45 protein-coding genes, 7 tRNA genes and 1 pseudogene (1 of these 53 cut by a window edge) are annotated in these 57,671 nt (G+C 43.5%); 49 read left to right on the plus strand and 4 right to left on the minus strand.

The genetic code is table 11. The annotated features are described in order from the left end of the window. The 7 genes from gltX to HXT35_RS04450 form a co-directional block, all read left to right on the plus strand. A protein-coding gene (gene gltX, locus HXT35_RS04420) for a glutamate--tRNA ligase (RefSeq protein ID WP_080572241.1) crosses the window boundary here: on the plus strand, positions 1-753 show its end. Its footprint begins 810 nt before the window's first position; 753 of the gene's 1,563 nt are visible here — the last part of the coding sequence; its start codon lies beyond the left edge, outside the window; the stop codon is at positions 751-753. 185 nt (positions 754-938) lie between these two features. Then, positions 939-1,011 (plus strand) — tRNA-Glu (locus HXT35_RS04425). Positions 1,012-1,051: 40 nt separating this feature from the next. Beyond that, positions 1,052-1,123: transfer RNA gene (locus tag HXT35_RS04430), tRNA-Gln, on the plus strand. Between the two features lie 433 nt (positions 1,124-1,556). Next, positions 1,557-2,849, plus strand: a complete 1,293-nt coding sequence (locus tag HXT35_RS04435; protein ID WP_004129597.1) for a metallophosphoesterase — start codon at positions 1,557-1,559, stop codon at positions 2,847-2,849. A gap of 110 nt (positions 2,850-2,959) precedes the next feature. Further along, positions 2,960-4,321, plus strand: a complete 1,362-nt coding sequence (murA, locus tag HXT35_RS04440) for a UDP-N-acetylglucosamine 1-carboxyvinyltransferase (RefSeq protein WP_050543282.1) — start codon at positions 2,960-2,962, stop codon at positions 4,319-4,321. Between the two features lie 167 nt (positions 4,322-4,488). Then, on the plus strand, positions 4,489-6,402 hold the full coding sequence (locus tag HXT35_RS04445) for a serine/threonine protein kinase (protein WP_004129591.1): 1,914 nt from the start codon (positions 4,489-4,491) through the stop codon (positions 6,400-6,402). A 102-nt stretch (positions 6,403-6,504) separates the two neighbouring features. Beyond that, a complete protein-coding gene (locus HXT35_RS04450; protein ID WP_004129590.1) occupies positions 6,505-8,925 on the plus strand; it encodes a hypothetical protein in 2,421 nt (806 codons plus the stop codon). Positions 8,926-8,988: 63 nt separating this feature from the next. On the opposite strand, the gene HXT35_RS04455 is transcribed toward HXT35_RS04450, so the two are convergent. Beyond that, positions 8,989-9,061: transfer RNA gene (locus tag HXT35_RS04455), tRNA-Ala, on the minus strand. Between the two features lie 106 nt (positions 9,062-9,167). After that, positions 9,168-9,836, minus strand: coding sequence for a DedA family protein (locus HXT35_RS04460; protein WP_004129588.1), 669 nt, complete (start codon positions 9,834-9,836; stop codon positions 9,168-9,170). A 240-nt stretch (positions 9,837-10,076) separates the two neighbouring features. Between HXT35_RS04460 and HXT35_RS04465 the strand changes: the two genes are divergently transcribed. From HXT35_RS04465 to HXT35_RS04575, 23 genes are all read left to right on the plus strand, one after another. Continuing rightward, the gene (locus HXT35_RS04465) at positions 10,077-10,829 is read left to right on the plus strand and encodes a hypothetical protein (RefSeq protein ID WP_032843737.1); all 753 of its coding nucleotides are present in this window, start codon (positions 10,077-10,079) and stop codon (positions 10,827-10,829) included. Positions 10,830-11,089: 260 nt separating this feature from the next. Then, positions 11,090-11,530, plus strand: coding sequence for a hypothetical protein (locus HXT35_RS04470; protein ID WP_004129585.1), 441 nt, complete (start codon positions 11,090-11,092; stop codon positions 11,528-11,530). A gap of 131 nt (positions 11,531-11,661) precedes the next feature. Next, on the plus strand, positions 11,662-11,931 hold the full coding sequence (gene rpsO, locus HXT35_RS04475) for a 30S ribosomal protein S15 (RefSeq protein ID WP_004129583.1): 270 nt from the start codon (positions 11,662-11,664) through the stop codon (positions 11,929-11,931). 288 nt (positions 11,932-12,219) lie between these two features. After that, complete coding sequence (locus HXT35_RS04480) at positions 12,220-15,021, plus strand: polyribonucleotide nucleotidyltransferase (protein ID WP_421787936.1); 2,802 nt, start codon at positions 12,220-12,222, stop codon at positions 15,019-15,021. A 122-nt stretch (positions 15,022-15,143) separates the two neighbouring features. Next, complete coding sequence (locus tag HXT35_RS04485; protein ID WP_410296409.1) at positions 15,144-16,007, plus strand: aldo/keto reductase; 864 nt, start codon at positions 15,144-15,146, stop codon at positions 16,005-16,007. Positions 16,008-16,020: 13 nt separating this feature from the next. Further along, on the plus strand, positions 16,021-16,986 hold the full coding sequence (locus HXT35_RS04490; RefSeq protein ID WP_421787938.1) for a polyphenol oxidase family protein: 966 nt from the start codon (positions 16,021-16,023) through the stop codon (positions 16,984-16,986). A gap of 29 nt (positions 16,987-17,015) precedes the next feature. Next, the gene (locus HXT35_RS04495; protein ID WP_410296411.1) at positions 17,016-17,687 is read left to right on the plus strand and encodes a pyroglutamyl-peptidase I; all 672 of its coding nucleotides are present in this window, start codon (positions 17,016-17,018) and stop codon (positions 17,685-17,687) included. Positions 17,688-17,857: 170 nt separating this feature from the next. After that, complete coding sequence (locus tag HXT35_RS04500) at positions 17,858-19,273, plus strand: cell division protein (protein WP_019260694.1); 1,416 nt, start codon at positions 17,858-17,860, stop codon at positions 19,271-19,273. Positions 19,274-19,342: 69 nt separating this feature from the next. Next, a complete protein-coding gene (locus HXT35_RS04505; protein WP_019260695.1) occupies positions 19,343-20,677 on the plus strand; it encodes a C1 family peptidase in 1,335 nt (444 codons plus the stop codon). Between the two features lie 267 nt (positions 20,678-20,944). After that, positions 20,945-22,126 carry a 3-deoxy-7-phosphoheptulonate synthase gene (locus tag HXT35_RS04510; RefSeq protein ID WP_410296414.1) on the plus strand — a complete coding sequence of 394 codons (1,182 nt, stop codon included), beginning with the start codon at positions 20,945-20,947 and terminating at the stop codon, positions 22,124-22,126. A gap of 105 nt (positions 22,127-22,231) precedes the next feature. Further along, entirely contained in the window at positions 22,232-22,705 is a 474-nt protein-coding gene (locus HXT35_RS04515; RefSeq protein WP_019260697.1) for a hypothetical protein, read from the plus strand. Between the two features lie 6 nt (positions 22,706-22,711). Continuing rightward, positions 22,712-23,422 carry a 5'-methylthioadenosine/S-adenosylhomocysteine nucleosidase gene (gene mtnN, locus HXT35_RS04520; protein ID WP_019260698.1) on the plus strand — a complete coding sequence of 237 codons (711 nt, stop codon included), beginning with the start codon at positions 22,712-22,714 and terminating at the stop codon, positions 23,420-23,422. A 209-nt stretch (positions 23,423-23,631) separates the two neighbouring features. Then, positions 23,632-24,858 carry a phosphate ABC transporter substrate-binding protein PstS gene (pstS, locus tag HXT35_RS04525; protein ID WP_421788390.1) on the plus strand — a complete coding sequence of 409 codons (1,227 nt, stop codon included), beginning with the start codon at positions 23,632-23,634 and terminating at the stop codon, positions 24,856-24,858. A 98-nt stretch (positions 24,859-24,956) separates the two neighbouring features. Further along, a complete protein-coding gene (pstC, locus tag HXT35_RS04530) occupies positions 24,957-25,961 on the plus strand; it encodes a phosphate ABC transporter permease subunit PstC (RefSeq protein ID WP_004129555.1) in 1,005 nt (334 codons plus the stop codon). Then, the gene (pstA, locus tag HXT35_RS04535) at positions 25,962-26,999 is read left to right on the plus strand and encodes a phosphate ABC transporter permease PstA (protein ID WP_004129554.1); all 1,038 of its coding nucleotides are present in this window, start codon (positions 25,962-25,964) and stop codon (positions 26,997-26,999) included. It begins immediately after the preceding gene. Between the two features lie 34 nt (positions 27,000-27,033). Further along, positions 27,034-27,813 (plus strand): phosphate ABC transporter ATP-binding protein PstB, encoded by a 780-nt coding sequence (gene pstB / locus HXT35_RS04540; protein WP_004129551.1) that lies wholly within the window; start codon positions 27,034-27,036, stop codon positions 27,811-27,813. A 254-nt stretch (positions 27,814-28,067) separates the two neighbouring features. Beyond that, positions 28,068-29,459: an NCS2 family permease gene (locus HXT35_RS04545; RefSeq protein WP_004129549.1), complete on the plus strand. Its 1,392-nt coding sequence runs from the start codon at positions 28,068-28,070 to the stop codon at positions 29,457-29,459. Positions 29,460-29,836: 377 nt separating this feature from the next. Beyond that, complete coding sequence (gene rplJ / locus HXT35_RS04550) at positions 29,837-30,358, plus strand: 50S ribosomal protein L10 (RefSeq protein ID WP_004129547.1); 522 nt, start codon at positions 29,837-29,839, stop codon at positions 30,356-30,358. Positions 30,359-30,455: 97 nt separating this feature from the next. Then, entirely contained in the window at positions 30,456-30,836 is a 381-nt protein-coding gene (gene rplL / locus HXT35_RS04555; RefSeq protein WP_004129545.1) for a 50S ribosomal protein L7/L12, read from the plus strand. Between the two features lie 788 nt (positions 30,837-31,624). Then, the gene (locus HXT35_RS04560; protein ID WP_004129542.1) at positions 31,625-32,377 is read left to right on the plus strand and encodes a hypothetical protein; all 753 of its coding nucleotides are present in this window, start codon (positions 31,625-31,627) and stop codon (positions 32,375-32,377) included. A 611-nt stretch (positions 32,378-32,988) separates the two neighbouring features. Next, entirely contained in the window at positions 32,989-34,053 is a 1,065-nt protein-coding gene (locus HXT35_RS04565) for a hypothetical protein (protein ID WP_421777624.1), read from the plus strand. Between the two features lie 574 nt (positions 34,054-34,627). Continuing rightward, positions 34,628-36,088: an ATP-binding protein gene (locus HXT35_RS04570; protein WP_004129539.1), complete on the plus strand. Its 1,461-nt coding sequence runs from the start codon at positions 34,628-34,630 to the stop codon at positions 36,086-36,088. Between the two features lie 721 nt (positions 36,089-36,809). Further along, positions 36,810-37,544 carry a hypothetical protein gene (locus HXT35_RS04575; RefSeq protein WP_421777625.1) on the plus strand — a complete coding sequence of 245 codons (735 nt, stop codon included), beginning with the start codon at positions 36,810-36,812 and terminating at the stop codon, positions 37,542-37,544. Between the two features lie 342 nt (positions 37,545-37,886). Here the strand turns inward: HXT35_RS04575 and HXT35_RS04580 are convergent. Then, positions 37,887-38,051, minus strand: a pseudogene (locus HXT35_RS04580) (ATPase); the annotation flags it as partial. Positions 38,052-38,376: 325 nt separating this feature from the next. Here HXT35_RS04580 and HXT35_RS04585 point away from each other — a divergent pair. The 16 genes from HXT35_RS04585 (at position 38,377) to fdxA (ending at position 53,722) form a co-directional block, all read left to right on the plus strand. Beyond that, positions 38,377-39,375 carry a Fic family protein gene (locus tag HXT35_RS04585; protein ID WP_421787943.1) on the plus strand — a complete coding sequence of 333 codons (999 nt, stop codon included), beginning with the start codon at positions 38,377-38,379 and terminating at the stop codon, positions 39,373-39,375. A gap of 326 nt (positions 39,376-39,701) precedes the next feature. Then, a complete protein-coding gene (locus HXT35_RS04590; protein ID WP_004127722.1) occupies positions 39,702-41,132 on the plus strand; it encodes an FHA domain-containing protein in 1,431 nt (476 codons plus the stop codon). 16 nt (positions 41,133-41,148) lie between these two features. Further along, positions 41,149-44,898 (plus strand): hypothetical protein, encoded by a 3,750-nt coding sequence (locus tag HXT35_RS04595; protein ID WP_004127725.1) that lies wholly within the window; start codon positions 41,149-41,151, stop codon positions 44,896-44,898. Continuing rightward, positions 44,895-45,101, plus strand: coding sequence for a hypothetical protein (locus tag HXT35_RS04600; RefSeq protein ID WP_004127727.1), 207 nt, complete (start codon positions 44,895-44,897; stop codon positions 45,099-45,101). The genes HXT35_RS04595 and HXT35_RS04600 overlap by 4 nt, the downstream gene beginning before the upstream one ends. Before the next feature lie 118 nt (positions 45,102-45,219). Continuing rightward, positions 45,220-45,396, plus strand: coding sequence for an FmdB family zinc ribbon protein (locus HXT35_RS04605; protein ID WP_032843462.1), 177 nt, complete (start codon positions 45,220-45,222; stop codon positions 45,394-45,396). Positions 45,397-45,593: 197 nt separating this feature from the next. Beyond that, entirely contained in the window at positions 45,594-46,352 is a 759-nt protein-coding gene (locus HXT35_RS04610) for a hypothetical protein (RefSeq protein WP_004127744.1), read from the plus strand. 316 nt (positions 46,353-46,668) lie between these two features. Then, positions 46,669-47,640, plus strand: coding sequence for a hypothetical protein (locus HXT35_RS04615; protein ID WP_004127745.1), 972 nt, complete (start codon positions 46,669-46,671; stop codon positions 47,638-47,640). Positions 47,641-47,815: 175 nt separating this feature from the next. After that, positions 47,816-48,109, plus strand: a complete 294-nt coding sequence (gene groES / locus HXT35_RS04620; protein ID WP_004127748.1) for a co-chaperone GroES — start codon at positions 47,816-47,818, stop codon at positions 48,107-48,109. A gap of 134 nt (positions 48,110-48,243) precedes the next feature. Then, the gene (gene hisC, locus HXT35_RS04625; protein WP_004127750.1) at positions 48,244-49,341 is read left to right on the plus strand and encodes a histidinol-phosphate transaminase; all 1,098 of its coding nucleotides are present in this window, start codon (positions 48,244-48,246) and stop codon (positions 49,339-49,341) included. Positions 49,342-49,452: 111 nt separating this feature from the next. Further along, positions 49,453-49,534: transfer RNA gene (locus HXT35_RS04630), tRNA-Tyr, on the plus strand. Between the two features lies 1 nt (position 49,535). Beyond that, positions 49,536-49,607, plus strand: a tRNA-Thr gene (locus tag HXT35_RS04635). 4 nt (positions 49,608-49,611) lie between these two features. Further along, a tRNA-Met gene (locus tag HXT35_RS04640) sits at positions 49,612-49,685 on the plus strand. A 53-nt stretch (positions 49,686-49,738) separates the two neighbouring features. After that, positions 49,739-49,909 (plus strand): 50S ribosomal protein L33, encoded by a 171-nt coding sequence (gene rpmG / locus HXT35_RS04645; RefSeq protein WP_004105548.1) that lies wholly within the window; start codon positions 49,739-49,741, stop codon positions 49,907-49,909. 123 nt (positions 49,910-50,032) lie between these two features. Beyond that, a complete protein-coding gene (locus HXT35_RS04650) occupies positions 50,033-51,313 on the plus strand; it encodes an FAD-binding protein (protein ID WP_421787945.1) in 1,281 nt (426 codons plus the stop codon). A 279-nt stretch (positions 51,314-51,592) separates the two neighbouring features. Further along, entirely contained in the window at positions 51,593-53,221 is a 1,629-nt protein-coding gene (locus tag HXT35_RS04655) for an APC family permease (RefSeq protein ID WP_004127759.1), read from the plus strand. A gap of 168 nt (positions 53,222-53,389) precedes the next feature. After that, positions 53,390-53,722: a ferredoxin gene (gene fdxA / locus HXT35_RS04660; RefSeq protein ID WP_004127762.1), complete on the plus strand. Its 333-nt coding sequence runs from the start codon at positions 53,390-53,392 to the stop codon at positions 53,720-53,722. Between the two features lie 60 nt (positions 53,723-53,782). Here fdxA and dinB read toward each other — a convergent pair whose 3' ends face one another. Further along, entirely contained in the window at positions 53,783-55,093 is a 1,311-nt protein-coding gene (gene dinB, locus HXT35_RS04665; protein WP_032843461.1) for a DNA polymerase IV, read from the minus strand. A gap of 97 nt (positions 55,094-55,190) precedes the next feature. On the opposite strand from dinB, the gene HXT35_RS04670 reads away from it, so the two are divergent. From HXT35_RS04670 to HXT35_RS04680, 3 genes are all read left to right on the plus strand, one after another. Then, the gene (locus tag HXT35_RS04670) at positions 55,191-56,123 is read left to right on the plus strand and encodes an EamA family transporter (RefSeq protein WP_421787947.1); all 933 of its coding nucleotides are present in this window, start codon (positions 55,191-55,193) and stop codon (positions 56,121-56,123) included. 99 nt (positions 56,124-56,222) lie between these two features. Further along, positions 56,223-56,309 (plus strand) — tRNA-Ser (locus HXT35_RS04675). Between the two features lie 603 nt (positions 56,310-56,912). Next, positions 56,913-57,524 (plus strand): peptidase, encoded by a 612-nt coding sequence (locus tag HXT35_RS04680; RefSeq protein ID WP_421787949.1) that lies wholly within the window; start codon positions 56,913-56,915, stop codon positions 57,522-57,524. The last annotated feature ends 147 nt before the right edge of the window (positions 57,525-57,671 follow it).

The raw sequence follows: 57,671 nt of genomic DNA on the forward strand, positions 1-57,671 counted from the left end.
TACGTTATGGGCGAAGGTAAGAAGAAGCTTTCTAAGCGAGATCCAGAGTCCAACTTGTTCTTGCATAGAGATAACGGCTTTATTCCAGAAGGCTTGCTGAACTACTTGGCTTTGCTTGGCTGGTCGATTGCGCCTGATCGTGACGTGTTCACTATGGACGAAATGATTGAAAAGTTTGATGTGCGAGACGTTAAAGCAAATCCTGCACACTTTGACTTGGATAAAGCAATTTCGATTAACGCTGAGCATATTCGTATGCTCGATCCGCAAGATTTCTTGAACCGTTCCGTGCCATACTTGCATAAGGATGGCGTAGTTAGCGCGGATAATTGGGATGCCTTAACTGACCGCGAACGTGAAGTGCTAACTGCTGCAGCTCCACTCGTGCAGCCTCGCGTGCGTTTGCTTGGTGAGGTTGCTGGAATGGTTGGAAGCCTTCTTAGTGAAGATGGCTACATTGCTCCAGATGACGACGCTCGTAAGCAGTTGAAGGAATCTGCAGGCGAGGTTCTTGACGCTGCGCTCGCTGCCTTGAAGGACGTTGATACTTCTGATTGGCATACTGATTCCTTGCATGAGCTTTTGAACAAGAAGCTTGTTGAGGAAGCTGGTTACAAGCCGCGCTTGGCGTTTGGCCCTGTGCGAGTTGCTCTTTCTGGCCGTCGCGTTTCGCCTCCACTGTTTGAGTCCATGGAAATTGTGGGCAAGGACGTGACTCTGGCGCGTTTGGCTGGATTGTGTGAGCATTTGTAAATCACAAATAATTTATAATCGCAAATAAAATTTTAATAAGGCGGGAGTGTGGCACTATTGCTGCATTCCCGCCTTATTATTTGTTTTATGTTTTAATATATTTTCGACACGCCGCGGTTGCATGTATTTGCTTTATGTTGTAAAGTCGCTATTTGTTGCGTCAAGAGGCGTAGCGATAAATGAAAGCCCCCGTCGTCTAGCGGCCTAGGACTACGCCCTCTCACGGCGCCAACACCGGTTCAAATCCGGTCGGGGGTACGAAGACGGAACGGTTCCAAGAGCCGCGAAGCCTGCCAATTGGGGTATGGTGTAATTGGCAACACAGGTGATTCTGGTTCATCCATTCTTGGTTCGAGTCCAGGTACCCCAGCGAATAGCTCTCGTAGAACGAGGGCTTTTTTGTTATCTATATAAATTTCTGAGAATCATACGTTTAAAAATCAAAAACCCCGGCGCGTGACCGGGGTTAGAGAAAAGAGAAGAAGAGAGGTTAAGTTCTTTAAGGTTTCGTAACTACTTGTTTGTAGTTCGTTTTCCTTTTGATGTATCTATAATAAACACATTATGCTGAGTGCAATAATGCGATTGCCTGTAAGTTTCCTGTGAATTTGTAACTATTTTGCTGATTTTTGCTGATTTCCACCCATTCTTCACAAGTTTGCACCTGTTTTTTCGTTGGATCAACGAGTTTTGCGAATCTCAATCATTTTGCAAGCAAACCGATTTTTACAAGAATTAGCGAATTTTTGAAAACGCTGCAAAAAATTTAGTGAGTCGTTTCGTATCTGCCGTATGCTTAAAGTATGAGTGATTCTGCACAATCTGAAGTTACTGCAAACGCAGAGCTTCCTTTATCAATTTCAGCGCGATTGGGACGCTTACAGTTCCATCTTTCTGGTAAGTTTCGCGTACTTCAATGTGCAGATGTTCAAGATGTTCCTAAAGTGTCGTCGGATACTATTCGACTAATTGAATCTGCTTGCAGCGCCGTGCGTCCTGATTTGGTTGTGTTTACAGGTAATCAGATTGCTGGCTACGAAAAAGTTTTTTCAAGCACTTTTACGCGCAGACGTTGGCAGAAGTCTGAAAATATGCCTGACTGTGATAGGAAACAGCTACTTCAGCAGGTTAAAAACGGAATATCTCGCTTAGTTGAACCATTAGAAAAGCGCAAAATTCCATGGGTTGTAACATATGGTAATCATGATTTTCAGTGTGGATTAAGTAACGAGGAGCTTGACTCACTGTATCGTGAATTTTCTTGCTGCATGAATCGTGTTTCTAACTATACGTCTTCATCAAGCGCAATGCAGTCAACGAATTGTATTTTACACAAGCAGATTATATTGCCTTGTGAGCCAGGCACTTTCGCTCTTCCTGTTATGGACGAAAGCCAAGAGAACGTTGTTTTTTCAATTGTTTTAATAGATTCAGGAGATTATTCTCAATCGGGCGGCTATGGCCAGCCTTCTAAAAAGGCTCTTAATTTTGTAGAGAAGCTTCCGGATTCTTTGCCGCCTCGTTTCTGCGTGTTTCAGCATTTTCCGTTGCAACAGTATTATCGTGTTCTTCGTGAGGTTTCTAAAGATTCTGCTGCACAAGAAAGCGCAATTGAAGGGTATCGTACTTTTTCTGGACGTTACTACGCTCTTGACGAGAATCGTGTTCTTCCGGACGGCTATTTGGGCGAGGGCATTAGTTGCCCAGATGTTGACAGCGGCGAGTTTGCGCTTTTAGCTAAAGTTGGCGCGTTTGCTGTTGTTGCTGGTCACGATCATCTAAATGCTTTTGCTGGTAAAGAGCCTGAAAAGAATATGCTTCTTATTGCAACTCCTACTTGTGGATTTAGTTCATACGGCCCGGAGCCTGCAAAGCGTGGTGTACGTTTGCTTGAATTTGATATTCGTCACCCATTTGAACCGCGCACGCAAATGCTGGAATTTGGCAATCTTGTTGGCAAACCATCAACTAAAAAGGCTTATACGTATGGTCTTACCGCAGAATCTGAGCATGATTTACCTGAGGTTGATTTATTGCGAAAACCATCATTGTTAACTAAGTTAATTCGCAGATGGCGTCAGCATCAAACCCATTAAAATGCGAGTTTAGTGGAGTTAGTATTTTATTAAGCAATATATCTGAGCGCGTTGGCAAGTATGCCGGTATGATAGTTAATAGTTTTTTAGCGCGAACGAAAGAGGTAAACGTGTCCGCACATAATACGGCTGAACAGAACAACAATAGTGGCATTGATGCTGCAGACGTGTTGCATGTAGAAGGTGGTAAGCCGCTTAATGGCACTATTAAAGTGCGTGGTGCGAAGAATTTTGTAAGCAAGGCAATGGTTGCTGCTCTTTTAGCACCTGGAAAGTCTGTGCTTAAAAATGTTCCAGAAATTCGTGACGTGCATGTTGTTTCAGATTTATTGCGTTTGCATGGTGTTTCTGTAGACGTAAATGGTCCGGAAGGAATCGTTACAATCGACGCAACAAAAGTGCAGCTCGCAGATGTTGCAGACGTCGATACTCTTTCCGGCTCTTCGCGTATTCCTATTCTTTTCTCTGGCCCTCTTCTTCATCGTCTTGGAGAAGCGTTTATTCCAGCGCTTGGAGGCTGTAATATTGGCGGTCGCCCAATTGATTTCCATCTTGAAACCTTGCGAAAGCTTGGTGCAAATGTAGATAAAGATCACGAGGATGGCATTCATATTACTGCACCTAACGGTTTGCACGGTACTAAAATTCATCTGCCGTATCCTTCTGTTGGAGCAACGGAGCAGACTTTACTTGCAGCAGTTCTTGCAGAAGGTCGAACTGAGCTTTCGGGTGCTGCAATTGAGCCTGAAATTATGGATTTGGTAGCTGTTTTGCAAAAAATGGGTGCGATTATTTCTGTAGACGTTGACCGTACTTTCCGAATTGAAGGCGTAAAAGAATTACAAGGCTATACGCATACTTCACTAACCGATCGAATTGAAGCTGCTTCTTGGGCTTCGGCGGCTCTTGCTACTCACGGAGACGTGTTTATTAAGGGCGCAACTCAGCCGGAAATGATGACTTTCTTAAACGTGTTCCGCAAAGTTGGCGGACAATTCGACGTTACGGATAAAGGTATTAGATTCTGGCATCCGGGTGGAGATTTGCATCCTGTTGCTATTGAAACCGACGTGCATCCTGGTTTTATGACTGATTGGCAGCAGCCGCTTGTTGTTGCGCTTACTCAGGCGAAGGGCTTGAGTATTGTGCATGAAACGGTTTACGAGAATCGTTTTGGTTTCACTAAGCCTCTTGTCCAAATGGGTGCTATGGTTCAGCTGTATCGTGAGTGCTTGGGTTCTCTTCCTTGCCGCTTCCAGCAGCGTAATTACAAGCATTCTGCCGTGATTTTTGGACCTACTCCTTTAACCGGTCAAGATATTGATGTTCCGGATTTGCGAGGCGGTTTTAGTCACTTGATTGCAGCTCTTACTGCTAAAGGTCCATCTAATGTTCGCGGTATTTCGCTAATTGATCGCGGTTACGCTGATTTTCGCGGAAAACTTCTTGCACTTGGCGCGGATATTGACTAATTAATCCAAGTATTTTGTAGGATTCTAAGCTTTTAACCACAATAGGTAAAAAAGCTTTTTTATGCACGAAATTATCGATACAGTAGTCGCAATTGTAATTTAATTGCTCAGTAAATTAACCAAATTTTGCCGAGCAATTTACATTATTTAGATTGCGAGGATTGACGATGGTTTGTGTAGGAGGGCGATACCAGTTACTAGGAGAGCTGGGTTGCGGTGGTACTTCAACCGTATTTCTTGCGGTTGATACCGTGCTGCACAAACAGTGGGCTGTAAAAGAAACCTTGCTTCAAGGTGACGAATCGTATCGCAAAAATATAGTCCAATCTTTACGTGCTGAAGTTGATGTATTAAAAGAGTGCGATCACCCTGCAATACCTAGAATCGTCGATTTTTTTGAAGAAAATGGTCGAGCTTATGCCGTACGAGATTATGTAAAAGGACGTTCTCTTAAATCAATTGTTGACGAAGAAGGTTTACAAAACCCTGCAACGGTTAAAAACTGGGGAGTGCAATTATGCTCGGTTTTAGCTTACTTGCACTCGCATTATCCTCCAATTATTTATGGTGATCTTAAACCTTCAAACGTTATTATTTCGCAAGACGGAACAGTTCGTCTAATTGACTTTGGTGCCGCAAGCAAATTGTATACTCGCGAAGGATCTGTTGATTTTCAATCTGCTAGTATGAGAGGTTTTGAGAAATCAGATTTGCGTTTTGCAACTCCACGTTTTTCAGCGCCTGAAGTTTTAGATGGTAGTGAGGAAATAACTCCTGCTAGTGACGTTTATGCTCTTGGAATGACATTGAGATACGCGTTATTTCCTAGCGATGCTTCTAAAGCAGGTCTGCAAGCTGTAGCTGTAAGTAACGAAAATCGCGAATTGTTTGAGAATCTAGTATCTGTTATTGCACTGGCAACTACTTCTAACCCTTCCAACAGGTATAAAGATTGCGAAGAGATGCTTTCTGCGCTAGAGTCATGCGGATCAAGCAGCAGTCGAAGTTCATTAAATAATAAAAATTCTGTTATTAGCAGGCGCAAAAGTCGAGCATCTTCTATAAAGAGACGCGAACGTAGCGTGCATATTAGCTCTCCTGTAAAAACTGCAGGCTTATCTGCATTGCTGCTATTTTTTGTGGTTGTATTATTCAACTGCCTGCCTATTTTCAGCAGCAATGCAGCGGTTAAGCCTACGAACAAAACTTTAAGCGCAGAAGCGAAAATAAGTCGCCTGAAATTAATAAAGAAAAATAAAGCAGATTACGATTCTCTTATACGCATGGCAGAACGTGAAAGCAGCTCCGGTTTTGCTAAACGCTATATTTCGCGCGCTATGCAAATACAAAATAGCATGTTGCAAAAGCATTACGTTCGGCAAATGTCTTTTAGGCCTTTGCGCGTTTTGCTACGCTCGCAACTTGCGGATCAGCAGTGGAGTGTTGGGGAGGAGCGCGATTTTATGAGCTTAATAAGCAAGTATGATTATCAGCTGCGTTCAAATATCAACGATTGGGCAAGTATTTCTGGCGATATTGGTAAAGCGTATTGGTACTATTTTGCAGGATTTTCTGGAAAAGTTGTGAATGCGGAAAGGCTTTCGCGCATGCGAGTGGCGAGGGCTTGGTTTGTTGACGCATTGGCAACTTTCAAATCATCTTTAGTAAAAAATCAAGTGCACAAATTAAGCAATAAAGCAAGCATATTTAAGGCTTATGTTTCTATTTCTGATTGCTACGCTCGTCTTGTTGATGTTAGTACAGATTCTCCCAATGAAGAAACGTATAAACAGTATGTGAACTATTTGCAGAATCTTATAAAAATATCGAAGCAGAATAATGTGAACATACTTCGCATTGACACTGGTGAATTGGTGCTGCAATCCTTACACTCTTGGATGCGGATGTTGCGTGTAAGCGGTTTTAGTAAGCAAGAAGTTCAACAGTTATGTGATGATGCGAAAAATCTTCTTAATCAGTCACATGCTTCGAATGATGATGTTGTAAAAAGGCAAAAAGCTGCGCTTGATAGCGTGCTTAAAATTCAAGATGAAATAAACTCAATTTTTTCAGAAAAATAATTTAAGCAATAAAAGGTAATAAAAGTTAATAAAAGTAGAACAAAGTAACAGCAAAGTAATAACAAAATAAAACAAATAAGGGATTAACAAAAGGGGGAATATATGAAACAGCAAAATCGAGAAGGGTTTGCTAAGGTGAAACATTCTTTGTGGGGGAAGGCAGAGATGTCTTTTAATAAACTTATTAAAAGATCTTTAGCAAGATTTATTGCAGGTGTTTGCATCTCTGCATTTTTCTTTATGAGCATTGTTGCAGTATTGCTGCCGATTAATGCTTCCTACGCTCAAACAAAGAATATTAGTGTAACAACAGAAAACCATGTAAAAACGCAGAATGTCAACACTGATCGCAATTTGCACATACGACATATTTCTGTTATGCCAAACCAGCGAACAGTTCGCTCTAAAGCTAAGTACATGTTTACTAAGCGTCCAGTTTTGCTAGTTGTTACGGTTGACGGAATGGATGCGTCAACAATAAAGCGTATTCACAAAGTTTATGTAAATATTGGACGGTACAAAGTTGCTAATTCTAAAGCTGAGTTGGCTAAAACAGAAGTGTTGTCGTCTTTAGTTAATTTCCGCTACCAACTACGCCCTATCCCGGTAGGAGTAGTAAAAGTTGAGTTGAAAAGTCGCGGAATTTACGATTTGCGCGACGTTTCAGTGCGAATTGCGTCCGTGGCAATTGCGCCGCATCGCATATGGGGTGGTAGTAATGCAAATAAAAAGAACGAAAATAAGGCATCTAGTATTACTCGTGTAGCAAAATCTTCTACAAGTAAAATGAATTTTCAAGAGCCAATACTAAATATTCCTGCTTTAGCTGTAAATATTTCGGATTCAACGCAAAGTAGCAATATGCTAGATTCTGTACGTTTTGTGGTTATTGATTATACTGAGCCGCGGTTAAAGGTTATTTACGACAACAATACCGTTTACGGAGGTAAATATTTTAAGGCGAATCGTTCAGCTAGGGTAATAGTAGACGATGAGTCTTTTGCTTTTTCTTATCTTCTTAGAGACTCTTCGCCAATAGCAACTGTTAAAGCAAACGGAAAACAAGTTATTAATCTAACTGCTCAACAGTTTAAAAACGACAGTTTGCACCCAAACATTTGGTATGCAGATATTTCGTTTAATAAAGATGCTTCTTGGGAAGCTAAATATGCTGCTCAAGATTTGTCTGGCAATTTCAGTTCTTCGCGTAGTGACAATTTTGTTATTGATACTCACATTCCAACTGTTTCGATTAACGGTGTTAGTAATGGTGGAGCTTATTCTCATGAAGTAAAACCAACGGTTGTTATTAGTGATAATTATTTGAATCCAAAAAGTGTAAAGTGCTGGCTGCGTCGCATTCGTGGTGGTCAGAACGTAAATCCGGCTTCTGCAAAATTTAGTAATAACAGTGCAAAAGTCCAGTACGAAGCTTTTTATAGTGGTCCAAACGATGACGATATTTATCAGTTGCAGTGGAGCGCAAAAGATGTGGTAAATCATGAGATTCACGGAAGTATGCAATTTTCTATTAACAGCTCCGGGTCAACGTTTAGCTTAGATAGTTCAACTGCTGCAATGAACAACAAACAGTTGCAACATGCGAAAGATGTTCGTATTGAAGAAGTTAATGCCAGTGCTTTGGCGCATCCTGCAAAAGTCAGCGTTGTGCAAGACGGTGTTGAAAGAAACCTAAGTAAAAACGATTTTTCTGTAGCCGTAAGTACAGATCGCGGTTGGCCTCGTTTAACATACACTATTTTCCAACGTAATTTTGCGGATAATGCGAATTACAGAGTGTTAATTAATTCTGTAGATAAAGCAGGTAATCATTCCTCTAACGAGCGAGTAGTAGGTGAATCTAACGGAGTGCTACGTGCGTCTTCTGCGTCTTTGCGATTTACTGTAGATCATATTGCTCCTCTTGCAACAGCATTTGATATTCGTAAAAATTCAGTTTACAAAACTGAAAAAGATGGAAAATTAGTGAGAATTAGTGCAAAAGATAATATGGCTTTGAAATTAGTGTCATTTAATGTTGACGGCAAAGCTAAGCATATTTGGCGAGGAAAGTCGGCGAATAAGCCAGTGCTGTCTTTGAAAATGAAGCCTGATGGTGTGGCCCACGATGTTCTTGTAAAAGCTGTGGATTATGCAGGAAATATAACAGAGTTAAGATACAACAATGTGAAAGTTGTGCAGATTTCGCACAGTCTAAAAAAGATTTCTGCATTAGAAAAGAAGAAAAATGGTGGTAAAAAAGACGATAAAAATGATGATGTAGCAAGCTCTCAAGTGCAAGATTCGAATAATACAAATAATGCAAATAAAGCGGATTCTAATGTAGTATCTAATGATGATTTGAGCAGCGATTTGAATGATAAAAACACAAGTGGAAGAAGCTCGTCAAATCTGCTAGTAGTGCTTGCATATGTTGGAATAATCGTTGTGGCATTGTTATGCGTGGCTCTTGGAGCTGGAATAATCTACAAAAAGCATAAAAGTAGTAAGGAAGATGATTAAGTGCGCAATAGGGCTAAGCGAATAAAAAAGCCCACTGCGGTGGAATGAATGCAGTGGGCTTCGTGGAGCTAATGGTAATCGAAACCACGACCTCTTCGATGCGAACGAAGCGCTCTACCAACTGAGCTATAGCCCCAAAATTAAAAAATATATTGTCTTACGACTCTGCACACTGTACTACAAATCTTGTATAAAAACAATATTTCTTATAGTGCAGTGTGCATGAGTGTCGTAAGCGCAGTCTATTTAGATGCCTTTTTTGCTTTGTGTGCCTTGTATAAGCCAATAAAAGTTGGAACAAGTGAAATAAGTAAAATGGCAACAATCACTAATTCAAAATTCTTCTGTACGAAATCAATCTTTCCAAAGAAGTATCCAAGAAGCGTGAAAAGTGAGGACCATATAATTCCGCCAAGAATAGAAAATGGTGTAAAACGAACCCAGCGCATTCCGGATACGCCGGAAATAAACGGCATGAACGTGCGAATAAATGGGAAGAATCTGCCCAAAAATACAGCTAAAGGACCCCATTTTTCAATCATTGCTTCGGTTTTAGCAACGCGCTCTGGAGTAAGAGCCTTAACTTTACCAGATTCTACAATCTTGCGTCCGAAGAAATGGCCAATAAAGTAGTTGCACTGATCGCCAATAATAGGCGCTAGCCAAACAACCGCAAGCAACAGTGGAAGAGGCAGTGCGCTGTGACCAGTTTGAGCATCGGGAGCTGCAAAGAAACCAGCCGCAAAAAGCAAGGAATCTCCCGGCAAAAATGGGAAGAATACTACGCCTGTTTCAATAAAAATAATTAGAAAAATAAGACCTAATGCTGGAGCTGTACCCATCGCAATCCAACTTGCAATAGCGGAGCGTGGATCCTTAAGTAAGTTGACAATAAAATGAATAAATCCCATGATATCCTGTCGTATTTTTTGCGACTAAACGCCGCTTTTTAAGCAAAACGCATGCAAAACATGCCTTTACAATGAGACTAGCAGTCGGCATAAACGGCAAACATGTTAAGTGCACTACTTATTGCGCGAGTTATTGAATACAATAATAAAGTATTGATAAAATATTATTACTGTTATGCAGGTGTGCTTAAACTTGCGAAGGATTGGGCGAATGCTAAAGATTTGCAGGAGAATTATCTTATGACATTGAACGATGAACATAGTGAGAGTCCTAAAAGTTTTACGCCAATAAAAGTAAGACGACGTCCAACATCTTCTAAAAGTGCTGTAACTGTAAAAAGTGCTGCGCCCGTAAAAAGTGCTGCGCCAGTAAAAGAAATATCAGATGAGTATTTAAGCTCAGATTTGCCTGAAACAGAATTATCAATTGCCGATTTTTCGCGTAAACATGCGAATCCTAAGCGTTGGTGGATATATTTAGGAATATTATTGCTCGCAATTGTTCTACCGTATTGGGTTGGACGCACTCTTGCTGTTCAATATACGTCGTGGGTTGTTTCGCATTGTGCAGGACTGTCTGCTCAAGGAGTAGTTTTTATTTCCTGGGTTATTACAGTTGCTGCTTTTACAAGTCTTGCAATGGCTTTAATTGAATCAAGTAGCTGGGTTTGGAGATTTATTTTTGTGGTGTTCCTAGCTTTTGAACAGCTTATTGCGGGATTGTGTATGTTAAGTATGAGTTTTTGGTATTCAACTTACGTAGTTTATGGTCATGCTTCCGGGCTTGCTAACGCAGCTAATCTTGGCATTATTTCTGCAGGATTTGCTGTGGCTGTTTTTGCCGTATTGTTCGTTGGCTTGCTTGTTATTATTCCTAAAAAATCGCGTTTAAATGTACTAACTCGCAGCTGGGCATCTTTTATTATGTTTTACGCTGTTGAAGTTTTGGCAATTCTAGTTGTGCTATTTGGTGGCTTTATGACCGCAATGTAATATTTTGTACGGCAAATTTTGATTAACAATAACAACTTGTTGACGATAATTGTATCTAGTGCTATACCGAGTGATGTATATGCTCTTCTTTAAAAGAAAGTGGCTTTATTATGAAACGATATAGCAAAAGCATTTTTACGGCTTTAGTTTCTCTTTGTTTATCATTGTTTTTATTTAAGGTCTAATGAACATTACGGTGGGAAGACTCGTTGGGTTGGTTTGCAGAGTCTTTACTAAAAGATTTTTAGATATAGGTGTATATGAAATTACATATTGGTTTATTTCACAGTAATCGAGACAATAAGCGCTGGTATATTGCATTGCGATGCGTGGCAGTGTACATCATTGTATGGCTATGCGTTTTTAATATGTTAAATGGCGCAAAAGAATCGTACTATCAACAATATTACGATTTGGATTATGCTCTTGATATTGATGGGTCAATTACAGAATCGTTGGAAATTGCTCATAAAAAATCTCCTGGCCATGAACCTAATATACAAGAATCTGCTCCACTTTCATGTAATGATTGTCAAGATAAGCTGTCGGACGAAGGTGTACCACTGATAACCACAATGCTTTTTGATTATTTCAAATTTAAGAACGCGACGAGCAACATTACAAAAGCAAAATATGAATTGTTTGATCACTCACTGTCTATATCTGATACGTATGTGACGCATAATTATGAATATGATTAAAAGATGTCATATGCGTATTTCAACTTGTTGACGAGTGGTTGTATAATAGAGATTCGGCGTGTAACGCCCGCGGATTGAGAGCGCTACAACAGAAGGTTGTGGCACCGCGCAGTGATATTAAGGAGGACGCCGTGGCATTAACGGCTGAAGATAAGAAGAACATTATCAACGAATACGCGACGCACGAGGGTGACACGGGTTCCCCAGAAGTGCAGGTCGCTTTGCTTAGCAAGCGCATTGCTGACCTTACTGAGCACTTGAAGGAGCACAAGCACGATCATCATTCTCGTCGCGGCTTGTTGCTCATGGTTGGTGACCGTCGCCGTCTTCTTGATTACTTGAAGCGAGTTGACATCAATCGCTATCGTTCTTTGATTGATCGACTCGGCTTGCGCCGATAGTCTTTTAGCCCGGGCTTAGCTCGGGCTTTTGTATATATTTATATATACATAATTGAAAGCATAATTTAAAATTGAATCATAACTAAAGATTGAAGAATAATTTAATATTAAAATAATTTAAGATTGAAGCATAACTAAATACGGATGATTGAAGTAACCGAAACAAAAAACACTACGAAATATTGGCGTGAAGGATTGCGAAAAATCGTTAGGGATAATAACAACGCGAAGTCGCCAATGTTATTACGCATGTTGGTTGATTAGGTAAGTTAAGAAAAGGAGGAACCCGTGGAGGGTCCCGAAATTAAGGCTGTAGAAGCCGTTATTGATAATGGTTCATTTGGTAAGCGCACGCTGCGCTTTGAAACTGGTCGACTCGCACAACAGGCAGACGGTGCTGTTGCTGCCTACTTGGATGACGATTCCATGATTTTGTCGACGACGACTGCAGGATCTAGTCCGAAGGAAAATTACGATTTCTTCCCACTTACTGTTGATGTGGAAGAGAAGATGTATGCCGCTGGAAAGATTCCAGGTTCGTTCTTCCGCCGTGAAGGACGTCCTTCTAACGAAGCAACATTGGCATGCCGAATTATCGACCGCCCATTGCGCCCACTGTTCCCACACACTCTTCGTAACGAAGTGCAGGTTGTGGAAACTATTTTGTCTATTAATCCTGACGATGCTTATGATGTAATCGCTTTGAACGCGGCTTCTGCATCTACCATGATTTCTGGTTTGCCATTTGAAGGCCCAGTTTCTGGTGTTCGTTTGGCTTTGATTGACGGCCAGTGGGTTGCTTTCCCACGTTGGAGCGAACGTGAGCGTGCAGTATTTGAAATTGTTGTGGCTGGCCGAGTGATTGAAAACGGCGATGTTGCTATTGCAATGATTGAGGCTGGCGCCGGCAAGAACGCTTGGAACTTGATTTATAATGAAGGTCAAACTAAGCCGGATGAGGAAGTTGTAGCCGGTGGTTTGGAAGCTGCTAAACCATTTATTAAGGTTATTTGCGACGCTCAGAATGAGTTGAAGCGCATTGCTGCTAAGGAAACCAAGGAATTCCAGCTCTTCCCAGAATATACGGACGAACTTTACGCACGTATTGACGAAATCGCACACAAAGATTTGGATGAGGCTCTTTCTATTGCAGAAAAACTTCCTCGTCAAGACCGCATTGCGGAAATTAAGGAAGGCGTGCGTGCTGCAATCGCAGAAGAGTTCACCGATATGGACGAAGCTGAGAAAGAAAAGGAACTCGTCAACGCGTTTAAGGAATTGCAGCGTCAGATTGTTCGTCGCCGCATTTTGACGGAAGATTACCGAATTGACGGCCGTGGTTTGCGCGATATTCGTACACTTTCTGCAGAAGTTGACGTTGTTCCACGCGTTCATGGTTCTGCACTCTTCCAGCGTGGTGAAACCCAGATTTTGGGTGTAACAACTTTGAACATGCTTAAGATGGAACAGCAGGTGGATGCGCTTTCTGGCCCACAGACTAAGCGCTACATGCACAACTACGAAATGCCTCCATACTCCACTGGTGAAACGGGCCGCGTTGGATCTCCAAAGCGTCGCGAAATTGGTCACGGTGCTTTGGCAGAGAAGGCTTTGGTTCCAGTTTTGCCAGGTCGCGAAGAGTTCCCATATGCTATTCGTCAGGTTTCTGAGGCTATTGGTTCTAACGGTTCCACTTCTATGGGTTCCGTGTGCGCTTCTACGCTTTCCCTGCTTGCTGCTGGCGTTCCTTTGAAGGCTCCAGTTGCTGGCATTGCTATGGGATTGGTTTCTGGAGATGTTGATGGAAAGCACATCTTCAAGACTTTGACTGATATTCTCGGTGCTGAAGATGCATTTGGAGACATGGACTTTAAGGTTGCTGGTACTTCCGAGTTCATTACTGCTTTGCAGCTCGACACTAAGCTCGATGGTATTCCTGCAGACATTTTGGCTGCCGCTTTGCAGCAGGCTCACGAGGCTCGTGCAACTATTCTTGAGGTTATTAACGAGTGCATCGATTGCCCAGCAGAAATGAGCCCATTCGCTCCACGCATTATTACAACCACAATTCCTGTTGATAAGATTGGCGAAGTCATTGGCCCTAAGGGCAAGATGATTAACCAAATTCAGGAAGAAACTGGTGCTGAGATTGCTATTGAGGATGATGGTACTGTTTATATTGCTTCCGAAGGTGGCGAAGCTGCTCAGAAAGCAAAGGAAATCATTGATTCTATTGCAAATCCTCGCGTTCCAAAGGCCGGTGAAACTTTCACAGGTAAGGTTGTGAAGACTACGAGCTTTGGTGCTTTCGTTAATTTGACTCCTGGAACTGACGGTTTGCTTCATATTTCGCAAATTCGTAACTTGGCTAATGGTGAGCGAATTGACACTGTGGAAGATGTGCTTAAGGAAGGCGATAATGTTGAGGTTATCGTTCAAAGCGTAGATGAGCGCGGCAAGATTTCCTTAGCAATTCCAGGTTTTGAAGATCAGGAATCTTCTGCTCCGTCTCCTCGCGAAAATCGTGGCCGCGGTTCGCGTGACGATCGCGATTCTCGTAATGATTACCGCGGTGGACGTGGCCGTCGAGATGATCGCGACAGCCGTGATCGTTCGGATAGAGATGATCGTCCACGTCGTCGCATGCGTGATGATCGAGATGATCGTGACGATCGCGACAGCCGTGACAGCCGCTATTCCGATCGTGACAATCGTTACGAAGATCGCAATTCTCGTCGAGATGATCGTCGTTCGGATCGTGCAGATCGTTCGGAACGCGACGACCGTTACGCTGACGGCGATTTTGATGACCGTCCTCGCAGGTCTTCTCATCGCGATGACCGCTATGAGGAGCGTGACGAGCGCGACAATCGCGACAATCGCGATAATCGCGCAGATCGTGACGACCGTGCAGATCGCGACGAACGCAATAGCCGACGCAATTCGGAAGCTCGCCGTGGCTCCGATCGCAATCTTCGCTACGCTGCAGATGACGATCACTATGATGAGTATCGTTCTGCTCGCGAAGAGCGTGCCGAGCGTCCTCGTCGCCGCGTGCGCCGCGATTTTGACCCATTTGAGGAAGATTAATCGCATAGAATTATCGAAAAGTAAATGCTAATCGATAATAAATAAATTAATAACTTACGAAATGCCTTCAAATTGCGTTTGCATTTGGAGGCATTTTAAAACTGTTTAGATAAGAGGTAAATATGGTTATGCATCGTGCACTGGGGTCGTTTGACACAACAGCCATTGGCTTTGGTGAAATGCCGCTTACAATCGAAAACAATCTTGGACACAGTATGGGCATTGAAACCATTCATGCAGCTCTTGATGCTGGCTGCACGCATATTGATACCGCATGGGCGTATTACTGCTCTGGCGGTGAGGAGCAAACTGGAGAAAAGCTTGTTCGCGAGGCTTTAGAAAGCTGGAAGGGCAATAAATCTTCTATTTTAGTTGCAACAAAAGTTGGTCATTTCCGTAACTTTACGGATGGTCGCCCAACGTGGGGCAAGGATGGCAAGCCGGAGCATTTAATCCGTCACGCAAAAGAGTCAGCTATGGCTTTAGGAGTTGACACTATTGACTTGCTTTACTTCCATAGGCCGGATCCAGAAGTTCCATACAATGAATCCATTGAAGCAATGCAGCAGCTGCTTGACGAAGGAGTTGCTCGAGAAATCGGAATTTCTAACGCTTCCGTGGAACAAATTGATATTGCGCGCAATATTTTAGGAAATAAGTTGGTTGCTGTACAAAACCAGTATTCGCCGGTTCATTTAGAAAACGAAGATACTTTGCAATATTGCGAAAAGCTTGGAATTGCTTTCGTTTGCTGGAGCCCATTAGGTGGATTCCGCCATCCGTATGACGACCATCTTTTTGACCCATTCCGCAAAGTTGCCGAGAATCATGGCGTAAGCTATCAGCAGGTAGTTTTGGCTTGGGAGCTTGCAAAAGGTGAGCACGTATTTGTGATTCCAGGAGCGCACAGGCCTGCAACTATTCTCGACAGCTTAAAAGCTTCAGATTTGAAGTTAAGCAATGAAGAATTGGCTTATTTAGGGTGAAAGAAAGTAACATATGCAACAAACAAGCGTAACTGGCATGCCCTTGCCGCATGAAGATAACGAAGGCAAGCCAATTCCTGTAACTATTCCAGTTGCATTAGGAGCTCGTACTCACGCAGTTTTTACTACTAGATTGGGCGGTATTTCTGAAGGTTCATTTGCTTCGCTTAATTTAGGCGGACGTGCAGGAGATAGTGAGGAAGCTGTTGCAAGCAATCGCGCAGCGTTACAGCGTGCGTTACAAGCGGACTTATCTCTGGTTGCTCAAGTGCACGGAAATGAAGTTTTTGACGCGGATACTGTAGTTGATTCATGGAATACGCCTTACGGATTCGACGCAACTGGTTTTGCGGATTCCAAATTGCACATTGAATCAGATGCGCAAGTTTCTACAGCACACTCGCTTGCTTTGGGAATGTTTGCAGCCGACTGCTTACCTGTTTTACTTGCGGACGACGAAGCTGGAGTAATCGCTGCAGCGCATTGCGGAAGAAAAGGATTAATGGCTGGAGTTCTTGATTCTGCTATTGAAGCAATGTGCGAAAAAGGTGCTGAACGCTCGCGAATAAATGCGGTTTTAGGACCATGCATTTGCGGCAACTGCTACGAAGTCGGCGAAAGTATTGCGCTCGATTTTGAAAAACGCTACCCACAAACCGTAACAAAAACTCGTTTCGGCGGCTTAGGTATTGATATTGCTGAGGCTGCTCGAATTGATTTAGCTCTCGCAGGAGTTGCAAATATTGTTGACGCTTTGCCTCGAGTTTATGCAGCAACGCAATATTTGCAGGAAGATGAGGAATTGCGCACAATTTGCGAAGTAGACGGTGAAGGAGAATCTTTGCCGGAACGTTTGCAAAATCTGCAAAACCCAATGTGCACTTTGGAAAATCCTCTGTGGTATTCTCACAGGCGCGCGCAACTTGCTGGAAAATCGCATGAAGGCAGACTTCTTGCGCTTGTAATACTAGACAAGTAGCTAAAATCTTCAGAAAGTAGGCTAATATTATGAATCAAATTAACGTTGTAATTTCAGGATTTGGTCCATACGCAGATTTAGAAGTCAACCCTTCTTACGAAGTGCCATCTGCACTAGAATCTGCGGAAAATCTTGCTAAAATGCAGCCTTCTGAAGATATTTGCGTAAAAGTAACGTCTGTTATGCTTCCGATTAGTTTTGCGAATGCTTGGCCTAAATTATTAGAAACAATTGAGCGTGAGCAGGCAAATATTGTAATCGCCACCGGCACAAAGCACACTGCGCGAGGCGTGCAACTTGAAAGATGCGCAACTAACGTTATTGATACTAAAAAGCCGGATGTAGATAATAGTCGCCCGCAAAAAATGCCGATTGTTAAAGATGGTCCTGCAGCTTACTGGACGAGGCTGCCTTTGCGAATGATTTTGCAGCGTTTTGCTCACGACTCAATTGCGTCTAATTTAAGCTCCGACGCAGGAACGTACGTGTGCAATTCTTTGTTTTATCAGCTTTTGCACTGGGCAGCTAAAGATAATAAGCATGTTCTTGCAGGTTTTGTGAGTTTCCCTCCGGTAGTAAGTTCGCACGATGCTAGAAACGGTTTGCCATTAAAACAGCAGATTGAAGCAGGGCAAGATATTGTGCATGAAGCAGTCAGATATTATATGCAACCTTCTGCAGAAGGAATGTTACTAAAGTAGTTATTACTAAATTATTTGTTACTAAATTAGGTGATGATAAATTAGTTGTGTGAGCTTAGCAAAAACGTGCGCAACACACGAGTATTTTGCGCTCTTAAGTGATAGCGTTGATGCTGATGGCGTAGGCACACAGTCGGTGCAGCTTACTGGGGGCTTGTGAAAGGAATATTATGGCAACGGATTTATTCCCAACCGCGTTGCGTGGTTACGATAAAGACAAGGTAAATGAGGCCTTTGCTAACTATGAGCGTACAATTTCGCGTTTGCGTGAACAAGTGCGTTCCAGTGACGAATCAATTTTGCAATTGCAAGCTCAATTGCAAGAAGAAAAAAATAATGTAAAACGCGCAAAAAGCGGAAATACTTTCGCATCTTTGGGTGCAAATGCGCAACAATTACTGGCTTCTGCAGAACAAACCAGTGCGCAATTACTTGAGCGCGCAAAGCAGGATGCTGCGTCAATCAAAAAGAATGCACAAGCTCAGGCTGGAACATTACTTAATAACGCTAAATTAGATGCAGCTCACTTAATGCAGGAAGCACAAACTAAAGCCGACACAATGCTTTCAAACGCTACTCAAAAGTCGACTCAAATGATGCAAGCCGCTCAAGAAGATTCTGCACGTTTGCGCGACACTACGGCAAAAGACGTTCAAGCGCAAAAAGATGCTGCAGAATTAGCTTTACAAAACGCTCAAGAGGAGCACACTAAGCGCATGGCTTCTGAGCGCGCTCAGCAAGAAAGCAGTATTTCGCAACTTAAGTCGGAAGCTGCTCAAAAAATTGCAGAACAGCGCGCGGCAGCAAACGAAGAAATTGCACGCGCAAAGGCTGAAACTAACGATCAAATCGAATCTGCATTGGCAGAAGCGAATAAAAAGTTGGCAGATATGCGCGAGCATGCTTCTAAGATGATGGCGGATGCTCAGCGTAAGGCCGGCGAAATTACGGATGCAGCTAGCGCAAAAGCTCAGGAAATTGCGGATGATGCTCAAGTTGAGCGCACGCGTACGTTAAGCCAAGTTAGTGCAGAAGTTGAGCAGATTCGTGCAGATATTGCCTCCCAGCAGGAAGAAGCTACGAAGAAGGTTGACGCTTTGCTTTCCGGTTTGAAGGAAAAGGAGAGTGCAGCTCAAGAAGAAGCTGATGCTTTGGTGGCTCGTGCGAAAACCGTGCATCAGGAAGCTGACGAATATGCGGCACAAACGCATCAGGCTGCGGATAATCAGGCTGCTGATATTGTGCGCAAAGCTATGCAGGAAGCGACTGCTCAGGTTGAAGAGCGTAGGGCTGCAGCTCAGCAGGAATTAGATGGTATGACTGCGCGCTTGAGCCAATTGCAGCATCGCGAGGCAACTATTACGCAGCGAGTTACGGAATTGCGCTCGCTGTTTGCAAACGCGTTCTCTGGTTTTGATTTTGGAGATGCTCAGCCGGATCAGCCTGTTCAGCAGGCTTCTGACGATGTTGACAATTCTTCGGATGCGAAATCTTCTGCAGATGCGAAGCAGGCTCAGCGAGATGTTCAAGCTGCGTTGGCTGAATCTGAAGAAGCTAACGAATCTGACGAATCTCAAGAAAATTAGTAAAATAAGTTTTCTAAACAAATTTTCTAAACAAATTTAACTAAATAATTAACAGGAAAGGTAAGAATAGTGACTGAGATCACCGCTTTAACTGATGAAGCATTGCAAGGTTTGTGTGAGGATTTTGATGCAAACCCATTGAACCGTTTGGCTATGAATGGTGTAACTGCTGCTGGTATTGATAAGGTTGCGCGTAATTATGACCGCGCTCGCTTGTTGCAGCGTCGTTTTTCCACGATTGTTGACAACGGTGATGCTACGCATCAGGATCATTCTGGACGCTGCTGGCTGTTTAGCTCGTTGAACGTGGCTCGTTTTATTGCTAAAAAGTCGCTTGGTTTGAAGGAATTTGAGTTTTCTCAGAACTACGCAATGTACTACGACAAGCTTGAGCGAATTAACTACTTCTTGAAGGATGTTGCGGCTTTGGTTCGCGCGGGCGAGCCTTCAGATTCTCGCTTGATTCAGCATTTGTTGCATGATGTTATGGGCGATGGCGGCCAGTGGACCATGGCTATGAACGTTTACAAGAAGTATGGTGCTGTTCCTAAAGATTTGTTCCCAGAAACCGCTTCTTCTAAGAATACTGGCGCTATGAATACGCAGTTGCGTGCGCTTTTGCACACTGCTGTGGCTCATATGTATGCTAATGCTACTGAAATTGATGAGATTATTGCGGACGCTACTGCTGCAGGCCACAGGATTTTGACAATTCACTTGGGTGAGCCACCTAAGAGCTTCGATTGGGAGTGGACTGATAGCGACGGCAAGTTCCATCGCGATGGTGAGATTACACCAGTTGAGTTCTGGAAGAAGTACGTGAATGCTGGTCTTGAGGATTATGTGTGCTTGGTTGACGATCCTCGAGCTGAGCATCCTAAGGGCAAGAAGATTGCTATTGAGCATTTGGGTAATGTTGCTGGCGGAGACGCAACCGAGTATTTGAACGTACCAAACCAGTTTATGAAGGATTGCGTGCGTAAGATTTTGGTTGAGAAGGGCATTCCAGTTTGGTTCGGTGCTGATTGCCATCCTATGATGGATCGTGAAAATGGCGCTTGGGCTACTGATTTGTTCGAGTATGGCCGCGTTTATGGCGTTGATTTTGATTTGGATAAGGAAGAGCGCGTGCGCTTTGCTGATTCTGCAATGAATCACGCTATGGCTTTTGCTGGCGTGGATGTTGCTGACGATGGCACGACTACTCGCCGTTGGCGCGTGGAGAACTCTTGGGGCACTGACATTGCGGATAAGGGTTACTTTACGATGAGTGACGATTGGTTCACTGAGTACGTGTATGAAGTTGCAGTGCCGAAGAATCTGCTTCCGGCGGAATATCGCAAAGCCCTGGAAGAACCAGCAATCGTTTTGCCGGCATGGGATCCAATGGGCGCTTTGGCCTAGCTTAAGCGCATTGGGCGCTTAAGCTACTCCAAAGCGCCGCGCTTGCTTAAAGTTGGAAGTCCAGTGGACTTCCAACGCAAGCGCGGCGGCTTGTGCCGGCAAACGGCACAAGCCGACCACATCAAGTTAGGTTAGATTCTCTGCGCGGGTTCGGCGGTGTTTGCATCTTTATTTCAAGATGCGAACACCGACCCCACCAAGTTAGGTTGATTCTCTCCTCGCAACCACCGATTACACCAAGCATCGTTTTTATAGGATGGTGAACAAATGTCTTCTACAGCTGAGCAGCGTACTTCTCGCGCGGTAAAGAAGGAAGTTGAGGAGGGGCGCAACCCTCTTAACTCCGCGAAGTTCCAGCGCTGGGAAGACCAGGTTGGTGTGGATCGCATTATTAACCGCCGCGTGTTAGAGCTTGAGCCTCTGCCGACTCCTGCTCAGGTGCTTGGCGAGTTGCCGTTGTCGCCGTATGCGCAGGATATTGTTGCGCAGTCGCGCGATGAGATTCGTGGCTGTTTGAATGGCGACGATGATCGCTTGTTGGTTATTGTTGGCCCGTGTTCTGTGCATGATCCTAAGGCTGCTCTTGATTACGCGAGTCGTTTAGCTAAGTTGCGTTCGGAGCTTGAGGGTGAGCTTCTTATTGTCATGCGCGTGTATTTTGAAAAACCGCGTACGGCTCTTGGCTGGAAGGGTTTGATTAACGACCCGGATATTGATGGAACGCATGATATTCATAAGGGTTTGCTTCTTGCGCGTAAGACTTTGCTCGGCGTGTTGGATGCTGGTTTGGCTGCTGCTACTGAGTTTTTGGAGCCGACTAGCCCTCAGTTTATTGCGGATGCTGTGAGCTGGGGTGCGATTGGTGCGCGTAATACGGAGTCTCAGATTCACCGTCAGCTTGCTAGTGGTCTTTCTATGCCGGTTGGTTTTAAGAATGCTACGGATGGTTCTGTTTCTGCGGCTGTGAATGGTTGCTTGGCTGCGAGCCAGCATCATACGTTCTTTGGTATTGATCATCTTGGTCGCGCTTGTGCTGTGCAGACTCTTGGTAACCCGGATTGCCACGTGGTTTTGCGCGGATCTAGTAAGGGTCCGAATTATGATGCTGCGTCGGTTGCTTCTGCTGTGGCTTCAATTCGTTTGCGTTTGGGCACTGGTTGCGTGGCTTCTAACGGCGTGGTTGTGGATTGCTCGCATGGTAATTCTGGCAAGGATGAGCGTCGCCAGATTGAAGTTGTGCGCGAGATTGCAGATCGTTTGGCTGCTGGCGAGCAGGGCATTAAGGGCGTTATGATGGAGAGCTTCTTGCAAGGTGGCAATCAGGATCCTGCTCCTCTTAGTGAGCTTGAATACGGCAAGTCTATTACGGATCGTTGTATTTCTTGGGAAGATACTGCCGATTTGTTAAGAACTTTAGCGAAGTCCGTTGCAACACGCCGTAGAGATTAGAAATTATAGTAAGATAATCTCAATTTACTTCTACTTGGCTTATTTTTTACTGTATTTGCCAGTTAAGTTTTGAACTATATTTTGCGTACAAAGGAGTGTGTTGAAATGTATAACAAAGACTTGAATAAAGCGAATAAAGGTTTTGCGTGTAAAGCGTTTCCGATTGTGAAATATGTGCTGTTTGCTTTGATTGCCACTGGCGTTATTTTACTTGCTTTTGCGTGGTATCGTGGCACTCATAGCGCAGGGTACACGCTTGTTACTGATTCTGCATTGTGGTTTAGCGTTTTTATGCCGTTTGTAACTGGAATTGTTTTGCTTATTTTTACTCGCGGATGGCGTCGCATTGTTGGCACTTTAGTTTGTGTGCTTCTTATAGCTGGATTTGTCGCTTTTCTTGCTCTGCAGAATCAAATTATTGCGTTTTTCAATGTTCCTATTACGAATCCGTGGTTTGATTTTACGTGTGACGCATTGCTGAAGATTGCTACTTTAACTTTTGTTATTATGACTTTAGTATGCGTGTTTTTGGTTAAGAATAACGATAAATGCGTAAGTAGCGAAGTAAAAAAAGGATGATTCTTAATGTCTAATACTGAGAAAATTACTAAAGTTGCTGTTGTTGGCGCTTTAGATGAGGAAGTTGCTCATATTGCTAGTGCGCTCGAAAACGTGAGCCACAATCAGTCTGCAAGTCTTAACGTATCTTGCGGCACTCTCAATTCTGCAGATGGTAGCAAAATCGAAGTCGCGGCTACTGTTGGCGGAATGGGCTTAGTAAATGCTGCTGCAACTGTGCAATATCTTATTGACGCATACAATCCTCAAGCCGTAATTTTTTCTGGTATTGCAGGAAATCTTAATAAAAATTTGCATACAAACGATGTTGTTCTTGGAAAAACTGTAAAATATCTCGATACCGATATGCGCTTAATCGGTCAATGGAAGCCGTTTGCAAGCGAATTTCATTCGGATGATTATCTTCTTATAGTAGCTACTAAAGTGCTTACCGATATGAAAATCACGCATATTGCTGGCACTATTGCTTCTGGCGGATATTTTGTTGATTCGCCAGAAAAAGTAGCGGAAGTAATTGCATCTACTCAAGCGGATGCTGTGGAAATGGAAGGCGCAGCAGTCTTGCATGTGGCTGCTCGTAACGACGTTCCTGCACTTGTTGTGCGCGCAATGAGCGATAATGCGGATACAAAATACGAGGATTTTCACACTTTTGATATTTCCGAATATGCGGACACTGCTGCAAAAATTACAGTAAATATTCTTCGCAATTTGTAGCATTTCGACACGCTGATGCGGTCGCCGACCTTCATTTTGCTTAAGTCGCGTTAAATCTAGCGCCAAATACCGCCATTTTTGGTACTCACTTTATTTTTGCCGGTGCGGTTTAACCCACCTATTTATGATGGTTGCGTTAATAAAAAAAAGATAGGGATTAAGTTAAGAAAATGTGCCCAATTCGCAAATACGGCTATAGGAACGCGAAAATGTGGTGGGGCGCAAGGCAATTCTTCGCGAAAGGAAAGAAGAATATGCGTAACGATATGAATAAGTCAAATATGAACAAATTGAATATGAATAAAAGCGCACTTAAGTTCCGTAGTATTGCTGCTGCGGCGCTCACTTTCGGCTTGTGCGCAACTTGCGCTGCTTGCGGCGACAATAGTCCAGCAGACAACAACAACGCAACCGGCGCGCAAAATGCAAAAATTTCCGGCAATTTCCAAGGCTCTGGCGCTTCTTCACAGCAGGTTGCAGTAGAAGCGTGGATTGCAGGATTCCAATCAAAAAACAACGGTGTAAAAATCGCTTATAATCCAACAGGCTCTGGCGCAGGAGTTACAACATTTATGACCGGTGCCACAGCTTGGGCTGGTTCAGACAAGCCGCTAAGCGACGACGAGGTAGAAAAGTCAAAGTCGGTTTGCGCAAATGGTACTACAGCTTTCGACGTTCCAGTATATGTATCTCCAATCGCTGTAATCTTTAATCTAAAAGGCGTTTCGGATGCCGGCAAGCATATTAATTTGGACGCTTCGACGATTGCTAAAATTTTCGACGGCAAAATCACGCGCTGGGATGACGACGCAATTAAATCGCAAAATCCTAAGCTAAAACTTCCTAGCACTCCAATTACGGTTGTTCACCGCTCCGATAAGTCTGGCACAACGCAGAATTTCTTAAGCTATGTGAAGGATGCAGCTCCGGACGATTGGTCGCATGATCTTAGCGAAAACTGGCCAAATAGCGTCGGTCAAGGCGCGAAAGGCACTTCCGGTGTTGTGTCAACAATTCGTATGGCTGACGGTGCTATTGGCTACGCTGATTTTTCGCAAGTTGGTAAGCTTGGCACAGTTGCTGTGAAGGTGGGAGATACTTATAATGAGATTTCTCCGGATGCAGCGTCGAAAACTTTAGCTGATTCCGAGATTGATTCTGATGCTTCGGCAAAATATCCTAACCGCGTTGTTATGAAAATTAATCATAATACGCAAACTAAGGGTGCGTACCCGATTGTGTTGGTTTCTTACGATATTTCTTGCCCGGTTTATAAGGATTCTTCAACTGCACAGTTTGTGAAGTCTTGGCTTAGCTACGTAACTAGCGCGGAAGGTCAGAATGCTGCTTCTTCTGCTGCTGGAACGGCTCCACTTCCGCAAAATTTGGTTGGCAAAATCAACAAGTCAATTCAAGCGATTAAAACCGGAAAGTAAAACTGGAAAGTAAAAAATAAAAATCGGAAAGTAAAACTTAAAAGTAAAAACTTTTCGTAACTGATATTATGAAAAATATCAGTTAAAAAGGAGAATGATTGAGTTCTACGAAAAATGCAGCAGCAGTTGCGTATACTGCAAACGAAGCTACTCAAGTTTCTGAGAGCAATAGCAAAAATTATGCAGGCACTCATTTTGCAGACCGTCTTTTTAAAGGCGTGGCTGCAAGCTGTGGCATGCTGATTTTGCTTGTGCTGACTGCAGTTGCAGTATTCCTGCTGTTTCGCGCGTGGCCGCTAATAAGCGGGAATCATGCGCAGGTAAGTCGCGTATTTTCCGACTTTACTGGCGGTAAAGCGCACGATTTTATAAGCTACGTAGCTCCGCTTATTTTTGGTACGGTGCTTATGTCTGCGCTCGCGCTGCTGTTCGCATTTTTTGTGGCACTCGGCATTGCTCTGTTTATTTCGTATTATGCTCCTAAAAAGATTGTTCCGCTTTTAAGCGGAGTTGTTGATTTGCTTGCTGCAATTCCGTCCGTAATTTATGGTTTGTGGGGCGGATTAGTTTTGGTTCCAGCTATGTATCCGTTCTGGGATTGGGTTTCTAAACTTTTTGGCTGGATTCCGCTATTTTCTGGTCCTGCGGCGAATCCTTCCAGAAGTTCTGCAACAGTTAGCTTAGTTTTAGCTGTTATGATTTTGCCGATTATTACTTCGATGGCTCGTGACATTTTTCAGCAGGCTCCTCGCTTGCAGCAGGAAGGTGCGCTGGCGCTTGGTGCTACAAAGTGGGAGATGATTAAGTTAGCTGTTTTGCCGTTTGCAAAGTCTGGTATTGTATCTGCTTCTATGCTTGGACTTGGTCGCGCTCTTGGTGAAACAATGGCAGTTTTGATGATTTTGTCTCCTGGATTTACTTTTGGAATCAATATTTTCAAAGCTTCTCAAAATCAAACTATTGCCGCAAATATTGCAGCGCAGTATCCGGAAGCGAACGGTCTTGGAGTAAGTGCGCTTATTGCAACCGGCTTAGTTTTGTTTGTTATTTCTTTTGCAGTCAACTTTATTGCTCGCAAAATTACCGGAAAGGCGGGCGCATAAATGGAGAATCAAATTAATAAATCTGCCGCAAGTGCTGTAGATTTTGCTGAAAATAGCGCCGAAAAGTCCGCTGAAAATTCCGCAGCTCCGGTTATTGACTTCAACAAATTCCGTCCAACTAGATCTTCTATAGCCGCGCGTAAACGCAAAGATATGCTTATGCGTGTGCTGATTTTCTTGTCTTTTGTTGTGGCGCTTATTCCGCTTGTTTCTTTGCTTTTAACAACAATTATTAACGGTATTGAGCGCTTAAATCTTGACTTTTTAACGCATAACATGACTTACGTTGTGGGCGGAAATGCTACTGGAACTGGCGGTTACGGTGGTATTTTGCACGCAATTATTGGAACGCTTGAAATAACTTTAGGAGCTATGGTTATTTCGATTCCAATTGGCCTAATGTGTGCTGTTTATTTGGTTGAGTATGCTAGCGGAAATAAAATTTCGCGCATAATTAATCTACTTGTTGATGTTATGAGTGGTATTCCGTCTATTGTCGCCGGTCTGTTTGCTTTTTCTATGTTTGCTCTTCTTGCAGGTCCTGGCACAATAAATGGTTTTGAAGGGTCTGTAGCTCTTTCTCTTCTTATGATTCCAACGGTTGTTAAATCTTCTCAAGAAATGCTAAAAATTGTGCCGAACGATTTGCGCGAGGCTGCTTTAGCTTTGGGTGTAACCAAGCAGCGCACAATTACGAAAATTGTTTTGCGCACTGCTCTTCCGGGAATTGTGTCTGGCTGTATTCTTGCGGTTGCGCGCGTTATTGGTGAAACTGCGCCACTTCTTATGGCTTCAGGCTTTATTGCTTCCACGAATTTCAACTTATTCGATGGGCAAATGACTACTTTGCCTGTGTACGTTTACCAGGAATATTCCAAACTTTCTGCAAATTGCCCAGCTGATGCTCCGGCTTCTTGCGTTACAACAATTCCAATGGAGCGCGCTTGGGCTGCGGCTTTAACGCTTATTGTGTTGGTGTTGTTGCTAAATATTTTGGGGCGAGTTGTAGCTCGAGTGTTTTCTGTAAAAGCGAAGTAAGGCGAAATAAGGCGAATTAGAAAGCGAGCATAAAATGGGTCAACGAATTGATGTTAAGAACTTAAATATTTACTATGGTGATTTTCTTGCCGTAGAAGACGTAAATATTAATATTGAGCCAAATAAAGTGACGGCTTTTATTGGACCTTCTGGCTGCGGAAAGTCAACAGTTTTGCGCACTTTAGACCGCATGCACGAGATTACGCCGGGAGCGCGCGTAGAAGGCCATGTGCTTCTTGAAGGCCGCGATTTATACGGAAAAGACGTTGACCCTGTGGCAGTTCGCCGAGATGTTGGCATGGTTTTTCAGCGCCCAAATCCTTTCCCAACAATGTCTATTCGAGAAAACGTGCTTGCTGGAGTTCGCCTAAATAATCGAAAAATTGCTAAGCAGGATGCTGACGATTTAGTCGAGTGGGCATTGCGAGGTGCAAACTTGTGGAATGAAGTTAAGGACCGCTTAGATAAGCCTGGAATTGGTCTTTCGGGCGGTCAGCAGCAGCGACTTTGTATTGCTAGGGCTGTGGCTGTGCATCCGCAAGTTTTACTTATGGATGAGCCTTGTTCGGCACTTGATCCTATTTCTACGTTGGCTGTAGAAGATTTGATTAACGAGCTTAAAAACGATTACACGATTGTGATTGTGACGCATAATATGCAGCAGGCTGCGCGTGTTGCAGATTACACGGCATTCTTTAATTTGAAGGCTGTAGGGCAGCCGGGGCATTTGGAATACTTTGCAGATACGACTACTATGTTCAACAATCCTCGCAATGCTGAAGCTGAGCGTTATATTTCCGGTCGTTTTGGCTGATTTGTTATATACTTTTTTGATTTCAATGTATTTCCTTGGTCAGCACGTGCGCGTAAGGTCGGAGCTGTTCGGTTGTTCAAAGGTTTCGCAATTTTCATAATTTTGTGTGAGATTTTGTGGTGCCTTCGTTCTTCCGACGAGTCGCAGTAACCTCTGCGTGAATGCCCAAATGTAATTGCGTCCGCGATTGCTCAAGTGCTATCGCCACGCTTTTTATGGTCTTTTGCGCTTGTAAACCAAGGAACAGAGAGTTTATGGAAAAGTTCTTCCATCTCAAAGAAAACGGCACGAATGTATCAACGGAGATCACTGCAGGTCTCACTACATTCTTCGCAATGTCATATATTATCGTCGTAAATCCAATGATTTTAAGCAAAACTGGTATGCCATGGGGTGGTGTGTTCTTAGCAACAATTATTGCCGCTATTATTGGCACGCTTGTTATGGGCTTATTTGCTAACGTGCCTTATGCTCAGGCTGCTGGTATGGGCTTAAATGCATTCTTTACGTTCACAGTTTGCTTCGGATTGGGTTTTACATGGCAACATGCTATGTGCATGGTGTTCTTATGCGGTTTAATTAACATTCTTATTACCGTTACTAAAATTCGTAAAATGATTATTCGTGCCATCCCGACTTCGTTACAACACGCAATCGGCGGTGGCATTGGTTTATTTGTGGCTTATGTTGGCATGGTGAACGTTGACTTGATTAAGTTCACTCCAAAGGATGATAAAGCTGCAAAAGTTGGTGCAATTCCTGCAATTCCAGGTCTTGCTGTTTTGAAGAATCCAGTTCTATGGCTGTTTCTTATTGGCTTGATTTTGGCAATTGTTCTTACTGTTTTGAATGTTCGTGGATCTTTGCTTATTTCAATTGTTGTTACCACTATCATTGGTATTCCAATGGGTTTGACGACTATGAGCAACTCTGTGTCAATCATGGGTGCTTTCCATGATTTGCCAACTACTTTCTGCGCAATATTTAGCCACGAAGGCTTCCCAACGCTGTTTGCAAAACCTTCGCTCATTCCGCTTGTTTTAATAACAATCTTTGCTTTCTCAATGTCTGATACTTTCGACACTTTGGGTACCTTTATTGGTACCGGTCGTCGTACGGGTATTTTCTCTGAGGCTGACGAAAAGGCTCTGGAAAACGGCTCTGGCTTTAGCTCCAAGATGGATCGTGCTTTGTTTGCTGATTCTATTGCAACTTCTGTTGGTGCAATCTTTGGTACTTCTAACACCACTACTTACGTAGAGTCTGCTGCAGGTATTGGTGCTGGCGGCCGTACCGGTTTGACTTCAGTAGTTGTATCAATCTGTTTCGCGCTTTCTATAGTGCTTGCTCCAGTCGTTTCCGCTGTTCCTGCTGCTGCAACTGCTGGCGTGCTTGTGGTTGTTGGTTGCATGATGGCAAGCTCTTTGAAGGAAATTGCTTGGGATGATATTTCCGAAGCAATTCCTGCATTCTTTGCTGCTGTGTTTATGGCGTTCTCTTACTCCATTTCTTACGGCATCGCTGCAGGCTTCATCATGTACTGCTTGGTTATGACTTGCAAGAAGCGTGCTAAGGAAGTTCATCCAATGCTTTGGATTGTTTCCTTGCTGTTCTTGCTTGATTTCGTTGCTAATGCTGTGCTGTAAAAGTTGTTGGTACTGTAAATAAACTTACGTAGTAGAAACTTACAGAGCAGTGAAATAATGTATTTGAGGGTGTGCAATTGCGCACCCTCTTTTTATTTCTAGTTTCCACATAAATTTTTGTTGACATTGTCTTGATTTTGTATTAAACTTGCCCAACGTAAACCACAGACCGTTGGTGGAATCGCAAGATTCCTGAAATTGATGCGTCAGGCCAGCACAGGTTGAGCAAGATTTACAGCGAGTATGTTGTAAGTTTTATTTAGCACTTAGTGTGCTTCGTATGTTGCTCTGCCAGTGCGCAGGGCTTTTTTATTGCCCTGTTTAATTAAGCTTGATGTGTTTCTTTCGAACTGACGGCCGATTTAGGAAGGAACGCCATGAAGAGGCCCGAAAAGGAAGCGGTAGTTGCCGATCTTACGGAACTTTTCCGTAATGCAGACGCTGTCTACCTTACCGAGTACCGCGGGCTTACCGTTCCGCAGATTTCTTCTCTGCGTGAAAAGCTAGGCCGCGATACTTCCTACTCTGTGGCGAAGAACACGCTTGCTCGTATTGCTGCTAAGGAAGCGGGCATTGAAGGTCTTGACGAGCTTCTCGCCGGCCCAACTGCAATCACCTTTGTTAAGGGTGATTTCATTGAGGCTGCTAAGACCTTGCGTGATTTTGCCAAAGAGAATAAGACTCTCGTCATCAAGGGCGGTTTCGCAGATGGAACTGTTTACGATGCCGAAGGTGCAAAGCAGCTTGCAGACTTGAAGTCTCGCCCACAGTTGCTTTCCGAAATGGCCGGCGCGCTCAAGGGCACCATGTCTAAGGCCGCCTACCTGTTCAACGCATTGCCAACCAAGACGGTGCGTACTATCGACGCTTTGCGCGAGAAGCAGGAAAAGGCCGCTTGATTCCCTTGCAGCTTGCTGCATGAGACCAACCAATAATAAAAATGTTATGGTCGTAAGGCACACCGTGTGCCTGGCCAAGTAAGAAAGGAAGCCAATTATGGCTAAGCTCACTAGTGAAGAGCTTCTTGAAGCTTTTGGTGAAATGACCCTCGTTGAGCTCTCTGAGTTCGTCAAGGCCTTTGAAGAGAAGTTCGACGTCGAGGCTGCTGCCCCTGTCGCCGCTGTTGCCGCTGCTCCAGCTGCTGCTGGCGCTGCTGAGGAAGAGAAGGACGAGTTCGACGTCGTTCTCACCGCTGCTGGCGACAAGAAGATTGCAGTCATTAAGGCTGTTCGCGCTTTGACCAACCTCGGCTTGGCTGAAGCTAAGGCTCTCGTTGACGGCGCTCCAAAGCCAGTTCTCGAGAAGGCTAAGAAGGAAGATGCCGAGAAGGCTAAGGCTGCCCTCGAAGAGGCCGGCGCTTCCGTGGAACTTAAGTAGTTCTAGCTTTTTATTACTTTGCGTGTAGCGGCAGTTTTATGCGTGTGCGCATAGTGAATAAGGCGGTAGGATTTATTCCTGCCGCCTTTTTTATTGCGCGTTTGTTGGCAGAGAAAATGGGTTATAGGCCAAAAAGTGTGTAAAGCTAGTCTGATGAATATTCTGTGGAATAAGCCACAAGTCTCAACACTGTTAAAAACTCAGTCAACAAACTGAGAAATTAACACTGATAGCCCAAATACCGTTACTAACTCAGCTAACAAACTGAGAAAACAACGGTTATGTGTTACTGGTGCAGTATGTAGACTGCGTTAGTAACGAAAAAGTGTGATTTATCGTTACTCGCGCAGTACGTAATCTGCGTTAGTAACGAATAGGTGATGAGAGAGCTTGCGGCGCGTGTGGTCTCCGCGCGTGTCGCGCTGTGAGTGGCGGTTTTTCAAGGCTTTGCGGGCGGTGCGGGGGAGTTGCCGCGAGTTTCCTGAGAGTTTTCTGAGAAAAATCTTTGAAAATCTTGAAATAGTATTTTTTACGATTAAACAGTGTAGTTTGTTGTATTTTTTATGGTTTTACGAGCTTTTACTGGAATATTTTTGTAATTTTGATGATATTTTCTTTGTTGAATGCTTGTTTTTGCTCTTGACTTTTTCGAACGGGGGGGGGGTATGTTAATAACAGCTTTCAGCTAGATGCTCTATCTGAAAGTTATCCACAAGAGATTGATTTTGTGGGTTTATGTTTTTCACCATGTGTTTTAAACGTGGTGGAGAAGAAGAAAGGAAAATATTATGTTTAACAAGAAGGCTATCGCCGCACTCGCTGCTGGCGCCACCCTCGTTTCTGGCTTGGCTTTTGCTGCTCCAGCAATGGCTGAGGCTAAGTTACCTGCGGATGCTATTGAAAATGCTAAGAAGCAGGAACAGGCTGATAAAGATGAGTTGGCTAAAAAGGTTGAAGAGAACAAAGCTAAGGAAAATAAGGCAGTTTTAGATAATCTCGATAAGTCCAAGGCTTTTGACAACTTCCTTAACGGTTCCGAAAAGGGAGACATTGTAAATGGTGCTTTGAGCACCTTGAATGGTCGTGGTGCTGCAGAGGTTTCAGCGGCTAGGTCCAAGGCTAATGAAGCTACTGCTGCTTTGAATGCTTTGAAGGCTAAGTGGGCTGATATATTGGCTCAGGCTGATTATCTTGACGCTGAAGGTGAACATGAAGCTGCTGCTGCTTTGCGTAAGTCTTACTACACTAATGTTCCATTCTTAGATAGTATTTCTGCTGCTACTAAGACTGAGAAGGAAGCCAAGGATGAGCTTGCTAAAGCTGAGAAGGCTTACAAGGAAAGTAAGGAACGCTTTGCTAAGTTCTTGAACAATCTTGGTGGCAAGAAGGCCGATGTTAAGAAGTCTGATAAGAAGTCTGACAAGAAGGCTGACAAGAAGGCTGCTCCATTGGCTAAGACCGGTGCTGCTGTAGCTTTGGCTGCTGTTGCTGCTTCCGTGCTTGCTGGCATGGGTGCTGCTCTTCGCAAGATCCGTCACTAAGCTTTTAACACGTTAATCGTGTTGATTGTTTAATGGTTTGTTTGTGAGCGTGCTGTATGTGAGTATGGTGCGCTCACTTGTTAAATCTTTCACTCAACGTGCTGCAAGGGCTTTATGTTCTTGCAGCGGGTTTGCTTTCGGGCTTTTGCATGATTCTACTGTTTTGCCAAATCTCTTTCTTCACGGTAGTGTTGTGCGCTGGTTTTCGGGGGCGTGACTGTTGAGTGTTTGGCTGGCTTGTTTGTTAGGGAAACGAGTCGGTTTTGTTAAAGGGCTTGGGTTTGGTGCTACTAGGGGCATCAGACTCCAGGCCCTTTCTTTTTATGCGTCTGTTTGCGTGGTGTGAGTGCTGCTTGTTGGTGCGATGCGACCAAAACGGCACGCGCGTGAGTAGTTTATGTCGCCACTGATTTGTCTACGACGAAACAAGTGGCTTGATGTTGTTTATGTGTGTTGCTGGATTAGTGAATAGCGAATGCGCGTTGAATAGAATGCATTGTGCATACAATTGTGAATAAATTGTAAACATTGTTTATTTTTTGCTGATTTTTATTTTTTTTTATCCTGCCCTTGCGTGTTTGCATAAATATTCATAGAGAAAGGGTAAAAATATGCGTAAACGAATTAGTGTAATTTCATCGATTTTATCTGCAGTCGCATTGTTGGTTTCTTTTGGTATTGGTGCGGCTTCAGCGTCAGCGTTGAGCCTTGAGAAGATTGATGGAATAGGCAAAAAGGGTGTTGGATTCCTTTCTTGTGAAAAGGTTAAAGATAATGTTTGTTACAATCCTTACCAATATAAGCTTGATAATGGTAATAGCTCATGGACTATAACGTCTATACAATATTTGTCTTTACCCGCTAACGTTAACCCTAGTGGTCATACAACACAATCAACGGCTGCTAATTTTGTTTCTATTGATGTTAGAGGCATGAAAGATGGAGATTATGTATTTTATGCAATGGATGGTCGTGAGACAAGTAAGGGTAAATTATTCGCAATTAAGTTTAAGGTCAAGCATGTCAATCCTGTTGTAAACGTAGAGCTTACAACAAGTACAGATGGTAAGAAGCAGCTGCATATTACTTTTGCGGATGATACTACCAAAGATATCGATTTAGGCGATTTGAAGGGTGAAAAGGGTGACAAGGGCGATAAGGGCGATAAGGGTGATCAAGGCCCTCAAGGTCCTAAGGGCGACAAAGGCGACCCTGGCGCTCCTGGTAAAGATGGTAAAGACGGCATCAATGGAGCAGACGGCAAAGACGGCAAGGATGCTTTAAGCGGCTACAATGTTTACTGGCTTGGTGGCGATTATGGCGTAATTTTCGTGAAGGGTAAGCCTGCACAGGGAACTGATACTCCAAACTTTACAGTTCCAAGCACAATTACAACTAATCCAGTTGAGGTACAAACGCCACAAACTCAGGCGAATAGTTCTGAGTCGGAGAGCGCTAAGCAGTCTCAAACTAATCAAAGCCAGGAAAACAATTCCAAAGCTGACGAAAAGTCTGATTCAAAGCAAAGTGCAGATACTGAGACTCAGGCTAAGCCTCAGTTGAACAAAAAGCACGATCACGCTTTGCCTCCAACTGGTGTTGGTGTAGCTTTGGCTTCGATTTCTGTGGCTGTGCTTGCTGGTGTTGGTGTTGCTTTGCGCAAAGTGCGCCGCTAGTAAGAGGTTAGCTAACAGACTAGCTAGATAATGATTTACTGCTGGCTGCTTGATTGTAACTGGCTGTTTGATGCACTAACTAATAGTGTTGCTATGTTCTAGCAGAAAGTATTTAAGGGCTTTCGCTCGCGTTCGCTTGTTTGCGTTCGCGCGCGAAGGCTCTTTTCTTTATGCACTTTCCGATTGCGTTCTGTTTTTTATGTTTTGCAGCTTGTGCAAATATCACCTCACTTCGCAAAATTAAAAAATTTTCAAATTTGCGAAGTGGGATTTGGCTAGTTTTGAGAAGTGAGATTTGTTCGGCATTAAAGCTTGTAAATCATGCTACGCCGAAACGAGCGGCTGTATGTTATAGCGAACAACTTAAACTTGCAAAAATCAAAAGTTTAGGTAATCAATAACCTAAACTTACGAAAAATAAAAGTTTAGGTCACGAATAACCTAAACTTGTAAAAAATCAAAGTTTAGGTAATAATATTTATAAGATTCGTAAGATTCGTATGTTTATAACAGTGCAATCAATGTGAGCATTTTAGGAATTGCTAAATTTTCTAAAGCGGAGTCGAGGGTTATTATGGTAAATTCGCAAAATCCGTTACTTGAAAGCGCAAATATGCCAATGCGCAGTAATCGCACTTCAATAGTCGGCAAAAATATTAAAAATCGCGATATTTATCTTAATCAGCTTATAGCTTTTAAAGATACAGAGCCTGTAAAAGTTGTGACAGGTATTCGCCGCTGTGGCAAGTCAACTCTGCTTAAACTTATGCAAGCATACCTTCTTAACTCTGGGGTTGAGCAAAATCAAATTATATCTATAAACTTTGAGTCGCTTGAGTTTCAAGATATGAGTTACAAAGACTTATACAATTACGTTAAAAGCAAGATTGAGCCTACAAAGATTGAGTCTACCAAGATTGAGTCTTCTGGTATTAAGTCTACTAAAAAAACGTATCTTTTCTTTGACGAACTGCAGCGTATAGATCGTTGGGAAGATGCAATTAACTCGTTTCGCGTAGATTTTGATTGCGATATTTACATAACTGGCTCTAACGCATACCTGCTTTCTTCGGAGTACTCAACTTACTTGTCTGGGCGGTATGTGGAAGTGAAAATGTACCCGCTTTCGTTCAAAGAGTTTGTTGATTTTCAGGATTATTCCATTGAAGAATATAAGTCTCCGCTCGGCGATTTGAAAAAAAGAGCGGTGAGCGCGAATGGCGGTAGTGTAGAGCTGGGTGATTTGTTTGCAGCTTATATGCGTTATGGCGGTATGCCTGCAATCTGTGATATTGCTTTAGAATCAGGCTTTAATCAGAGTAGCGCAATGACTTTGCTGGACGGAATTTATTCAACTGTAGTAGTTCGAGATATACTCGAGCGCGAGAAGCGCCGCGGGCAAAGGCAGATTACAGACGCCGACCTTCTTAGAAAAATAATTATGTTTTTGGCGGATAATATTGGAAACAATACGTCTTTAAATTCTATGTGCAATACGCTTTCTTCGGAAAAGTTGCTTGATTCTTCGGATAGCAATTCTTACGAATCACGCGCGCGTGGCGCTAAGCCTGCAACTCAAACTGTGTCCGCTTATGTTAGTGCGTTAAAAGAATCTTATATGTTTTATGACGTTAAGCGCTTTGATATTAAAGGTAAGGATTATTTGCGCACTCTTGGCAAATATTACATTGTTGACATTGGGTTGCGAAATTATTTACTTGGTTTTAGGGACAGAGATAGAGGGCATGCGCTAGAGAACGTTGTGTTCTTTGAGCTTTTAAGGCGCGGCTATGATGTTGCTGTTGGCAAAATAGATAATTTGGAGGTGGATTTTGTTGCGACTTCTGCTTCCGAAAAGCTTTATATTCAAGTAACTGAAAGCATGATGGACGAGTCTGTGCGCGAGCGGGAGTTAAAGCCTCTTCGTAAGATTCAGAATAATTACGAGAAGCTGGTTATTACTTTGAGCAAGGCTTTGGACGATGATTACGACGGCATTCGCGTTGAAAACATTGTTGATTGGTTGCTTAAGTAGAAGGTAGTGTTTAAGATTTCGTGGTTTTAAGGGCTTTCGCTCGCGTTCGCTTGTTTGTTTTCTCTCTTTCGTTCGCGCGCGAAGGCTCTTTTCTTTTTTCACTATAACCATCTTTTTTACCTCATAACTCTTCTTTTGTGCGTCTTATTGCCGCCTGAACCGGTGCTAGTTGTTGCTGGTTCGATGTGACCTAAACTGCTCAGCGGTGAGTAGTTTAGGTCGCTTTTGCGGAAGATTCCGGCCAAAACGACTCAGCGTTGAGTAGTTTATGTCGCCTACGCAAGAAAATACGAGCAAAACAGCACGCGCGCGAGTAGTTTAGGTCGTGAGTGAAGGCGGGTCTCCGCGCGTGTCGCGCTGTGAGTGGCGGTTTTTCAAGGCTTTGCGGGCGGTGCGGGGGAGTTGCCGCGAGTTTCCTGAGAGTTTTCTGAGAAAAATCTTTGAAAATCTTGAAATAGTATTTTTTACGATTAAACAGTGTAGTTTGTTGTATTTTTTATGGTTTTACGAGCTTTTACTGGAATATTTTTGTAATTTTGATGATATTTTCTGTGTTGAATGCTTGTTTTTGCTCTTGACTTTTTCGAACGGGGGGGGGGTATGTTAATAACAGCTTTCAGCTAGATACTCTATCTGAAAGTTATCCACAAGAGATTGATTTTGTGGGTTTATGTTTTTCACTGCGTTTTAAGCGTGGTGGAGAAGAAGAAAGGAAAATATTATGTTTAACAAGAAGGCTATCGCTGCACTTGCTGCTGGCGCCACCCTCGTTTCTGGCTTGGCTTTCGCCGCCCCAGCTTTCGCTGCAGGTTTTTCTGGCTATGGTTCCGGCACTAATGGTGACGTTACTAAGCACGGCACTACTGAACAGCTCGGTGATACTACTCAGACTGATTCCCCAGCCGTTCCTAAGAAGGCTAGCGACATGCGTTTTGGTGAAGCTTCCAAGTTCGATGAAAAGGGCATTAAGGCTACAGATTATCCAGCATATGAGAACCCAGTTTACAACGAGGGTTACAATCCTGAGTATTCCAAGCATGCTGGTGCTGTAGAAGCTAAGAACAATGAGCTTGTTCGCTTGTACAACAAGAAGATTGAAAAGATTTACGCATGCGGCACTGCAGATGCGCTTATTGCAGATAAGGTTAAGTGCGTTGCTGAGATGGAGAAGGAGAAGGAGAACTTCGTTAACAACCGTCTCCCAAGCCTTTCTACTGAGGATGTTTACGGCCCACGCGATTCCAAGAACCGCACCGTAATGAAGTCTCATCGTCCAATCGATGGAGATAAGCCAGAAGCTAAGAAGGCTGAAGATAAGAAGGTTGCTCCAGCTAAGGCTGCTGGTAAGAAGGCTGCTGCTCCATTGGCTAAGACCGGTGCTGCTGTAGCTTTGGCTGCTGTTGCTGCTTCCGTGCTTGCTGGCATGGGTGCTGCTCTTCGCAAGATCCGTCACTAAGCTGTTAGCACATTAAGTGTGTTGATTGTTTAATGATTTGTTTGTGAGCGCACTGTATGTGAGTATGGTGCGCTCACTTGTTAAATCTTTCACTCAACGTGCTGCAAGGGCTTTATGTTTTTGCGGCGGGTTTGCTTTCGGGCTTTTGCATGATTCTACTGTTTTGCCAAATCTCTTTCTTCACGGTAGTGTTGTGCGCTGGTTTTCGGGGGCGTGACTGTTGAGTGTTTGGCTGGCTTGTTTGTTAGGGAAACGAGTCGGTTTTGTTAAAGGGCTTGGGTTTGGTGCTACTAGGGGCATCAGACTCCAAGCCCTTTCTTCGTATGCGTTCCACTGTTTGGCTCAATTTGTTTCGAGTAGCCATTGCGCTATGTCTATTACGCGGATTCCTTCAATGTCGTAAGAATCATGACGCGTATTTGCAAGCAGGATTTTAGGGTAAGAGTCTTTTATTGCTTTTAGTGGCGAAAGTTCGTGCTCCAATGTGGAATCATCGCTAATATTATTTTCGGAATAGTAGTATTTTTCACTTTTGAAAGTAGATACGTATTTTCACTTTCAAAACTGTAATATTTTTTAAGTTTTGAAAGTAGGCGCGTATGTTTGCTTAAAATCACAGATCTTTTCTTTTGCGTGCATATCACTGATGTGTTGTCTACGCAGAAACGAGTGGCGTGATGTTGCTGATGCTAGATTCGTCAAATCGCGAATCTTTACTTTTAAGTATGCAGAATAGCAATTATCTTTACTTTTGATGTTGATTATGGGAAAATAAGTAAAGATTTTAGTGCGTGAGTATTTAGATTCGTCATAATTTATCTCAATTAAAACTATGCAAGCGGAAGAAAGAGAAGCGTTAAAAATGTATGACTACTCGGGATTGAACAAAAGGCTACAAGAAAAAGGTATTAAAAAATCGCAGTTAGTGGCCGAGTTGCATATTTCTTCTCGTACGATTGCGAAAATCTCAAAAGGTGAAAAATTATCAAATTCAGTAATCGCGAAAATCAGCGACTATTTACAATGTAAGCCGAGTGAATTGTATCGCGTAATTTCAGGTAATCCTATTTTGCAAAGGCTTAGGGAAGAGAAGGAGCATCGTATACCGGGTGGAATTTATCACGAGCTTCAAATTCGTATGACTTACAACTCGAATCATATTGAAGGAAGTCAGCTAAGCGAAGATCAAACTAGGCGAATTTTTGAAACTAATACTATTGATTCCGAAGAAAATGTGGACGGCGGCGGCGCAAGCGAAAACGAAGGTACAGTTGTTGGTGCAAATGCTAGTACAGGTATTAGGGTTGATGACATTGTTGAAACAGTAAATCATTTTCGTGCGATTGATTACTGCATTGATGTTGCTGAAGAGCCTCTTAGTGAAGACATGATTAAGCATTTACATTTGTTGCTTAAACGCGGAACAAGCGACGAGCTTCTGCCTTGGTTTAGTGTTGGTGACTACAAGTTGCGTGCGAATGTTGTAGGCGGTGTGCAAACTTGCGATCCGAAAAAAGTGCATGATGAGATTAGCAGGTTGTTGGCAGAATACCTTGCTAAAACTGATTTGCAGCTAGAAGATATAGTTGATTTTCATTACAGGTTTGAGCGAATACACCCATTTCAGGATGGCAATGGTAGAGTTGGGCGTTTGATTGCTTTTAAGGAATGCTTAAAGCATAATATTGTGCCGTTTATTATTGAGGATCGAAAGAAATACTACTATTATCGCGGTCTTAAAGAATACAGCAATGAGCGCGGATTCCTAGTTGAAACTTGCTATGACGGTCAAGATACGTTACGCGCTCTGTTGAAGCTTTTTGGGTTGTAACACGTTCTGTTTATTGCGTTTTGAGGCTCGTGTGAATATCGCCTCACTTCGCAAAATTAAAAAATTTTCAAATTTGCGAAGTGGAGTTTGCTTAGTTTAGCGAAATTGATTTTGCTCGGCGTTAAAGCGTGTAAACATGCTACGCCGAAACGAGTGGCGTGATGTTGCTGGTTCGATGTGGCATAAACTGCTTAGCTGTGAGTAGTTTATGTCGCCTACGTAAATATGTAATATTTTTATGCGAAAAATCAATAAAAACTAGCGCAATATACACAAAGCATGACACAATAGAAGGTAGTGTGTGTTTTCTGAAGGGAGCAGATCACGTGAGTGAGCGACAAGTCGTGCAGCGCTGGATGATTACAGTAGGTGGTGTTGAGCAGGCGCGCGTTGGAGCAGGTCAGTCGGTTGAGATTGGTCGAAAGCCTATACGCCCATTGCGTGAAGATGGATTTAAGCGCATTGACATAGTAGATAATAAGCGTTCTATGTCTAAGCGCCACGCGCTACTCATTGTTGATCCTAAAGGCGTGGCAACAATACGCGATTTACATTCAACAAACGGAACTTACTTAGTTGGCTCAAATGGTGATTTGTTGCGACTCGACCCAGATGTTGATTTCCAGCTTCCAGACAGTTTAATGCGAATGCAGTTTGGTGATGTTCCTGTTGATTTTGTGCGAGTAGAAGATGAAGTTCAGGAAGAAGAGACTAGTAATGTGCGTGACTTGTTCTCTTATGCCACTGATGATGAAAAGCATGAGGAGCCTGCCGCGTCTGGTTTGTCGGTAGATCAGATTCTTGATTTGCGCGCGGGCGAGCCGACTGGAATTTTCCACGCACAGTCAGTGTCGGAACCTGGATTGTCTTGGCAAAAAGGCAAATCTATTAAGGATGCGCTTGAGGGTAGTGCGTCGGTTGATGATGCGTCGGTTGATTCTGAACAGATTGATTCTGCGTCGGTTGATTCAGATCCTATCAATGCTGCGCCAATTAATCACGATGTAACAGTTCCTGTTGTTTTGGAGCAGCAGGAAGCGCCTGTTGAGCCGCGTAATTTGTTTGCGGATGCTCGAGCGGAAAGTGAAAATGCTCAAGCAGAGAGCGAAAATGCTCAAGTTGCGCAATCTCAAGCAGAACCGCTTAATGCAGAACCGCTTAATGTAGAGCCTCTTCAGGCAGAGCAATCTCAAGCAGAATCCGCTCAAGCTGAGTCCTATGAAGTCGAATCAGATAAAGTTGAATCAGCTGAAATCGACGCTTCTGAAACAGAACCAGCTGAAGTCGAGCCTTCCAAAACTGCGTCAAATCCATTAGAAGGTAATCGATATTACTTAACTCACGAAGACTCTAATAAAGCGTACGAAAATTACACAAATATAGGTCCTCTTGATTCGCGCTTTACAGCAACAAGTATTGATATTAGCGATATTAGTAGTATTGATTCCGACGCATCTTATACTCCTGCTTTTGAACCTGGATCCGTATTTGAGAAAGTATCAAAAGGTGAATTTGATGCTCAGCAAAATATTGTAGAAGCTGGCGGATTCACTTCTAAAGAAGCAGAAGAAAGTACAGATTTTTCAAAGCAATTTGAGATGGCTCAACATTCCGAATTGCTGCCATACTTAGCGTCAAATCCTGGATTGTACGACGACTTATACGCTTGGCTTGCAGCACAAGGCAATGCGGATGTAGATGCAGCACTTGCGCGTAACAGCGGTTATAGTGCATACCGTAAAGCTATTGAACAGTAAGTGAGTAGGTGGGAAAATGAGTGAGGCAAACAGCGAGCAGAATGGCGAGCAAAACGTTGAGCAAAGAAGTGAGCTGAACGTTGATCAAAATGTTGAGAACAGCGTTGATCAAAACAATTCACAAGTAAGTGCTCGAAGCAGCGCAATCAAAAATATTATTTCTTGGAAGCAGCAGTATCAGTCTCAGCTATCTCCTTCTCCGCTAGAAGATATTACGCAACTTGCAGCGCAATTAGAGCTTACTCACGCGCATCCTTCTGGAATAGCGCAACTTTTTGCAAGTGGAAAAGTAACGTTAAAAGCTTTATTCCGCGATGCTGGGATGTTGCGTGCTGCTGGGCGTAGATTGGATCGCGTTTTTGAGGATCGCGACGCAAAAGCGCATGAAAGCGGCGTATCTGAGCTTTCTTTGGTTGTTGGAGTTGCATCGTGGAATGGTAATCATGTTCCAGTTCTCACATATCCGGTGCATGTAGTTCGTGATACTAATCAAGACGAAACTGCAGCAACTATTTACTTCTCCGGTAGTGTTGGGCTAAACCATGCTCTTGTTCAGCGTTTGAGTGCTCGCGGAGTTGAGCTTCGCGAGGATGTGCTCTTTGACGGTTCTCAATACGAAAGCGGTACTCCAGAAACTTCTGTTGTTTTTGATGCCATTTGTAAAAAAGCACGCACTTCTTTCCCAGATTTCGACATTGAGCGAGATATTGTACTTGGATGCTTTACAGATGCAGGATCTCGTTTTGTGGCTGAAAGTGAGCAAATTCTTAACGCTTTACAGTCCGGCAATGTTGGCAATACGCTTATTGACGCTATGGCAGGAGATGAGCGTTCAATACAAGCGATTAGTGCTGATAATAAGCCGGAATATAGTCCTTTTGATGCAGATCCACATGGTGAGTGCGAAGTTGGAGATGTTGACAACACCGTTCGCTACGCTGCAGATCTTGTTTCTTCCGGAAACTCGTTATTCGTTAATATTGACTCCGGCTCGGATTCTGCCTCTATTGCTGCAGCAATCGCTTCGCGCTCGGTTCTTGCAGGGCGCTCAGTTTTGTATGTGCCAAATGTGATTGAACAACAGCGTAGATTCCGTTATACGCTTAATACGCATGAAATTTCTTCACTAGCATTAGACGTTGCAGATGGGCATATTGCTAAGCATGTTGATTCGCAGCTTATTTCTGCAGTTGGAGCGCGTCAAAGCGTTGCAACATCGCGTTTTGAGCAGGTTGCCGACGAATTAGTTGGTGTGCGCTCGCGTCTTACTCGCTATTTAGGTGACCTTCACGGAGTTAATGAAACTTGGGGAGTATCGGCGTATCAAACAATACAAAATCTTGCTGCAATTGCTATGCTGCCAACGCATCCTTCTACGCACGTGCGTTTAGACGTTGCTGCAGCTCATGCAATTACTGGTCAAATCGATACGTGGTTGCAAAAATTCCATCAAGCGGACGAGCTTGGTGAATTTAATATTAATCCTGAAGATACTCCTTGGTTTGGCGCTTCTATTTACGACGAAAACGAAGCCGTATCGGTGTATCAGCGAATAGTAGACGTGCTTCTTAAGCTACTTCCTGCTACTCGCGAGCAAGTTAAAAGCACTGTTCAAAGCTGCGGTTTCCCTGTTCCAACAACTGCTCGCGAATGGAGCAGACAAGTTACGGTTTTGAAGAATTTGCGACGCGTACTCGATGTGTTCCAACCTGAAATTTTTGAGCGCGATTTGGACGCAATGATTGAAGCTAGTAAGCCGAAAGCTGTTAGAAAAGCTGAAGGCACGATTATGGGCTTCTGGGAACGTCGCCGTCACGTGCGTGAAGCGCGTAGTTTGCTTAGAGTTGGAGCTAAGGTTGACGACTTGCATGAAGCTTTGAAGATTGTTTCTCAGCAGGCTGCTCAGTGGCGTACTTTTGTGCCTCACGGTGGATGGCCTGTTTTGCCGCCAAAATTAGACGAATTGGTAAATACTCAAGAAGTATTATCTAGGAATTTGGTGGCTCTTGATGCAGTATTATCTACAACTCGTCAAGGTGCAGATCTTGAAAATATTGAGTTTGCGCAGCTTGAGGCACGTTTGCAGGATTTGCATGACGATCGCGCATCTCTCGATACTCTTCCAGGTCGCTGCAAGTTGGAAAGTGAATTTAGCAAGGCTGGTTTGCTTGATTTAGTAAGCGATTTGCGTCATCGTCATGTTACAGGAGATGCTCTTGATGGCGAGTTACAGCTTGCTTGGTGGACTACAGTTTTTGAAGATATTGTTAATTCTTCTGCGATTATTTCGAATCAAGATGGTTCTGCTATGCAGGATGCTTCTGATCGTTTTGTACAAGTAGATACTGAGCATGTGCGTTCTATTGGACCGATGGTTCAGCAAGAAGCTATGAGGCATTTGTGCGAATTGCTGTTCTCGCATACTCAGGAAGCAAATCAACTGCACACTATGCTTGCAAGCAACCGTTCCGGAATAACATTTAATAAGCTTTTGCGCAATTATTCTGAGATTTTGCTTGCTGCAAAGCCAATCTTAGTGGCTATGCCATCAACGCTTACTATGATGACTCCGCTTGGTCCTATTGCAGACACTGTGATTATTGATTCTGCAGAGCATATATCAAATATTGAATTATTCTCTATTTTGGCTCGCGCTTCGCAAGTAGTTGTTCTTGCGCATAAGCAGACTGTAAGCTCTGAAAGTTTGCGTAAGCTTATTTCTATTCTGCCGTCTGTTACAGTTGTTTCTCGCGCTACAAGGCGTTCCTTGCGCTTGGCTCGATTCTTGGAAGAACACGGTTACGGAAAGTTGCGTCACGATGTTCCTATTGAACGCTTGCAAGGCAAGGTGCGTTTGCATCAAGTTGATGCTACTGGAGTTCCAGTGCTGTCTTCCGGACTGATTGAAAGCAGTCAGCGCGAAATTGACGAAGTAGTTGAGCTTATTCGTCAGCGCGCGAAGACTTTCACTGTTGTTCCTTCAAGCTACATGCTTGTGGTTGTGACTTTAACAAACGTATTCCGCAGTCGTTTGGGTGCAGAATTGAAGTCTTTGTCTATTAAAGACGAAAATATGGCTCGATTCTTGCGTCATGTGCGTTTAATGAGTGTTCACGAAGCTTCCGGAGCTATTGCTACGGATGTTATTCTGTCTCTGTGCTACGCAAAAACTTCTCACGGACGTTTGCTTCAGCAATTTGGTTTGCTGGAAGAAGAAGGCGGCAAGGGTATGCTTTTGGATGCGCTTGCTTTGGCTCGTAGGCATCTTGATATTGTTAGCGCATTTACTTCCAAAGATATGGATGATGAGCGTTTGCATCAGGATGGCCCAAAGTTGCTTAAGACTTTGTTGCAATGGGCTGAGCAGTTAAGCGATAAGCCTTTGCGTCCGGAAGATGCTCATGATGTTGAAGCGCAAGTTGCTGCTGAATCTGCTCAAAATAATGTGCTATTTACTGATTTAGCTGAGCGTATTCGTTCGCGCGGATTAAATGTAGCGGTTAATTATGGTTTCGATAACGGCGTTCGTATTCCGCTTGTTGTCGGTCTTGCAGATAAGCCATTTGCTTTGGCTGTGCTTACTGACGATGCTCAATTTATGAGTATTCAGTCCACTCGTGAACGTCATCGTATGATGATTCAAGATTTGGAAGCTCTTGGATGGTCTGTTATGACTGTTTGGAGCGTTGGTGCATTCGTTAATCCAGAAAAAGAAGTTGACCGCGTTGTTTCAAGGCTCGGCGAATTGTATGGTGACAACGAATGAGCGATTATGATCCTAATCGACGCTCTCCGCGCAAATCTGTAAGAGTAGTGCGTGAAGGCTCTGAGCTTTTTGATGCCGATGGCGTAAAACTAGAGCCTTCTGATGAACTTACGAAAGAGCAGCGTGCTTTGGACGACGATAATCGCATTTTAAGCGAGCTTCCTCCGCATTGGGCTGTGTTTTCTGAGCGAGGGCGAAACTAGTCGTTCGCTGGCTGGCCAATAAACTTATTAGTTTGCCTCGGCTGTCACGGCGTATAATAGGATATTTGAAGGAACAGTAAGTTTTTTGTCTTATATTTGTGAAACTTCGGAGGAACTTTTGCCTACTTATCATTACCGTTGTAAAGAATGCGGATACGATTTTTCTGAACATCAATCATTTTCGGATGAACCTATTACCATTTGCCCTCAGTGCGGCAAAAACGCTGTGCGCAAAGTGTATTCTGCTCCTCCAATCAATTTTAAAGGCAAAGGCTTTTACAGAACTGATAAGTAAATAAAAGCGCTTTATTTGCGTTTTACTTGCACTTTAGTTGCGCGTTGATAGGTTTTATCCACAACGCGCAATTTTTATTGCGTGACTATTTTGCTTACGTAAAAATGCATGTTATGAGTACAAATTTTTCTTTATTCTCGGGGTTTCAACGCTCCGACAGCTCTAGCGCATTGGTTAAGAGGCGCCAACACGATTTTGTGCGGAAAATTATTGTTATTTTATGCGCGGCAATTGTATCTTTGCTGGTTGTATCTACAATTATTGATTCTCAAGCTACGCAATTAATACCAGTTGCTGCTCATAATATTCATCAAGGAGATAAGATTAGCGAAACGGATGTTAATTACATTCGAGTTCCGCAACATTCTGTGTTTCGCTATGCGCTTGCTGGGCGTGTAAACTTGCGAAATCCGCTTATTGCAACTTGTGAAATCAAAATTGGTATGCCGATTTTGCAAAATGCTGTAAGTCATTTGCCGAATATTCCTGAAGGCTTTACTTCGATTTCAGTGCATTTATCTAGCGCAGATCACACGATAATACCTGGAGAAGAGGTAGATCTTGCTTTTAGTAAGCCGTTGCAAGACGAGGGCGAAAAGTCGGATGATTCTACAAAAAATGATGAAAATACGCAGGAAGCCGGCGGCTCTGCAAGTAAAAGTAGTAAAAGTAGTAGAAATAGCGAGAATGTCGAAAATAGTAAAAATAGCGAAAGTAGCGACGAAGAATCTGAAGAATCTGAAGAAACTGATATTACGCAGATTGATAGAAGGTATGTAGATGTTGTTAATCACGTTATTGTAATGCGAATAGCTAAAAGTCAACAATCTTCTCAAGATCAGCAGAATACTACGACTCTTGCCATGCCTGCTGCAGACGCTTTACGTTTGTTGCAAGCTCAGTCTGTGAATCCTTCACTTGCGATTGTTGCTATGAAGCACGTTAATAACCGTTAGTGCTAACACAGCATATTGTGTGAAGAAAGATGGCATATTCCCACATTTTGGCGACACGCCGACGCGTTTATATTGCTACACATCCTTAGACGTCTTTATATTAATAGATATGGGTTATGAATCGGTTAGCGCACTAATTGTGTTAATCATCCTCGTAGCCTTATGGTTCGGGTGGTTGCCTAAACGCACGGTTAATGGCATGAAGACCATGCTTGAGCATCGCGAGGATAGGTTTTCACCAACACTACATCTTGTAGGTGAGTGGAGTGCTGCACGCATTTGTGACGGCACAGGTATGTTGGCAAAAGGGGCTTGTATGCAACCGACTCAACGAAAACGAACATTAACTCCTGAACGTATTGCGCGTATTCGTGCTGCAAGACGAGCCGCTATTCGTCGCCGTTGCGTATTGGTTGGCGCTCTTGCTGTTTTAACAGTTCTTGTGTTTATAGTTGGGTGCTCTGGAGCGTTTTCGCCAGCTTTCGTGCTTATTCCAGGAGCTATGCTGACTGCAGTTCTTTATTTCGGTTCTCGTGCCGCTAAGCATGCTCGCGAATGGGAAGCTCGCGTAGCTAAGATGCGTGCTGGATCTTTGGAATCTGTAGATTTGGCGAATGATTCTTTGCGCAACAAGTCTTTGAATGGCGAATCTTTGAAACTTGAATCTTCAAAGGAACAATCTTTGAAGAGTGAACCTTCAGAATCAGTTGAGCAACATTCTTCTCGCGACGATACCGCAACTTCTGTTATGGAAAAGGGCGAAATTAAAGTCGCGTTAATGCGTGCTCAAGAGGAGTGTAATGCGGCTCTTCTTGCAAGAAGTGAAGCAACTGAAAATGCTGAAAACGTTGCTGAAGATATTGATGAAAAAGAGTACGAAGAAGACTTTAAAGAAGCTAATTTAGCTGTTAAAGAAGATTCTAAAGATTCCGCTGCTGTCAAAAATAATCAAGATTTGATTTCATTCTCTCTTGGAAGCGACGTCAAGTATGATTTGGGTAATTCTGTTGCTGCAGCAAAAGCTCCAGAAAGTTTGGAAATCAAGTCAACTAAGCAGGTTGCTAAAGCAATACCTGTGGTTAAGCCTGCTAAATCTAAAGCTACTAAATCTAAAGCTGCTAAAAGTGCGAAGACTTCTGAATCTAAGTATGCTAAAAATTTGCAAAAGTCAACTTCTTTGCAATTCCATGCAGAAGAGCAGAAAAGTCAAGTAGAAGCTCCGGCAAGTTCCGCAGACTCACTCGGAGTTGCAAATTTGCGCGAAGTTTTAGCTCGTCGCAATGCCTAATTTAAGAATTTTCTAAAAATTTTCTTAAAAGATTAGCACTCGAGTTGTTAGAGTGCTAATTTCGCGCTACTATGAAACACAGAACGTAAGTGCGATTGCAAACGTGATCGTCAGCCTCGTATGTAAAACGCTTGCGTACAAAGTTAGTATCTCTCTTAAGAAAGAGGTGGCGACAGTGTCGATTAAGCTCACACCGTTGGAAGATAAGATTATTGTAAAGCAGGCTCAGGCAGAAACTCAGACTGCTTCTGGCTTGTATATTCCAGATAATGCCAAGGAAAAGCCACAGCAGGGCGAAGTTCTTGCGGTTGGTCCTGGTCGTCGTGATGACAAGGGCGAGCGTATTCCTATGGACGTTAAGGTTGGAGACAAGGTTTTGTACTCCAAGTACGGTGGCACTGAAGTGCATTACGATGGCGAGGATTACTTAATCGTGTCTTCTCGCGACGTGCTTGCTATTCTTGGCTAGTCTTTAGCCGGTTGAAACAATAAAACCTACGCTGGAAATGATGCAAATGTCATTCCCAGCGTTTTTTATTGCTGCGCATAAGATGTGATGCGCTATTGCACAGTTAAGTCGTGCGTGGAGTATTATGGAGAAGTATGACATACAAACACCGTAACATTGTAGATACGATTCCTAGCTACAAACAGGGAAAACCAGCTCCTAAATTGGATGGCATTCGCGCGTATAAGATTTCCAGCAATGAGAACCCTTATGAGCCTTTAGAAAGTGTAAAAGAAGCTATTTCAACTCGCGCGCTTAATGTAATCAACCGTTACCCAAATATGCGCGGTACGCAAGTTGTTGAAGAGCTCGCTAAGCGTTTTGGCGTTACGCCAGACGAAGTGGTGCTTGGCTGCGGTTCGACGGAAGTTATTACGCAGCTTGTTGACTTTGTTGCAGGACCTGGTGATGAAGTTGTGTACCCTTGGCGAAGCTTTGAAGCGTATCCGATTATTGTCACTGGCGCTGGAGCTAAAAGCGTGCAAGTTCCTAATCGTGCCGATGGTTCTCACGACGTAGATGGAATTATTAACGCAATTAATGAGCGTACTCGCTTAGTTATTTTGAACAATCCTAATAACCCAACTTCTGCGTCTCTTAGCGAAACTGACGCGCGCAGAGTTTTGGACGCTGTTCCAAGCGATGTACTTGTGCTTATTGACGAAGCTTATGTGCAGTTCAATACCGCAAAAGGCACGGCAGATGGCATGAAGTTGTATCGTGAGTATCCAAATGTGGTTGTGGCACAAACCTTCTCGAAAGCGTATGGCTTAGCTGGTTTGCGTATTGGCTACGGTATTGCTCCTGCAGAGGTTGTAGAGGGCATGCGAAAGGTTGCTGTTCCGTTTGGAGTTTCTCAAATAGCACAGGTTGCAGCTTTGGCATCTTTGGAAGATTTAGCAGTTAAGGAGATGAATGAGCGCGTTGCAGCTCTTGTTTCTGAGCGCGAGCACATTATTTTGGCTTTGCGCAATCAAGGCTGGAATATTGAGGATGCGTATGCAAACTTCTTCTGGATGCCGTTTGGTGCAGATACTGAGCGTGTAACTGAGCGCTTCGTGGCAGTCGGGTTATCGGTTCGTGCTTTTGCTGGCGAAGGTATTCGTATTAGCATTGGTGAGCGCGAGGCGAATGATCGCGTTTTAACAGTTTGCGAAGATTTAAAAAAAGATGGTTTTTCGCTAAATAACTAGCTTTTTTGCATAAAATTTTGTTTTCGGCGTGTCTTAGACTTGCATTCGTCTTGCACTCGTGGCAAAATAGCAAAGTTGCCGTTTGAAGTTCACTTCTTACGACAGACTGCTGGCGGGTTTCCCAAGTGGTCAAAGGGAGCTGACTGTAAATCAGCCGCTTCGTGCTTCAGTGGTTCGAATCCACTACCCGCCACGCCTCGATAGCTCAGTGGTAGAGCACTTCCTTGGTAAGGAAGAGGTCGTGAGTCCGATTCTCACTCGAGGCTCTCTGGCGGGGTAGCTCAGCTGGCTAGAGCGTACGACTCATAATCGTAAGGTCAAGAGTTCGAGTCTCTTCCTCGCTACAACGGCCAGTAGGAGACTGGCTGGCCAACAATGAATTGTAGAGGTGAACGAAATGGCAAGCAAGAGCGCCGACATCCGTCCGGGCATCACAATGGCATGCACGGAGTGCAAGGAGCGTAACTACATCACGACGAAGAATCGTCGTAACACGCCTGATCGTCTTGAGTTGAACAAGTTCTGCCCACGCTGCGGCAAGCACACGCTTCATCGCGAGACTCGCTGAAAATATTCAGCTTGCTGCGTTAATATAGCGTCTTTTTAGACCTATTTAGATTGCGCAGATTTTATACTTATTACCCCGCTTTTTGCGGGGTTTTTGTTATTTAGTGTTGTTAAGATTAAAACTATGACTATGCAAGCATCATCTACTACGTCTACCGCAAATCCAACTTTCGCAGATATTACAACAATTGGTGTTGGCGGCAAAATTACTCGCTTCGTAGAGCCAAAAACGCGCGTTGCTGTTATTGAAGCCGTTGAAGATGCAGATGAGGCTAATCTTCCGCTATGTGTAATCGGCGGCGGATCTAATATGCTGGTTTCAGATCTTGACTTTAATGGTGTAGTTGTGCGCGATGCTCGTCGCGCTATTAACGTTCTCGATGAAGCAGCTCCAGCAGAAGATGGCGTTGACGCCAAAACTGGGGCAAATATTGTACATGTGAATGCAGAGGCTGGCTGCAATTGGGATGATTTTGTAAATTACGCTATTAATCTTGGTTTAGAGGGTGTAGAAGGCCTTTCTGGAATACCTGGCACTGTTGGGGCTTCTGTTGTACAAAATATTGGTGCGTATGGTCAGGAAGTTTCTCAAAGCGTTACTTCTGTAGAAGTTTGGGATCGCAAAAATAAAGTAACGCTTGAATTGTCAAAAGATCAGTTGCATTTTGGGTATCGTACTTCTGCTCTTAAACAAAGTATGTACGCTTCTGCAGGTGTTCCAGGCGATTCGTATTTTCCTACTCCTCGTTACGTTGTTCTTTCTGTTACTTTTTGTTTGAAGCATAGTGATACGGGCGTTGTTGCTCATTCGCAGTTGGCTCGTGCTTTGAAAGTTGAAGTAGGCGAGCGTATGAAAACTTCGGCAATTCGTCGCGAAGTTTTGCGTGTTAGAGCTTCTAAAGGCATGCTCGAAGATGCTTTGAGATACAAAAATCAGTGGATGTGTGGCACAAAAAGCGCTCAAGGCGTCGATATTGCTTTGAAATTACAAAGTGAAGATTATATTACCGGCGAATTTTTGCAGGGAGATAATCTTTACAGTGATCGTCATAGTTGTGGAAGTTTCTTTATGAATCCAGTAATGACAAAAGCTGAGGCTGATTTATTGCCGGAGGATGCTCCTCGTTTTGAAGCGCTTCTTCCGGACGGTTCTAAAGGTGTAAAAACTTCTGCGGCTTGGCTTATTGACCATGCTGGTTTCCATAAAGGATTTAGGCTTAGTGAGAATGGTGAAGTTTCTGCCGCAGGGCTTTCTTCCTTGCATGCTTTAGCGTTGACTAATCGCAATAATGCTTCTTCTAACGACGTGCTTTCTTTAGCTAAAACTGTTATTGATGGTGTGCGTAATAAGTTTGGTGTGACGCTTATACCGGAACCTGTGCTTATAGGTCTTTCTGTAAACTAAAAATTTTACGCTTGTACATCTGTTTATACAGAAATATATAAAGCTATTTCGTAAAATTTCGTAAATAATAAAGAAACACACTGTAAAACTACCGTATAAGCAATGTTTTGTGTAATATTTACCTACATTATCTATATAAAGTTTTTGTTTAATCCCATTTATTGTGATTTGGCAGAATTTTATATAGATTAAGTCGCAACGGTTTCGCGCAATTCGTTGGTGCGTTGCTAATTGCGTCTAATACCTTTATACCTATACATCAACGAAAGTGCGTTTATTATGCAAATATGGAGAAAAAAGTCTGTTGAACAGACTATCGCAGAGACAATGGATGGTGATCGCCATCTTAAACGTACGTTAAATGCGTGGGATCTGGCAGTTATGGGTGTTGCCGTTGCCGTTGGCGCCGGTATTTTCTCTGTTGGAGCTCAGGCTGCAGCATTTCACGCTGGCCCTGCTGTAATTATTAGCTTTATTATTGCAGGCGTTGTGTGCGGTTCTGCTGCAATGTGCTACGCAGAATTTGCTTCTATGATTCCTGTTGCTGGATCTGCTTATACATTCACATACACTACAGTAGGCGAACTTGTTGCTTGGATTATTGGCTGGGATATGATCCTGGAAATGCTGATGGCCGGCTCGGTAATCTCAAAGTATTGGGGTGTGTATCTTAACGATTTAATGAAGCTTTTCGGCTTGAATATGACCACCAACTTTAATATAGGCGGTTTTACTATTGATGTAGCTCCAATCATAATCGTTGCATTCTTTACAACTATGCTTGTTCTTGGAACTAAGCTTTCTGCACGCTTTGACGGCGCTTTAACAATCTTGAAGATTGGTATTGTTCTGTTCGTGGTAGTTGTTGGCTTCTTCTACATTAAGTCTTCTAACTTTACGCCATTTGTTCCACCAGCAACTAACGCTGCAAACGTAAAGGGATTGGAAGTTTCTGGTGTTATGAGCCAGCCTTTGTGGCAGTGGGTAACCGGTATGCAGCCAGCCGTTTATGGCGTTACTGGCATTCTTTCCGGCGCTGCTCTCGTGTTCTTCGCATTTATCGGTTTTGACGTTGTTGCAACCACGGCAGAAGAAACTAAGGATCCTCATAAGAACATTCCTCGAGGCATTGGTCTTGGTTTGCTCATTGTTACTACTCTTTACATCCTCGTTGCAGTTGTAACAACCGGTATGGTTTCCTACAAGGATTTGGCAAAGCAATCCGCTCCTTCGCTTTCTACAAGCTTCGAACTCGTGGGAGCTACTTGGGCTGCAAAGATTATTTCCCTCGGTATTGTTATTGGCTTAACAACCGTTGTGATGGTTCTTTTGCTCGGTCTTACGCGAATTATCTTCGCTGTTAGCCGCGATGGCCTGCTTCCACGTAGCTTCTCTAAGGTAAGTAAGCGTGGCATTCCTGCAAGGCTTCAGATTGTTTCCGGTGTTGTTGTGGCAGTCGTTGCTTCCACTCTCGATATTGGTATTCTTTCCGACATGGTTAATATTGGTACGCTTTCTGCATTCCTGCTTGTTTCTGCAGGCGTTCCGATTATGCGTATGCGCAGGCCAGATTTGCACCGTTCGTTCAGCGTTCCTGGCAATCCGTGGCTTCCAATGTTCGCAGCTCTTTCCACATTCTGGCTCATGCTCAACTTGTCTGTATTGACTTGGATTCGTTTTGCTGTGTGGCTGGCAATCGGTTTTGCTGTGTACTTCGGCTACTCTTACCGCAACTCTCTACTTGGAAGGCAGTTGCGTAAAGCCAAGAAGCTCGGTGTACCGGTTGAAACCTTGTTTGCTCAAGATGCTGCAGCTGCAGAAAAGGTAGCTGCAGGAGAAACTGAAGAGCAAGCTCGCGCAGAGGCTGAAGCTGAGGTAGCTGCTGCACCTCAGTGTGCATCTGAGTAGTTTGCAACTTAACAGTTTGCATCTTAGTAAAATAATCAAAATTAATAGATTATTTAAGTAGCAAGAAGTCGGCATACGGTTAGATTCGCATGCCGACTTTTTGTGTTATAGACTTTTCAAAAATGTTCTATAATAGAAAAGTTGCATAAAAACAGAAAGGAGGGCATTATGCCATATGTAATTGCAGAACCTTGCGTAGATGTAAAAGATAAAGCATGCGTAGACGAATGCCCTGTGGACTGTATTTATGAGGGAGATCGCACGCTTTATATTAACCCGAACGAGTGTGTTGATTGCGGAGCTTGTGAGCCAGCTTGTCCGGTAGAGGCTATTTTTTACGAGGATGATTTGCCAGAAGGCTGGGAATGGTATCGCGATGCTGCAGTTGATTATTTCGACAAGCTTGGAGATTTAGGCGGAGCTCAAGATGCTGGAGCTTCAGGATGGGACGAAGAGCATGTTGCAGCCTTGCCTTCGCGCGCGAATAAAGCAAGTAATTGATTATTTGCAAAGTATGTTTAATTAATATTTTTGTTGCGCGAGTTTATTTGTTGTGCGAGTTTACAATCCAATATGTGCTGCATCGTCGCCGTATTTTTTGCGAACGGCATCTAAAGCGTGCTCCGCATGACGTAATCTAGTATTTTTATTCATTGCAGATATGCTGTTTTGTGCAGGGTTTTTAGATTCGCGCGTATTTTCTTCCAGAATATCGTTTAATGAAGGCTGCAGCGAAACTTTATTTGCTGGCACAAGATTATTCGCTGTAATACCAGCTAAGCGAACCGGACTTAAAAGCTTTGTGTTGTTTCCTCCAAGAATGTAATTATGAACAGTTGGATTAGCTTTAGAAAGCAAGTCAATGGCGTGCTTGTAAAACTCGTGCGTTGAATCAGTGGCATTTTGCAAAGTAGAAGATCTAGTAACATAATGCAAGTCGCTAAATCGCAGTTTTAGCGTTATAGTTCGCGCCATAAGCTTACGATTTCGCAAATGCTGAGTTACTTCGCTGCAGCATTGTTGCAGTAATTGTTGAACAGTTTGCTCGCTAGTTGTATCTGAATCTAAAGTTCGTTCGGTGCCAATAGATTTTTCAGGCGCTCGCGGTATTACAGTGCGCTCGTCTATGCCCCTAACGGACTGATATATCATTCTTGCCATGCTTTGCGAGCCTGTTATGCGAGAAAGCGTTTTTTTATCAACATTTTTAAGTGATGCAACAGTAGATAATCCCCAGTCTTCAAGCTTATGTATTAAAGAAGGGCCGATTCCTGGTATTGCGCGCAAAGGCATTATTGACACAAAATCTTCATTACATTTTTGCGGAATAAGAAGCATGCCATTAGGTTTTGCGTTAGTTGAAGCCATTTTTGCAATAAGTTTATTGCTGGCAATGCCAACAGAGCATGTAATATGATATTTTTCAAATACTTCTTTTCGTATCCAAGCCCCAATATTTACAGGCGACTTCCACTGTAATAAAGCCGATTTAACGTTCATGTAGCATTCGTCAACAGAAACTTTTTCGACTTGATTAGTAACATGCAAAAAAATTTCTTCAAAAATACTTTTAGAAACGCTTGAATAGTAGGATATGTCAACTGGCAGGAAAACTCCCTGCGGGCAAAGACTTCTAGCCTTAACAACAGGAATTGCGGAATTAACACCATAAGCGCGAGCTTCGTAGCTTGCTGCAGAAACTACAGCACGATTTCCTGTGCCAATAATAAGCGGCTTTCCTTTAAGCTCCGGATGTCTTGCAACTTCTAAAGAAGCATAAAACGCATCCATATCAACATGAAGTATGTTACAGCCGGAGGTATCGTGCCCCCAATCTCGTTTTGCTGCCTGTACTCTCGGTGCTGTACTCATAAATTTATAATAGAACAAACGTTCGATTTTATAGAAAAAAGTAATGTTTTTTGCAAAAAAGCGAATGTCGCCGATATATTAATGTAGGGTTGTTGCTATGAAGCAATTTGTCGTAAATGTATTACACCGCATGCCAGTACTGCTAATCATAGTTATTGAAGCTGCAATGGTGTATACGGCTACGTCTGTTGCAAAAGTTGCGTTTAGTCAGCTGGACCCGCTTTATGCTGTGTGGTATCGCGTTGGTTTTATGACTTTGATGTTACTGGCTTGGAGAAGACCATTTTCGCGCGCAAAACGTAGCTTGTTGCCAAAAACTTTGCGTGAATGGGCTATTGTTGTTGCGGTCGGAATTTCTCTAGTTGCTATGAATACCATGTTTTATGTGGCAATCAGCTGCATGCCTGTAGGTGTGGCTGTAACTATAGAATTTATTGGTCCGCTGCTTGTGGCTGTTATTACAGGTCATGAATGGCGTGAAAGAGCTGGTATGGTAATTGCTGTTTGTGGAATTGCTTTACTCGCAAGCGCTTCCATGCATAGTGCAGTAAGTCCGCATTTTCTAATAGGTTTATGCGCTATTATTGTTGGCGGCTTAATGTGGGGCGTGTATATTGTTTCCGGACGAAAAATTGCAAAAGCTTCGCATGCTATTGATCGTGTAAGTGTTGCGGCTCTTATTGGTTGGCTTTTGCAATCTACATTTCTTGCTGTTCCTGCAGTTAAGAATGTTATTTGGCCTAAAGCAGAAGCTACGTGGGCTGCTCGCCTTGGGGGATCCTTTGCTTTGCTTGCATTGATGCTTGTGATTGCAATATGTGCCTCATTCTTTCCGGCTTTGCTGGACCAGGTTTTACTTAAGCGCGTTAGCTCCGCAAAATATTCTGTTATGCAAGCACTGTATCCTGCAATTGCTGTGGTTATTGGAATGGGATTTGGTGAGATTCCAACTCTAACAGATGTTGCTGGTATAGCTTTGGTTATGTGTGCTGTGGTGGTTACGTTCTCTGGCGACCATAATCCTGTTTAGTGTTTTGATTGATTTTAAGTGTGTCGCGTCGGGCTTGTTTACAGTCCGTAAGAGGTGCTATAGTGTCAATCTGTTGCTAATTGTACGCAACAAATAATTGGAGTCATGCCTGAGTGGCCGATAGGGGCACCCTGCTAAGGTGTTAGTCGCGTAAGCGGCTCGAGAGTTCGAATCTCTCTGACTCCGCGGATTACTCCGGATTGCTTTTTGCAGTCCGGAGTTTTTGTTTTTTTGTTTGTTACTTATGTAACTGCGTTTCTGCGCTGATAACGAATAAATGGGGTTTTGCGTTGTTAGTGCAGTGGGCAATCTGCGTTAGTAACGAATAAATGGTGTTTAGTGTTACTGGTGCAGTAATCACTCTGCGCTGGTAACGAATAGGTGACGAGGGAGTTTGCGCGTGCGTGGGGGCGCACGGCGTGTCGCGCAAGAATGGCGGTTTTTCAAGGGTTTGCGGGCGGTGTTGGGCGGCGGACGCGAGTTTCCTGAGAGTTTTCTGGGAAAAATCTTTGAAAATCGTGAAATTGACATTTTTACGAAAAGTAATACGTAATACTGTATTTTTTACTGTTAAAAATAGTTTGACTGAAATATTTTCGTAAAAATATAAATGTTTTCTGTTAATGGGCTGCGTGCCTGCTCTTGACTTTTTCGAACGGGGGGGGGGTATCTTAAATAGCAAGCGCCGGTCGGTCCTAGTTTGACAGGCGTGTGTAGCTCCGCTTGGAGCTGCATAGCAAATTTTTCTTCGTGTACCTAGCACGAAGGAGAAGAAGAAAGGAAAATATTATGTTGAATAAGAAGGCTATCGCCGCACTTGCTGCTGGCGCCACCCTCGTTTCCGGTTTGGCTTTCGCTGCCCCAGCTTTCGCTGAAAATGCTCCTGCTGCTGGTGATCAGGGTCATGCTGCTCCTGCTGCTGGTGATCAGGGTCATGCTGCTCCTGCTGCTGGTGATCAGGGTCATGCTGCTCCTGCTGCTGGTGATCAGGGTCATGCCGCTCCTGCTGCTGGCGATCAGGGTCATGCCGCTGCTGCTGCTGATGATAATACCTTATATGTTCCTGAAACTGCTGAAGCTCTTGCTGAGCGTTTGAATAAGGAGAAGGCAGATAAGGCTAAGGCTGACGAGAATGATAAGTATGAGCATTCTCCTTATGGCAACAAGGACATGGATTACAAGAAGTGCGTGAAGCTTTACGGTGAAGATGATATCGCTTGCAAAGCTGTGGCTGACTATCTCAAGCGTCATGGTCAGAAGGTTGATGACAAGAAGGCTGATAAGAAGGCTGATAAGAAGGCTGCTCCATTGGCTAAGACCGGTGCTGCTGTAGCTTTGGCTGCTGTTGCTGCTTCCGTGCTTGCTGGCATGGGTGCTGCTCTTCGCAAGATCCGTCACTAAGCTTTTAACACGTTAATTCGTGTTGATTGTTTAATGGTTTGTTTGTGAGCGCACTGTATGTGAGTATGGTGCGCTCACTTGTTAAATCTTTCACTCAACGTGCTGCAAGGGCTTTATGTTTTTGCGGCGGGTTTGCTTTCGGGCTTT

Origin of the sequence: Gardnerella sp. DNF01141 (genome assembly GCF_049244255.1) — a bacterium.
In the GTDB taxonomy this organism is placed as follows: domain Bacteria; phylum Actinomycetota; class Actinomycetes; order Actinomycetales; family Bifidobacteriaceae; genus Bifidobacterium; species Bifidobacterium vaginale_E.

What these genes read in the sequence shown, in the direction of transcription:
- HXT35_RS04435 (WP_004129597.1), top strand. Translation starts at nt 1,557, where the DNA reads ATGAGTGATTCTGCACAATCTGAAGTTACTGCAAACGCAGAGCTTCCT.
- HXT35_RS04445 (WP_004129591.1), top strand. Translation starts at nt 4,489, where the DNA reads ATGGTTTGTGTAGGAGGGCGATACCAGTTACTAGGAGAGCTGGGTTGC.
- HXT35_RS04450 (WP_004129590.1), top strand. Translation starts at nt 6,505, where the DNA reads ATGAAACAGCAAAATCGAGAAGGGTTTGCTAAGGTGAAACATTCTTTG.
- HXT35_RS04460 (WP_004129588.1), bottom strand. Translation starts at nt 9,836, where the DNA reads ATGGGATTTATTCATTTTATTGTCAACTTACTTAAGGATCCACGCTCC.
- HXT35_RS04465 (WP_032843737.1), top strand. Translation starts at nt 10,077, where the DNA reads ATGACATTGAACGATGAACATAGTGAGAGTCCTAAAAGTTTTACGCCA.
- HXT35_RS04470 (WP_004129585.1), top strand. Translation starts at nt 11,090, where the DNA reads ATGAAATTACATATTGGTTTATTTCACAGTAATCGAGACAATAAGCGC.
- HXT35_RS04485 (WP_410296409.1), top strand. Translation starts at nt 15,144, where the DNA reads ATGGTTATGCATCGTGCACTGGGGTCGTTTGACACAACAGCCATTGGC.
- HXT35_RS04490 (WP_421787938.1), top strand. Translation starts at nt 16,021, where the DNA reads ATGCAACAAACAAGCGTAACTGGCATGCCCTTGCCGCATGAAGATAAC.
- HXT35_RS04495 (WP_410296411.1), top strand. Translation starts at nt 17,016, where the DNA reads ATGAATCAAATTAACGTTGTAATTTCAGGATTTGGTCCATACGCAGAT.
- HXT35_RS04500 (WP_019260694.1), top strand. Translation starts at nt 17,858, where the DNA reads ATGGCAACGGATTTATTCCCAACCGCGTTGCGTGGTTACGATAAAGAC.
- HXT35_RS04510 (WP_410296414.1), top strand. Translation starts at nt 20,945, where the DNA reads ATGTCTTCTACAGCTGAGCAGCGTACTTCTCGCGCGGTAAAGAAGGAA.
- HXT35_RS04515 (WP_019260697.1), top strand. Translation starts at nt 22,232, where the DNA reads ATGTATAACAAAGACTTGAATAAAGCGAATAAAGGTTTTGCGTGTAAA.
- mtnN (WP_019260698.1), top strand. Translation starts at nt 22,712, where the DNA reads ATGTCTAATACTGAGAAAATTACTAAAGTTGCTGTTGTTGGCGCTTTA.
- pstS (WP_421788390.1), top strand. Translation starts at nt 23,632, where the DNA reads ATGTGGTGGGGCGCAAGGCAATTCTTCGCGAAAGGAAAGAAGAATATG.
- pstA (WP_004129554.1), top strand. Translation starts at nt 25,962, where the DNA reads ATGGAGAATCAAATTAATAAATCTGCCGCAAGTGCTGTAGATTTTGCT.
- pstB (WP_004129551.1), top strand. Translation starts at nt 27,034, where the DNA reads ATGGGTCAACGAATTGATGTTAAGAACTTAAATATTTACTATGGTGAT.
- HXT35_RS04545 (WP_004129549.1), top strand. Translation starts at nt 28,068, where the DNA reads ATGGAAAAGTTCTTCCATCTCAAAGAAAACGGCACGAATGTATCAACG.
- rplJ (WP_004129547.1), top strand. Translation starts at nt 29,837, where the DNA reads ATGAAGAGGCCCGAAAAGGAAGCGGTAGTTGCCGATCTTACGGAACTT.
- rplL (WP_004129545.1), top strand. Translation starts at nt 30,456, where the DNA reads ATGGCTAAGCTCACTAGTGAAGAGCTTCTTGAAGCTTTTGGTGAAATG.
- HXT35_RS04560 (WP_004129542.1), top strand. Translation starts at nt 31,625, where the DNA reads ATGTTTAACAAGAAGGCTATCGCCGCACTCGCTGCTGGCGCCACCCTC.
- HXT35_RS04565 (WP_421777624.1), top strand. Translation starts at nt 32,989, where the DNA reads ATGCGTAAACGAATTAGTGTAATTTCATCGATTTTATCTGCAGTCGCA.
- HXT35_RS04570 (WP_004129539.1), top strand. Translation starts at nt 34,628, where the DNA reads ATGGTAAATTCGCAAAATCCGTTACTTGAAAGCGCAAATATGCCAATG.
- HXT35_RS04575 (WP_421777625.1), top strand. Translation starts at nt 36,810, where the DNA reads ATGTTTAACAAGAAGGCTATCGCTGCACTTGCTGCTGGCGCCACCCTC.
- HXT35_RS04585 (WP_421787943.1), top strand. Translation starts at nt 38,377, where the DNA reads ATGCAAGCGGAAGAAAGAGAAGCGTTAAAAATGTATGACTACTCGGGA.
- HXT35_RS04595 (WP_004127725.1), top strand. Translation starts at nt 41,149, where the DNA reads ATGAGTGAGGCAAACAGCGAGCAGAATGGCGAGCAAAACGTTGAGCAA.
- HXT35_RS04600 (WP_004127727.1), top strand. Translation starts at nt 44,895, where the DNA reads ATGAGCGATTATGATCCTAATCGACGCTCTCCGCGCAAATCTGTAAGA.
- HXT35_RS04615 (WP_004127745.1), top strand. Translation starts at nt 46,669, where the DNA reads ATGCAACCGACTCAACGAAAACGAACATTAACTCCTGAACGTATTGCG.
- hisC (WP_004127750.1), top strand. Translation starts at nt 48,244, where the DNA reads ATGACATACAAACACCGTAACATTGTAGATACGATTCCTAGCTACAAA.
- rpmG (WP_004105548.1), top strand. Translation starts at nt 49,739, where the DNA reads ATGGCAAGCAAGAGCGCCGACATCCGTCCGGGCATCACAATGGCATGC.
- HXT35_RS04650 (WP_421787945.1), top strand. Translation starts at nt 50,033, where the DNA reads ATGACTATGCAAGCATCATCTACTACGTCTACCGCAAATCCAACTTTC.
- HXT35_RS04655 (WP_004127759.1), top strand. Translation starts at nt 51,593, where the DNA reads ATGCAAATATGGAGAAAAAAGTCTGTTGAACAGACTATCGCAGAGACA.
- fdxA (WP_004127762.1), top strand. Translation starts at nt 53,390, where the DNA reads ATGCCATATGTAATTGCAGAACCTTGCGTAGATGTAAAAGATAAAGCA.
- dinB (WP_032843461.1), bottom strand. Translation starts at nt 55,093, where the DNA reads ATGAGTACAGCACCGAGAGTACAGGCAGCAAAACGAGATTGGGGGCAC.
- HXT35_RS04670 (WP_421787947.1), top strand. Translation starts at nt 55,191, where the DNA reads ATGAAGCAATTTGTCGTAAATGTATTACACCGCATGCCAGTACTGCTA.
- HXT35_RS04680 (WP_421787949.1), top strand. Translation starts at nt 56,913, where the DNA reads ATGTTGAATAAGAAGGCTATCGCCGCACTTGCTGCTGGCGCCACCCTC.